This is a genomic window from Stenotrophomonas sp. YJH_SMC_33 (assembly GCF_059372295.1).
This window is the reverse complement of the sequence record NZ_JCAFVJ010000018.1, coordinates 1-50,820: the sequence shown is the minus strand read 5'-3', so window position 1 is coordinate 50,820 and position 50,820 is coordinate 1. Positions and strand designations below refer to the sequence as shown.

Annotated in this window: 49 protein-coding genes; 1 reads left to right on the top strand and 48 read right to left on the bottom strand. The window is 67.4% G+C overall.

The features are described from left to right. On the top strand, positions 1-111 hold a 111-nt coding region (locus tag AC5P9W_RS18930), incomplete at its 5' end, for an IS3 family transposase (protein ID WP_288042072.1). A gap of 577 nt (positions 112-688) precedes the next feature. Here the strand turns inward: AC5P9W_RS18930 and AC5P9W_RS18925 are convergent. From AC5P9W_RS18925 to AC5P9W_RS18690, 48 genes are all read right to left on the bottom strand, one after another. Continuing rightward, positions 689-3,067 carry a methyl-accepting chemotaxis protein gene (locus AC5P9W_RS18925; RefSeq protein ID WP_495219398.1) on the bottom strand — a complete coding sequence of 793 codons (2,379 nt, stop codon included), beginning with the start codon at positions 3,065-3,067 and terminating at the stop codon, positions 689-691. A 101-nt stretch (positions 3,068-3,168) separates the two neighbouring features. Next, positions 3,169-3,552: a hypothetical protein gene (locus AC5P9W_RS18920; RefSeq protein WP_021202161.1), complete on the bottom strand. Its 384-nt coding sequence runs from the start codon at positions 3,550-3,552 to the stop codon at positions 3,169-3,171. A 136-nt stretch (positions 3,553-3,688) separates the two neighbouring features. Further along, positions 3,689-4,180 (bottom strand): chemotaxis protein CheW, encoded by a 492-nt coding sequence (locus tag AC5P9W_RS18915; RefSeq protein ID WP_019659583.1) that lies wholly within the window; start codon positions 4,178-4,180, stop codon positions 3,689-3,691. Positions 4,181-4,374: 194 nt separating this feature from the next. After that, positions 4,375-5,148, bottom strand: coding sequence for a flagellar brake protein (locus AC5P9W_RS18910; RefSeq protein ID WP_021202160.1), 774 nt, complete (start codon positions 5,146-5,148; stop codon positions 4,375-4,377). 158 nt (positions 5,149-5,306) lie between these two features. Then, positions 5,307-7,556, bottom strand: coding sequence for a methyl-accepting chemotaxis protein (locus AC5P9W_RS18905; protein ID WP_111099181.1), 2,250 nt, complete (start codon positions 7,554-7,556; stop codon positions 5,307-5,309). A gap of 387 nt (positions 7,557-7,943) precedes the next feature. Continuing rightward, positions 7,944-9,932, bottom strand: a complete 1,989-nt coding sequence (locus AC5P9W_RS18900; protein ID WP_206621987.1) for a chemotaxis protein CheA — start codon at positions 9,930-9,932, stop codon at positions 7,944-7,946. A 45-nt stretch (positions 9,933-9,977) separates the two neighbouring features. Beyond that, on the bottom strand, positions 9,978-10,343 hold the full coding sequence (locus AC5P9W_RS18895) for a response regulator (protein WP_005409521.1): 366 nt from the start codon (positions 10,341-10,343) through the stop codon (positions 9,978-9,980). Next, on the bottom strand, positions 10,340-10,648 hold the full coding sequence (locus AC5P9W_RS18890; protein WP_019659587.1) for an STAS domain-containing protein: 309 nt from the start codon (positions 10,646-10,648) through the stop codon (positions 10,340-10,342). The genes AC5P9W_RS18895 and AC5P9W_RS18890 overlap by 4 nt, the downstream gene beginning before the upstream one ends. A gap of 169 nt (positions 10,649-10,817) precedes the next feature. Next, the gene (locus tag AC5P9W_RS18885) at positions 10,818-11,909 is read right to left on the bottom strand and encodes a chemotaxis protein CheW (protein ID WP_456115638.1); all 1,092 of its coding nucleotides are present in this window, start codon (positions 11,907-11,909) and stop codon (positions 10,818-10,820) included. Next, a complete protein-coding gene (locus AC5P9W_RS18880; protein WP_019659589.1) occupies positions 11,906-12,688 on the bottom strand; it encodes a ParA family protein in 783 nt (260 codons plus the stop codon). Before AC5P9W_RS18880 ends, AC5P9W_RS18885 begins: the two co-directional genes overlap by 4 nt. Positions 12,689-12,692: 4 nt before the next feature. Further along, positions 12,693-13,709, bottom strand: a complete 1,017-nt coding sequence (gene motD, locus AC5P9W_RS18875; protein ID WP_111104217.1) for a flagellar motor protein MotD — start codon at positions 13,707-13,709, stop codon at positions 12,693-12,695. A gap of 1 nt (position 13,710) precedes the next feature. After that, the gene (locus AC5P9W_RS18870) at positions 13,711-14,451 is read right to left on the bottom strand and encodes a flagellar motor protein (RefSeq protein ID WP_010482457.1); all 741 of its coding nucleotides are present in this window, start codon (positions 14,449-14,451) and stop codon (positions 13,711-13,713) included. Between the two features lie 103 nt (positions 14,452-14,554). Continuing rightward, positions 14,555-16,387 carry a chemotaxis protein CheA gene (locus tag AC5P9W_RS18865; RefSeq protein ID WP_026346971.1) on the bottom strand — a complete coding sequence of 611 codons (1,833 nt, stop codon included), beginning with the start codon at positions 16,385-16,387 and terminating at the stop codon, positions 14,555-14,557. A 2-nt stretch (positions 16,388-16,389) separates the two neighbouring features. Next, positions 16,390-16,995 carry a protein phosphatase CheZ gene (locus tag AC5P9W_RS18860; RefSeq protein WP_019659591.1) on the bottom strand — a complete coding sequence of 202 codons (606 nt, stop codon included), beginning with the start codon at positions 16,993-16,995 and terminating at the stop codon, positions 16,390-16,392. Next, on the bottom strand, positions 16,995-17,387 hold the full coding sequence (gene cheY, locus AC5P9W_RS18855) for a chemotaxis response regulator CheY (protein ID WP_019659592.1): 393 nt from the start codon (positions 17,385-17,387) through the stop codon (positions 16,995-16,997). Before cheY ends, AC5P9W_RS18860 begins: the two co-directional genes overlap by 1 nt. Before the next feature lie 57 nt (positions 17,388-17,444). Beyond that, complete coding sequence (locus AC5P9W_RS18850; protein ID WP_019659593.1) at positions 17,445-18,188, bottom strand: RNA polymerase sigma factor FliA; 744 nt, start codon at positions 18,186-18,188, stop codon at positions 17,445-17,447. Beyond that, a complete protein-coding gene (locus AC5P9W_RS18845) occupies positions 18,185-19,072 on the bottom strand; it encodes a MinD/ParA family ATP-binding protein (protein WP_005409532.1) in 888 nt (295 codons plus the stop codon). Before AC5P9W_RS18845 ends, AC5P9W_RS18850 begins: the two co-directional genes overlap by 4 nt. Next, positions 19,059-20,675, bottom strand: coding sequence for a flagellar biosynthesis GTPase FlhF (gene flhF, locus AC5P9W_RS18840; RefSeq protein WP_206621680.1), 1,617 nt, complete (start codon positions 20,673-20,675; stop codon positions 19,059-19,061). The genes AC5P9W_RS18845 and flhF overlap by 14 nt, the downstream gene beginning before the upstream one ends. 145 nt (positions 20,676-20,820) lie before the next feature. Next, complete coding sequence (flhA, locus tag AC5P9W_RS18835) at positions 20,821-22,881, bottom strand: flagellar biosynthesis protein FlhA (protein WP_171953159.1); 2,061 nt, start codon at positions 22,879-22,881, stop codon at positions 20,821-20,823. Between the two features lie 44 nt (positions 22,882-22,925). After that, positions 22,926-24,056 carry a flagellar biosynthesis protein FlhB gene (gene flhB / locus AC5P9W_RS18830; RefSeq protein WP_111104213.1) on the bottom strand — a complete coding sequence of 377 codons (1,131 nt, stop codon included), beginning with the start codon at positions 24,054-24,056 and terminating at the stop codon, positions 22,926-22,928. A gap of 158 nt (positions 24,057-24,214) precedes the next feature. Further along, complete coding sequence (locus AC5P9W_RS18825) at positions 24,215-26,350, bottom strand: putative bifunctional diguanylate cyclase/phosphodiesterase (protein WP_021203857.1); 2,136 nt, start codon at positions 26,348-26,350, stop codon at positions 24,215-24,217. 274 nt (positions 26,351-26,624) lie between these two features. Then, a complete protein-coding gene (fliR, locus tag AC5P9W_RS18820; protein WP_049397365.1) occupies positions 26,625-27,416 on the bottom strand; it encodes a flagellar biosynthetic protein FliR in 792 nt (263 codons plus the stop codon). A gap of 13 nt (positions 27,417-27,429) precedes the next feature. Further along, entirely contained in the window at positions 27,430-27,699 is a 270-nt protein-coding gene (locus AC5P9W_RS18815; protein ID WP_005413254.1) for a flagellar biosynthetic protein FliQ, read from the bottom strand. 60 nt (positions 27,700-27,759) lie between these two features. Next, on the bottom strand, positions 27,760-28,539 hold the full coding sequence (fliP, locus tag AC5P9W_RS18810; RefSeq protein WP_019659599.1) for a flagellar type III secretion system pore protein FliP: 780 nt from the start codon (positions 28,537-28,539) through the stop codon (positions 27,760-27,762). A 1-nt stretch (position 28,540) separates the two neighbouring features. Then, complete coding sequence (gene fliO, locus AC5P9W_RS18805) at positions 28,541-28,960, bottom strand: flagellar biosynthetic protein FliO (RefSeq protein WP_014037105.1); 420 nt, start codon at positions 28,958-28,960, stop codon at positions 28,541-28,543. Further along, positions 28,957-29,292, bottom strand: a complete 336-nt coding sequence (fliN, locus tag AC5P9W_RS18800; protein WP_005409543.1) for a flagellar motor switch protein FliN — start codon at positions 29,290-29,292, stop codon at positions 28,957-28,959. The genes fliO and fliN overlap by 4 nt, the downstream gene beginning before the upstream one ends. Further along, on the bottom strand, positions 29,289-30,293 hold the full coding sequence (fliM, locus tag AC5P9W_RS18795) for a flagellar motor switch protein FliM (protein ID WP_188249953.1): 1,005 nt from the start codon (positions 30,291-30,293) through the stop codon (positions 29,289-29,291). Before fliM ends, fliN begins: the two co-directional genes overlap by 4 nt. Positions 30,294-30,303: 10 nt before the next feature. Further along, a complete protein-coding gene (locus AC5P9W_RS18790) occupies positions 30,304-30,819 on the bottom strand; it encodes a flagellar basal body-associated FliL family protein (protein WP_019659602.1) in 516 nt (171 codons plus the stop codon). Positions 30,820-31,011: 192 nt separating this feature from the next. After that, a complete protein-coding gene (locus AC5P9W_RS18785; RefSeq protein ID WP_495219397.1) occupies positions 31,012-32,157 on the bottom strand; it encodes a flagellar hook-length control protein FliK in 1,146 nt (381 codons plus the stop codon). Continuing rightward, positions 32,157-32,624, bottom strand: coding sequence for a flagellar export protein FliJ (fliJ, locus tag AC5P9W_RS18780; RefSeq protein ID WP_021203862.1), 468 nt, complete (start codon positions 32,622-32,624; stop codon positions 32,157-32,159). The genes AC5P9W_RS18785 and fliJ overlap by 1 nt, the downstream gene beginning before the upstream one ends. 3 nt (positions 32,625-32,627) lie before the next feature. After that, positions 32,628-34,013, bottom strand: a complete 1,386-nt coding sequence (locus tag AC5P9W_RS18775) for a FliI/YscN family ATPase (RefSeq protein ID WP_049412701.1) — start codon at positions 34,011-34,013, stop codon at positions 32,628-32,630. Further along, positions 34,010-34,651 (bottom strand): FliH/SctL family protein, encoded by a 642-nt coding sequence (locus AC5P9W_RS18770; RefSeq protein WP_134731960.1) that lies wholly within the window; start codon positions 34,649-34,651, stop codon positions 34,010-34,012. The genes AC5P9W_RS18775 and AC5P9W_RS18770 overlap by 4 nt, the downstream gene beginning before the upstream one ends. After that, the gene (gene fliG / locus AC5P9W_RS18765) at positions 34,648-35,634 is read right to left on the bottom strand and encodes a flagellar motor switch protein FliG (RefSeq protein WP_024958226.1); all 987 of its coding nucleotides are present in this window, start codon (positions 35,632-35,634) and stop codon (positions 34,648-34,650) included. Before fliG ends, AC5P9W_RS18770 begins: the two co-directional genes overlap by 4 nt. Before the next feature lie 7 nt (positions 35,635-35,641). Continuing rightward, positions 35,642-37,288, bottom strand: a complete 1,647-nt coding sequence (gene fliF, locus AC5P9W_RS18760) for a flagellar basal-body MS-ring/collar protein FliF (protein WP_021203865.1) — start codon at positions 37,286-37,288, stop codon at positions 35,642-35,644. A gap of 13 nt (positions 37,289-37,301) precedes the next feature. Next, positions 37,302-37,667, bottom strand: a complete 366-nt coding sequence (gene fliE / locus AC5P9W_RS18755) for a flagellar hook-basal body complex protein FliE (RefSeq protein WP_206621682.1) — start codon at positions 37,665-37,667, stop codon at positions 37,302-37,304. 593 nt (positions 37,668-38,260) lie between these two features. Continuing rightward, entirely contained in the window at positions 38,261-38,809 is a 549-nt protein-coding gene (locus AC5P9W_RS18750) for an SUKH-4 family immunity protein (RefSeq protein WP_111098337.1), read from the bottom strand. A 180-nt stretch (positions 38,810-38,989) separates the two neighbouring features. Next, positions 38,990-40,495, bottom strand: a complete 1,506-nt coding sequence (locus tag AC5P9W_RS18745; RefSeq protein WP_088610805.1) for a sigma-54 dependent transcriptional regulator — start codon at positions 40,493-40,495, stop codon at positions 38,990-38,992. Beyond that, positions 40,492-40,869 (bottom strand): response regulator, encoded by a 378-nt coding sequence (locus AC5P9W_RS18740; protein ID WP_005409556.1) that lies wholly within the window; start codon positions 40,867-40,869, stop codon positions 40,492-40,494. Before AC5P9W_RS18740 ends, AC5P9W_RS18745 begins: the two co-directional genes overlap by 4 nt. Positions 40,870-40,883: 14 nt before the next feature. Further along, on the bottom strand, positions 40,884-42,293 hold the full coding sequence (gene rpoN / locus AC5P9W_RS18735; RefSeq protein ID WP_111104210.1) for an RNA polymerase factor sigma-54: 1,410 nt from the start codon (positions 42,291-42,293) through the stop codon (positions 40,884-40,886). Positions 42,294-42,731: 438 nt separating this feature from the next. After that, positions 42,732-43,364, bottom strand: coding sequence for a response regulator (locus tag AC5P9W_RS18730; RefSeq protein WP_005413261.1), 633 nt, complete (start codon positions 43,362-43,364; stop codon positions 42,732-42,734). A gap of 92 nt (positions 43,365-43,456) precedes the next feature. After that, on the bottom strand, positions 43,457-44,035 hold the full coding sequence (locus tag AC5P9W_RS18725) for a PilZ domain-containing protein (protein ID WP_495219396.1): 579 nt from the start codon (positions 44,033-44,035) through the stop codon (positions 43,457-43,459). Continuing rightward, entirely contained in the window at positions 44,032-44,325 is a 294-nt protein-coding gene (locus AC5P9W_RS18720; RefSeq protein WP_019336598.1) for a hypothetical protein, read from the bottom strand. Before AC5P9W_RS18720 ends, AC5P9W_RS18725 begins: the two co-directional genes overlap by 4 nt. Continuing rightward, positions 44,322-44,738, bottom strand: coding sequence for a flagellar export chaperone FliS (fliS, locus tag AC5P9W_RS18715; RefSeq protein ID WP_019336597.1), 417 nt, complete (start codon positions 44,736-44,738; stop codon positions 44,322-44,324). The genes AC5P9W_RS18720 and fliS overlap by 4 nt, the downstream gene beginning before the upstream one ends. A gap of 128 nt (positions 44,739-44,866) precedes the next feature. After that, positions 44,867-46,285 carry a flagellar filament capping protein FliD gene (gene fliD, locus AC5P9W_RS18710; protein ID WP_111104208.1) on the bottom strand — a complete coding sequence of 473 codons (1,419 nt, stop codon included), beginning with the start codon at positions 46,283-46,285 and terminating at the stop codon, positions 44,867-44,869. A 441-nt stretch (positions 46,286-46,726) separates the two neighbouring features. After that, the gene (locus AC5P9W_RS18705) at positions 46,727-47,905 is read right to left on the bottom strand and encodes a flagellin (RefSeq protein ID WP_495219395.1); all 1,179 of its coding nucleotides are present in this window, start codon (positions 47,903-47,905) and stop codon (positions 46,727-46,729) included. A gap of 86 nt (positions 47,906-47,991) precedes the next feature. Then, entirely contained in the window at positions 47,992-49,182 is a 1,191-nt protein-coding gene (locus AC5P9W_RS18700) for a flagellin (RefSeq protein ID WP_111104205.1), read from the bottom strand. 72 nt (positions 49,183-49,254) lie between these two features. Then, complete coding sequence (locus AC5P9W_RS18695) at positions 49,255-50,472, bottom strand: flagellin (RefSeq protein ID WP_005416451.1); 1,218 nt, start codon at positions 50,470-50,472, stop codon at positions 49,255-49,257. Positions 50,473-50,590: 118 nt separating this feature from the next. Next, positions 50,591-50,820, bottom strand: a 230-nt coding sequence (locus AC5P9W_RS18690) for a hypothetical protein (RefSeq protein WP_495219394.1), incomplete at its 5' end; no start/stop codon positions are given.

Below are 50,820 nucleotides of genomic sequence, written 5' to 3'. Positions count from 1 at the left end.
CTGGTGGAATACATCCAGTACTACAACCAGGAGCGCATCAAATTGAAATTGAAGGGCCTGAGCCCGGTACAGTACCGGGAGCAGGCCCAACAGGCCCAATCGGCCGCCTGACCCCTGTCCAAGTCTCGGGGGTCACTTCATCCCTGGGGGCTTGGCCGCGGCATCCATGCCGCGGACACCCCCGCCAACCCACCCTGGCCCGGCCCATTCGATATCCCTGCGTCGGACGGCAAGAGCGTTGGGTTTCCAAGTGGAAAGAGGGGTCAGATCCGTTTTCCGCAGGAAAACGGATCTGACCCCGGAAGTGACCTGGCTTTTGTTTTTTGCTTTTCTTTCTTCAATCCGGGGTGGACGCGCACGGAAATTTTCCGTGGCCGGGAGGGTGGGCTGCGCAGGGGCGTGAGCCGCATGGGCCCGAGGCATGCCTCGGGCGGGTTGGGCAGGACGCCCAACCCCGGTCTTGCCGTGTGCGCAGGACAGCGCACACGAGCAAGCGGCGACCGAGCCTACAAGGACGTATTCACGGCGTCCCCTGCGCAGCCCACCCTCTCGGCCAACCCTCAGTAACCCAGCGCTTCGACCGACCACCCCGAGGGGCTTCGCCGTTGGCTGGATATCCGGATACCCCGTAAACGAAAACGCCCCAGCACAGGGCCAGGGCGTTCTCGTACCTCAGGTCAGGCAGGCATCAGAATTCCTGCCAGTCCCCGTCGGCCAGTTCCGTGGCCATCGGGCGACCACCCGCGCTGCGGCGGGCGGGCGGGGCGGCCGGAGCCGGTGCCGCCGGTGCGGCAGCACGCGGGGCCGGGGCGGCGGCGCGCGCGGGGACAGCCACGGTATCGGTTTCGTCGACCACGAAGATCGACACGGCCTCGCTGAGGTGGCCGGCCTGTTCTTCCATGGCACGGGCGGCGGCGGTGGCTTCCTCCACCAGAGCAGCATTCTGCTGCGTGGTTTCGTCCATCTGCACCACGGTCTGGTTGACCTGCTCGATGCCGGCGCTCTGTTCCTGCGATGCGGCGGAGATCTCGGCCATGATGTCGGTCACGCGCTGCACCGAGGCGACGATCTCGCCCATGGTGGCTCCAGCCTTGTGCACCAGCGCCGAACCGTCGTTGACCTTGCCGACCGAGTCGTCGATCAGGCCCTTGATTTCCTTGGCGGCGGCGGCCGAGCGCTGGGCGAGGGTACGCACTTCGCTGGCAACCACGGCGAAGCCACGGCCCTGTTCGCCGGCACGGGCGGCTTCCACCGCAGCGTTCAGTGCCAGGATGTTGGTCTGGAACGCGATGCCGTCGATGACGCTGATGATCTCGGCGATTTTCTTCGACGAGGCTTCGATGGCCGACATGGTGGTCACCACCTGGCCCACCACCTCACCGCCCTGCGAGGCGACGCCATGGGCGCCGATGGCGAGCTGGTTGGCCTGGCGGGCGTGTTCGGCGTTCTGGCGCACGGTGGAGGTCAGTTCCTCCATCGAGGCTGCGGTTTCCTCCAGGTTGGCGGCCTGCTGTTCGGTACGGCGCGACAGATCGCTGTTGCCCGAGGCGATCTCGCCGGCGGCCGAGCTGATCGCGCGGCTGGACTGCTTGATGCGGGTGACGATCTCGCTCAGCTGCGCGGCCGTGGCGTTGGCATCGTCGCGCATACGGGCGAACACACCCTGGTAGTCGCCATGCATGCGCACGGTCAGGTCACCCTGCGACAGTGCGGCGAGCAGGCCGGAGATCTGTTCGATGCTGCCGGCGTTGGCGTCCAGCAGGCCGTTGATCTGCTGGGCCAGCTGCAGGAAGAAGCCTTCCTTGTCGGTGGCGTCAATGCGGCCGGACAGGTCGCCGGCGGCGGCCTGGGCGATCACGCGGGCCACTTCCGCTTCAACCTGTGCTTCCTGGGTACGGTCGCGCCATTCCACCACGTAGCCGACAGTGTCACCGTCCTCATTGCGGATGGTCGAGACGACCTGGGCAAACTGGGCGTCGCCATACTGCATCGGGCGGCGGGCGACACCGTGCGCCTTCAGGTTGCCCAGCAGGGTCTGGTCCATTTCGCCACGGTGCTCAAGCACGGTGACCGGCTTGCCGATCAGCGAGGCCTGGGCATCGAAGTCCGGCAGGTCGCGGCGGACGTCGTCCTGGTACTGGCTCAGGGTCTGCTGCAGGGCGCGATTGGTGTAAACGATGGTGTTGCTGGTATCAGTCAGGTACACGCCGGTGGAGCTGTAATCCAGCGCGGTGCGGATGCGCAGGTTCTCGCGGGCGACCGCCTGGTCGGTCTCGATGCGTTCGCGCAGGTCGCGCTGCATGCGCTGCATGGCCTGCATCAGTTCGCCTACCTCGTCCTGGCGGCTGACGTCGATGTGGCCATCGAGCTTGCCGCCGGCCACGTCGTTGGCGACCGAGACGGCGCCGCGCACGCTGCCGACCAGTGCGCGGGCGAACAGCCAGACCAGCACCAGGACGAGCGCGGCGCCACCCAGCAGGGCGATCACGGTCAGCACGGCCGAGGCGGAATAGGTGGACGCGGCCTGTTCGCGCGAGGCGCGGGCCAGGCGGTTGTCTTCGGCGATCAGCGCTTCCAGTGCCGAGGCGGCGTTGCGGTGCTTGGTGCGGGTTTCGCCGACGAAGGTATCGATGGCATCGTCCGGCAGGTCCAGCTCCAGCATCTCGGTGACACTGTCATAGGAGGCCAGGGCGTCCTTCCACTCCTTGGCGAAGGTGTCGAACAGCTTCTTCTGCTGCGCGTTGTCGACCAGCTTCGGGTACTCCTTGATCGACTTGTCCATGCTCGCGCGCAGCTCGACGCCCTGCTTGCGTGCATCGGACTTGACGTCGTCGCTGGCCCGGATCAGTTGCTGGTAGGCGGCATTGCGGTATTCGCCCAGCATGCCGCGCATCTCGCCGGCGAGGCGGATGCTCTCCATGCGTGAACCGGCCAGCTCGGTGGTGACGTTGTTCAGCGAATGCAGGCCGCGATAGGCGACGATGCCCTGCAACAGCATCACCAGCAGGAGGACGCCGAAAGTCAGCAGCAGCTTCGGCATCAGTTTCAGGTTGTTGATCCACGGCATGGGCGTTGCGAGCTCCTAAGGCAGACGCGCCCGGGCATCGGGCCCGGTTGCAGCAGAAACCACGCCGGCACCAGCACCGGCGTGGTCCGACGGACAGCGGATTACTTGATGTTGGCCAGCTTCAGGCCAGCGGGCGAGCTGACTTCGATTTCCGCGCGCGAGGCGTCACGCTGGATCTTGCCGATCACGCAGACGGTCTTGCCTTCCAGGGTTTCCAGCGGGAAGGAGAACTTGCTGCGGTTCTCGCCGGCGATGCGGGCCGAGAAGGTGTGGCGCGGGAAGGCGCCGCCCATGTAAAGGAAGGTCGGCTGGCCTTCGGAACCTTCTGCGTAGCGGGCCTTTTCGACCTTGCCGCAGACCATGCCGTCCTTGCCGACCGAGCGCGGTGCCAGTTCCGGCGGGATCATGTCGGCCGACTGGGCGAACGCGGAGGAAGCGGTGGTGGCCAGGACAGCGGCCGAAACGAACGCAAGCAGGGACTTCATCGAGGTATATCTCCGGGGATGGTGATGGTCGTTCCGGTTCTGCGCGCTCCTGCGCGACCGGCTTCTGTCCCCCTATCGGCACTGCCGGGGAGAACTGAAGGGTTTTGTAACCGGAACGTGAAGCAGGTCCGCTCGGTCAGGCAGCAGCGTCTTCGGCAAGGGCGTTCTGCCCCATGTCGGCGCTGTCGAGCAGGGTCTCGATGTCCAGCAGGATCAGCATGCGGTCGTCGTGGGTGCCGATGCCGGAGATGAAGCGGGTGTCGACGGCAGCGCCGAATTCCGGGGTCGGACGGATCTGCTCGGCCGACAGCGGGATGACGTCCGAGACGCTGTCGACCACGATGCCGACCACGCGGTCTTCGACGTTCAGCACGATCATCACGGTGAAGGCGTCGTAGCGGGCATTGTCCAGGCGCAGCTTCAGGCGCAGGTCGATGACCGGCACGATGGTGCCGCGCAGGTTGATCACGCCCTTGATGTAGTCCGGTGCATCCGGCACCCGGGTGACGGCGTCGTAGCCGCGGATTTCCTGCACCTTGAGGATGTCCACGCCGTAGTGCTCGTCACCAAGGGTGAAGCTGAGGAATTCGCCACCGGCGCTGGCGGCGGAGTTGGTCTTGTCGTTCATCGAGGGGTCCTGGTTCTGCCGGAAGTCCCGGTGTCAGGCTCGATATCGGCCCCTCCGGGGGGGACTTTAGGCGCCGGCTCGGAGGCATCCGCGCACGGCGTGGGTCTGCCGAGGATCGGTAGTGCCGGCCGCTGGCCGGCAACGGCAATATGCGGGTTGCCGGCCAGCGCCCGGCACTACCCGTTGAACGCGCCCTACAGCTCGCCGTTGCGGCGTGCCTTGCGCTGGCGGTCGATGCGGAAGATGTAGCGCTGGATGGCGCTGTCGGCGCCGCGCGGAAGGGTGTCAAAGCGCATGCCCACCCGCTTGATCTCGATCCCGTTGGGTTGGCGCTGCGGCAACAGGTTGCAGACAACCAGCCCGATCTCCAGGTCCGGGCCGTCGGGCAACGACAGCACCGCCGGGTAGCGCTTCTGCAGGCTGAACACTGCGCAATCGGTTGGCACGGCGACCGCCAGGCCGCCGCCACTGATGTCCACCACCCGCATCGACAGGGCGTCGGCGCGGCTCTCGCCGGCGGGGATCCGCAGTTGGGGCGAATCAGTGACGGGGGTTTCCAGCCGGTACATCTCACGGCGTTGCAGATGCACCAGTTCGTCCGGAAGGGGGGCGCGGAAGGCAACGTGCCCATCGTTGTCCACGCGCTCCAGCGCGTGCAGGCGGAACCGCACGAGGACACGCTCGAGCTGGGCGAAGCACAGCAGATGGTCGGCCTGTTCGGCGGCGCGGTTGGAAGCCTCCTGCAGGCTGCCATCGAGCAGCAGGTAGTCTTCATCCTCTTCGAGTTCGAGCAGTGCGGTCGGGAACGACCGGTCGCGGCCGTCGATATGGGCATTGATCAGTGATCGCTGGTCGATCAGCGAGCGCAGCAGCTGGCGCAACTGGCGCGGGTTGCGGACCAGGAAACGTTCGTCGGCGGCATCAGCCGCGTGGACATCATGCACTGCAGTGTCGTTGCCGTCGGACATGGAATCTACGGTCAGGGGCGGGCGCCAGCACGCGTTGGCGCGAGGCTCGATGGGGATATCGGCCTCTGCACCGGATTATGAAGTGGGATTTGCATCACTTTCCATGCGTAAGGGGCCAGACCCCTCTCCCGAGGGAGAAGGGTCCGACCCTGGCGACATCAGAACTCCTGCCAGTCGCCGTCTGCAGCCAGCGCCGACTGGGCTGTCCCGGTGCGCAGCGTACGTGCCGGGGCCGCCTTCACGGCCGGTGCGGCAGCTGCGACCTGGCGCGGTACCGGCGCCGCCAGCGGACGCGCCGGAATGGCCGTCGTGCCCTGCGATGCCAGCCGGAAGCGGGCCACGGCTTCGCCCAGCTGCACGGCCTGGTCTTCCATTGCACGCGCGGCGGCGGTGGCTTCCTCCACCAGCGCAGCGTTCTGCTGGGTGGTTTCGTCCATCTGCACCACGGTCTGGTTGACCTGCTCGATGCCGGCGCTCTGTTCCTGCGATGCGGCGGAGATCTCGGCCATGATGTCGGTCACGCGCTGCACCGAGGCGACGATCTCGCCCATCGTGCTGCCGGCCTGGTGCACCAGGCTGGAGCCTTCGGCGACCTTGCCCACCGAGTCGTCGATCAGGCCCTTGATTTCCTTGGCGGCGGCGGCCGAGCGCTGGGCGAGGGTACGCACTTCGCTGGCAACCACGGCGAAGCCACGGCCCTGTTCGCCGGCACGGGCGGCTTCCACCGCGGCGTTCAGTGCCAGGATGTTGGTCTGGAACGCGATGCCGTCGATGACGCTGATGATCTCGGCGATTTTCTTCGACGAGGCTTCGATGGCCGACATGGTGGTAACCACCTGGCCGACCACCTCACCGCCCTGCGAGGCGACGCCATGGGCGCCGATGGCGAGCTGGTTGGCCTGGCGGGCGTGTTCGGCGTTCTGGCGCACGGTGGAGGTCAGTTCCTCCATCGAGGCGGCGGTTTCCTCCAGGTTGGCGGCCTGCTGCTCGGTACGGCGCGACAGGTCGCTGTTGCCGGACGCGATCTCGCCAGCGGCGAGGGTGATGCTGGAGGCACTGGCCTGGATCTGGCTGACGATCTGGGTCAGCTGTGCGACGGTGGTGTTGGCGTCGTCACGCATGCGCGCGAACACGCCGTTGAACTGGCCGTCCATGCGTGCGGTCAGGTCGCCGGCGGCGATCGACTGCAGCAGCTGCGAGAGCTGGCCGAGGTTGCCGTCGGCGACCTGCATCATGCTGTTGAGCTGCTCGATCATCACGCGGAAATCGTGATCGAAGCGCTGCGCGTCACCGCGCTGGCTGAAGTCGCCCGCAGCGGCGGCCGAGGCCAGATGCTGGATCTGCGTATTGATGGCCAGCAGGCTGGCCTTGGCGGCGTCCATCGATTCGTGCAGGATCGCGCGGCTGCCTGGCAGGCGGCGGGCGTCCGGAGCAAGGTTGCCGATGGCGTACTGGTTGAGCACTTCAATGGCATCGACGATCGCATCGAGGTGTTCGAAGATCACCGTGTTGATGCCGCTGGCCAGCTGGCCGTAGACACCCGGGAAGTCTTCCGGAATACGGTGGCTGATGTCCGGGCCGGCATGCATCTGTGCCATCAGCTGCGTCTGCTCGCTGAAACGGCGCAGCATTGCGGTCATTTCGGCCGTGGCCGTAAGCATCCTGCCGGCTTCGTCCCTGCTGGTGGCCTGGGTGCTGACGCTGAGATCGCCGCGGGCGACCGCTTGGATGGCATGCACGGCCTTGCCCAGCGGGCCGGTGACCGCGCGCGAGATGACGATGGCCAGCGCGGCGGCCACCAGCGACAGCAGGATGATGCAGCCGATGATGGCGATCATGCTGTTGCGATGGGTGGCGTTGGCGTCGGCGATCTTGCCGTCCATCTGCCCGGCGATATGGGCGCCCAGTGCCTTCATCGCAGCGAACAGGTCGCGGCGCGCCGGGCGTGACTGCTCGTCGGAGATCTGCCGCGCCAGGACGCCGTCACCGGCGGTCACGGCGTCGCGCATCGCCTTGTTGGCGGCGAAGTAGCGATCCAGTTGCGCGCTGGCTGCGCGATACAGTTCACGCTCCTTGTCCAGCGCCGGCAGCGCCGCGTACGCCGCCAGTTCGTCATGTACGGCCTTGGCGGTGTCGTCCATGCGCTTGTTGTAGTCGGCCACCTTTTCCGGCTGGTCGAGCATGCTCAGCTGGGCCAGTTCGTAGGTGCGGAACTCCCCGAGCTGCGAGCGCGCCTCGCCCAGGTGCTGGACCGAGGGGATATCGTTGCCAGCCATGTCGCGTAGCTGCGCGTTGGCTTCGCTCAGTCGCAGCAGGGCGAACGCGCCGAGGATCAGGGTCATCAACGTGGTGAGGGTGAACCCCACAGCCAGCTTGCGGGCGATGGGCAGATCTTGGAACCACTTCATGCAGGGTGCTCCAGGTGGGCAGAGTGCCGGCGTCTGTGCGCCGGTTTGGGGGTGGTTGCAGAGCGAACGGTGGTTCCCGGTGGGGTTCGGTGACGGCCGTCAATGCGAAATAGCGGCGCAGTCTCGATGGACTTTATGGACGCAGATCACATTCGGATGCGTAGGGAGGGCAGCATGGAAGCGTTGCAGCGACGCGGTTTTCGATTGGATGAAGTGGTTGCGACAGCAACTAGCGTGCCGACGGAGTTCACGATTTGGTTTCGGGGTGCCGTCCCGCAGTCAGATTCCGTTCCTGCGGAAGGGAATCTGACCCCCCCTGGCAGACCGAACACAAACGAAAACCGCCGCCCCGAGGGGCGGCGGTCCATGGTTCGCATGCAGCGTGGATCAGGCCGCCTGCGGCATCCGCAGCGAGCGCACCAACCCACCGATGTCGACGATCAGCGCGACCCGGCCGTCGCCGAGGATGGTGGCGCCGGATACTCCGCCGATGCGGCGGTAGTTGTTCTCGATGTTCTTCACCACGACCTGCTGCTGGCCGACCAGTTCGTCCACCTCCAGCGCGATCTTCTGGCCATCACCTTCGACCACCACCACCAGCGATTCGCTGCCGGGTGCGCGGTTGCCGTAGCCGTAGTACTCGCTCAGCGAGAGGATCGGCAGGTACTCGCCACGCACGCGCAGCACGCGGCCCTCGCCGGCCATGCTGCGGATGTCCTCGGCCTGCGGCTGCAGCGCCTCCAGCACGTACGCCAGGGGCAGGATCAGGGTTTCGCCGGCCACCGCTACGGTCATGCCGTCGAGGATGGCCAGGGTCAGCGGCAGGCGGATCAGCGTGCGGGTGCCGGTACCGAGGCTGCTTTCGATCTGCACCTCGCCGCCCAGTGCCTGGATGTTGCGGCGGACCACGTCCATGCCGACACCACGCCCGGACAGGTCGGTGACCGCATCGGCCGTGGAGAAGCCTGGCTGGAAGATCAGGTCCCAGACCTGCGAATCGGTCGGGTTGTCCGGCACGGCCAGGCCGCGTTCGTGAGCCTTGGCCAGGATCTTGGCGCGGTCCAGGCCACGGCCATCGTCGCTGACTTCGATGACGATATGGCCGCCCTGATGCGAGGCCGCCAGGGTGATCGTGCCGGTCTCGTCCTTGCCTGCACCGCGGCGCACGTCGGGCATTTCCAGGCCGTGGTCGATCGAGTTGCGCACCAGGTGCACCAGCGGATCGGCGATCTTCTCGATCAGGCCCTTGTCCAGCTCGGTACCTTCGCCGACGGTGCGCAGGCGCACCTGCTTGCCGAGGCGGCTGGACAGGTCGCGGACCAGGCGCGGGAAGCGACGGAACACCGCATCGACCGGCAGCATTCGCACGCCGATCACCGCTTCCTGCAGGTCGCGTGTGTTGCGTTCAAGCTGGTCCAGGCCGGCGAACAGGCTCTCGGCGTGGACCGGGTCCAGCGCGTGCGAGACCTGCTTGAGCATGGCCTGGGTGATGACCAGTTCGCCGACCAGGTTGATCAGCGCATCGACCTTGTCGACGCTGACGCGGATCGAGGTTTCCGCTTCCTGGTTGGCGCCGCCACTGGCGGCTGGCGCGGCAGGTGCCGACGGCGCCGCTGCCACCGGAGCGGGGGGCGCTGCGGCCGGGGCCTGGGTGGCCAGGCTTGGCGGCGCGGCCGGACGGATGTCCAGTTCGCAGTCGTCCAGCACCCAGGCGAAGGTGTCTTCGATCTTGCTGCGCGGCACCTTGCCGACCAGGCCCAGATCCCACGCCAGGTGGGCCTCCAGCGGGTCGAGCTGGGCGAAGCCGGGCAGGCGTTCCATGCGCGCGGCGACCTGCAGCGAGCCGAGGTGTTCCAGTTCGCGGATGATGCGCAGCGGATCGTTGCCACTCATGAACAGCGACGGCGCTGGAGTGAAACCGATCTGCCAGGCTTCAGGGGTATCGTCCACCTTGGCCGCTGCCGCGACCGGAGCGCTCGATGCGGCCTGGCCGGAGAGAACGGCTTCCAGGCGCGCCTTCACTGCGGCGACAGCGGCGGGGTCGGCAGCCTGGCCGTGTTCGGCTTCGCGCAGCAGGGCGCGAAGCACGTCCACCGAAGACAGCATGGCGTCGACGGCATGGCCTTCCAGCGCCCGCTTGCCGGCACGCAGCTCATCGAGCAGCGTTTCCAGCACGTGGGTCAGGCCGGCGATGGCATCGAAGCCGAAGGTGCCGGCGCCGCCCTTGATCGAATGGGCGGCGCGGAACACCGAATTGATGATCTCCGCGTCCTGCTGCCCCGATTCCAGGGCCAGCAGGCCAGCCTCCATCGCGTCGAGGCCTTCGCGGCTCTCCTCGAAGAAGGTGGCGTGGAAGCGTTGCAGGTCCATGCTCATGGCAGTGGCGGTCCGGAAGCGAAGAAGGGGAGCGGTGCGGGGCGATCAGCCCAGCACTTTCTGCACGGTGGCGACCAGCTGTTCCGGATTGAACGGCTTGACCAGCCAGCCGGTGGCACCGGCGGCCTTGCCTTCGGACTTCTTGTCGGCAGCCGATTCGGTGGTCAGCATCAGCAGCGGGGTGAACTTGTAGTCCGGCAGCTGGCGCAGTTCGCGGATCAGCGCGATGCCGTCCATGTTCGGCATGTTGACGTCGGTGACCACCGCGTTGAAGCGCTGGCCCTTGGCGCGACCGAGCGCGACCGCGCCGTCTTCGGCTTCTTCGACGGCAAAACCGGCCGAGGTGAGGGCGAAGGAAACCATCTGGCGCATCGACGCCGAATCGTCCACCACCAAGATACGTGCGCTCATGCAGCGTTCTCCACAGATTTCAGGTTGTCATGGGTTGCGTCCAGGCCCAGGGCCTGGGTGACGCCCAGCAGGCGCGCGGCGTCACGGAAGGTTGCGGTGCAACCGTGGAAGCCGGTGCCCAGGCCTGCCTCGCGGCGGGCCTGCACGAATGCACACAGCACCTGCACGGCGGCCGTGTGGATGCGGGCGACCTGGCTTGCATCCAGGGTCAGCTCGCCTGCCTGCGCCACCAGCGGGGCGAGGCGGTTCTTGAGCTCGGTGCTGCTCTCGATGCCGAGATCCCCACCCAGTTCGACAGTGCTCATCGTTGCTCCGGACAAACGGTTCCGTGATCCATAACGGCACCCCGGCAGGGTTCTTTAGGGGAATCGACGCGGTGCGCCGATGCGGTGTTGTTCGGGGACGGGAGATGCCAATGCTGCGCATCGGCACCTGCAGTCCCCGACAGGCACCGCGTCGGCGCAAAGCGCCGACTCAACTCAACAGCCGTGTGGCGTCGAGCAGGATCATCGGACGCTGGCTGACCCGGGCGACGCCACGGAACAGGTCGTTGGAAATCTGGCAGATGCGCGCGGTATCAGGCGGCTCGATCTGCGAGTCGGTAAGGTTGGCGACATCTTCCACCGCCGACACGCGCAGGCCGATGGTTTCGCCGTCTTCCTCCAGCACCACGATGCGGGTCTGCGAATCGTCTTCGGCAGCGGCCGCACCCAGGTGCAGGCCGAGATCCATCACCGGTACCACCTGGCCCCGAAGGTTCATGATGCCGAGCATCGCTGGTGCGGTGCCGCGCAATGGCAGCAGGGGAACTGGCAGCACCACTTCCTGCACCTTCAGCAGTTCCAGCGCATAAGCCTGGGTGCCGCAACGCAGGCGCAGCCAGCGCGAGGTGCGCTCGCCTGCGCGGCGGTTCTGCGGATGCGGGCTGCTGGCGGGCTGGAGAGCCTGTGCCTGCAGTTCCTGCCAGGTGCCGGGACGGTTGGTGGCCGGGGCATCCACGGCAACGCGGGGCGGCGGCGCGACGGCAGCGGGCGCAGCCGGGGCAGGCGCGGGTGCAGGGCGCGGCGCTGGGGGCGCTACCACGGCCGGGGGCGGCGTGGGGACATCCGCGCCGCCGGCAGCGGCCTCGAACGCAGCCTGCAGGCCGGGGCTGTCAGTGTGGGCGAGGTGATGGCTGTCGGCCGCGTCGGTCTCGTAGATCACTTCGTCGGGCAGGTCGTCCCAGGTGGGCTCCGGGCCGGCCTTGGCCGGGGCCGTCTCGTGGATCACCTCGTCAGGCAGATCATCCCAGGTCGGTTCCCGCTCGGGAGCGGCGACCGGCATTGCGGCGGCCTCGAAGGCGGCTTCGAGCGCGGCGTTGTCCGCGGCAGGCGCCGCGGCGACGGTGTCGGTCTCGTAGATCACCTCGGCCGGCAGGTCATCCCAGGTCGGCTCATGTTCCGGTTGCGATATGCTGGCCGGGGCCGGGGCGACGCTGTCCGGCGTTGGAAGCACGACGGCCGCCGGAGCGATCGCTTCGCCCAGCAGTTCGTCCAGATAGTCGTCCAGTACGCCGGTGCTGTTCATGCGGCCTGCTCCAGGGCGCGGGCATCCTCACCGAGGATCCAGTTCAGTGCGCGGCGATAGGCGGCCAGGCCGCGGCCCGGGTACTCCTCACCAACGCTGGGCAGGGTCAGGCCTGCGGCATTGCTGATGCGGGTGTCGATCGGAATGGCGTCTTCCCACACGCGGGTGCCATGACGATCCTGCATGGTGCGCAGCGACTCGTTGCCGGCGCGGGTGCGGCGGTCGAACAGGGTCGGCAGGATCGAGATCGGCAGCGGGCGGCGGCGCGAGCGCTCGACCATCTCGCCGGTGCGGACCATGCCGTCCAGGCCATGCAGGGCCAGCGGCTCGGCCTGGGTGGGGATGATCAGGCGGTCGGCAGCGGCCAGCGCGTTGATCATCAACAGGCCAAGGGTGGGGGCACAGTCCAGCAGGATGTAGTCGTGCTGGCCCTGGTGGCGCGCCAGTGCGTTCTGCAGGGCCAGGCCGAGGCCGGGCTGGTTGGCGCTGCGGCGCTCCAGCGTGGCCAGCGCCGACTGCGCGCAGACATAGTCCAGGCCTTGGATGCTGCTGGCATGGCACAGGCTGGAAAGATCGGCCGGCGGAGCGCCGAACAGTTCCAGCACACCGGCCGGCGGCGGATCCACCGGTACGCCGAAGGCGCGGCTGAGCGAGGCGTGCGGATCGAGATCGATCAGCAGCACGCGATGGCCGAGCGCGGCCAGGCCGCGGCCGAGGGCGAGGGTGGTGGTGGTCTTGCCGACTCCGCCCTTCTGGTTGGCGATTGCCCAGATGCGCATCGGTTTACTCCTTCATTGCCGGGGGAACGGCGGCGCCGACGCGGCTGCCAGCCGGCACCGGCGGCAACTTCACCGGTGCGATGGGGGAGGTGGGGGCGCTGGCCGGAGTTGCGGCGGCTTGTTCGGTGGTGCTGTTGTCGACGGCGCCGGTGGCCGCATTGAGGCGCTGGCCGAGCGGATCCACCGAATGCGAGGTGTCGGCCAGGATGATGACCATCACCCGGCGGTTGCGGTTGCGCCCCTGCGCGCTGTCGTTCTCTTCGCGCGGACGGAACTGGCCATAGCCGACCATCGCCAGCCGCGACGGCTGCAGGCCCTGGTCGGCGAACAGATGCACCACGCTGGCGGCGCGTCCGGCCGACAGTTCCCAGTTCGAAGGGAAGGTGGCGGTGGCGATCGGCACGTTGTCGGTGTGGCCTTCCACGCGCACGCTGTTGGGCACGTCACGCAGCACCTCGGCGAGGCTGGCCAGCGTCTGCCGTGCATGCACGTCCAGCGCGGCCGAGCCGGTGGGGAACAGGATGTCGCTGTTGATCTCCACTTCAATCCACAACTCGGTGCGGCGCACGCTGATCATGCCGCGGTCGATCAGCGGCGCCAATGCAGCGGTGAGGCGGTCGGCGATGCTGTTGAGCTGGCGCTCGGCACGGGCGATCTGTTCCTGGTTGTGCACGGAGACCGGCATGCGCATCTGCGAGGCCATCGACGGCAGCAGGGTCGGGTCGTGCGACGGCGCCGGCGCGGAGGGGCCGATCTTGGTGCCGGACTTGATCACCGAAGGGCTGTCCCAGCCGCCACCCTGCACCTGCTTGTTCCCCACCTGCACCGGGTTGATCGTGCGCGGTGCGCCACCGAAGGCATCGGTGAGCGCGTCGGCCATGATCCGGTACTTGCCCTCGTTGACCGAGGAGATCGCGTACATGACCACGAAAAAGGCGAGCAGCAGCGTCATCAGGTCGGCATAGGGGATCGCCCATGCTTCATGGTTGGCGTGCTCTTCGTGGTGCTTGCGGCGGGCCATGTCAGTGCAGGAAGCCGGAAAGGTTGGTTTCGATGTTGCGCGGGTTCTCGCCCTGGGCGATCGAAATCAGGCCTTCAATGACCATTTCGCGGTCGCGGGTGTTGTGCGAGATCACACTCTTGAGCTTGGCAGCCACCGGCAGGAACAGCAGGTTGGCCGAGGCGATGCCGTAGATGGTGGCGGTGAATGCTGCGGCGATGCCGTGGCCGAGCTTGCTCGGGTCGGCCAGGTTCTTCATCACCGCGATCAGGCCGAGCACGGCTCCGATGATGCCGAGGGTCGGGGCGTAGATGCCCATCGCTTCGAAGACCTTGGCGCCGGCCTGGTCCTGGTGTTCCTGGCTGCCCAGTTCGATTTCCAGCATGTGCCGCATCGATTCGGGCTCGACGCCGTCCACCAGCAGCTGCAGGCCCTTGCGCAGGAACGGGTCCTGCTGCGCTTCCACCTGCGATTCCAGGCCCAGCAGGCCCTGGCGGCGGGCGATGTTGCTCCACTCGACGATCTGCTGGATCAGTTCGCGGCGATCACTGTGTGGCGGGCGCACGACCCAGCGCACGATCTTGAACGCATGCTTGAACACCGCCGGCGAGGTATGCAGCAGGATCGCGGCGACGGTGCCGACGATGACGATCACGAACGCCGCAGGCGACCACAACGACGCCAGGCCGGCGCCCTTGAGGATGCTGCCGCCGACCAGCGAGGCCAGGGCGAGAAAGAGTCCAATGAGGCTGAGTCTATCCATGGTTCCGGTATCGGCGTGTATGAATGGGACTTGAGACACCGGTAGATCGCGTACAGACGGTAGTCACAGTTTTTCGGGTTGCCGGGCATGGCCCTGGCGGGGTTCAACGCAGCCCGTCCACGTCCAGGATCAGGGCCATGCGACCATCGCCGATCAAGGTTGCACCGGCATAACCGCGCAGGCCTCGCAGGGCCTTCGGCAGTGGCTTGATGACCACTTCCTCACGCCCGCGCACCTGGTCCACGACCAGCCCGAAGCGGGCTTCGCCGGCCTGCAGCACCACGATGGTCAGCAGGGTTGACGCGGCCGGTGTCACATCCAGCCACTGGCGCAGGTCGACCAGCGGCAGGGTGTGCGAGCGGCGATCAAGCACGGCGCGGCCATCGAACCAGCCCAGCGAGGTGCGCGGCGCGTGCAGCACTTCCATCACGCGTGCCAGGGGTAGTGCGTAGACGTCCTCGCCGGCCTGCACCAGCAGGGTCGGCAGGATCGCCAGGGTGAGCGGCACGCGGATCAGGAAGCGGCTGCCACGACCCAGTTCCGACTGGATCTGGATCTGGCCGCTCAGTTCGCGGATGCGCGACTGCACCACGTCCATGCCGACGCCACGGCCGGAGATATCGGTGACCTGCTGCTTGGTCGAGAAGCCCGGCAGGAACACCAGGTGCAGGCACTCCTCGCTGCTCAGGCGGGCAGCGGCCTCCGGATCGATCAGGCCTTTCTCACGCGCCTTCGCGCGCAGCTTCTCCGGATCGATGCCGGCGCCATCGTCCTGCACCTCGATGCTGACGTAGTCGCCTTCCTGCTGCGCCGACAGGCGTACATGGCCCATCCGCGGCTTGCCTTGTGCTTCGCGCAGGTCGGGCATTTCCACGCCATGGTCGATGGCGTTGCGGACCAGGTGCACCAGCGGGTCGGCCAGGGCCTCGACCAGGTTGCGGTCGAGCTCGGTCTCGGCACCGATCAGCTCCAGGTCCACTTCCTTCTTCAGCGAGCGGGCAACGTCGCGGGCGACCTTGGGGAACCGCGAGAACACCTTGCCCACCGGCTGCATGCGGGTGCGCATCACCGCCGATTGCAGGCGCGCGGTGGCGATATCCAGCGTCGACACGGCGCGGTCCAGCTCTTCATCGCGCAGGCGTGCACGCAGGGTCTTGAGCCGATTGCGCGACAGCACCAGTTCGCCGATCAGGTTGACGATCGCGTCCAGGCGTTTGGTATCAACGCGCACCGTGTGTTCGGCCTCGGCCAGCGGCTTGGCCGCCGGCTTGGCCACGGGTGCCGGTGCAGCGACCGGGCGCGGCGCGGGCGCCGGCGCCGGTGCCAGGACTGCAGCAGGCTTGGCACCCGGTGCGGCGCCACCGTGCAACTGGTCGAGCAGGGCTTCGAACTCGTCCTCGCTGATCAGGCCGTCGTCGGCTTTTTTTGCCGGCGCGATCGCAGTCGGAGCATTGCCACCGTGCAGCTGGTCGAGCAGCGCCTCGAATTCGTCGTCGGTGATCAGGTCGCTGCCCCCCGCGGCGGGTGCTGCGGCGGCGGCGGGCGCAGCCACGGCACCCCCGTGCACGTCGAACTGGGCGATCAGGTCCGGCGGCGCATAGCCCGGCTCGGTGCCGGACGACACGGCGTCCAGCATCGACTGCAGGTAATCCAGTGATTGCTGGGCCGCGTCGAAGTGGTGGGCCTGCAGCACGGCCTGGCCGGCGCGCGCCGCGCCCAGCGCCTCCTCAGCGGCGTGGCACAGCTCGACCATGGCAGTGACGCCGAGGAAGCCGGCGCCGCCCTTGAGCGTGTGGTAGCCGCGGAACACCGCATTGAGCTGGTCGCTGTCCTGCGGTGCCTGCTCCAGCGACACCAGCTGTTCGCCGAGGCGGTCCAGGATCTCCTGCGCCTCGATGATGAAATCGGCAGTGATGTCGTCGGATACCGCGCTCATGCTTACAGCCCCAGATCCGACAACAGGTCGTCGGCGTCGTTCTGCGAGACCGCGTGGCGGTCCAGTCCCTTCAGTGCCGGCCCGGCCAGTGCCGGGTCGGTGCGATGCTGTTCCGGCGGCAGGCCGAGTGCGCCGAAGCCTTCGTGGACGCGGCGGACAATGCCGACCACGCGGCGGATGATCTGCCCGGTCAGGTCCTGGTAGCTCTGGGTCAGGGCGATCTCGGTCAGGTTGTGGCGGATGCGCTCGAGCTGCGCGTCCTGGCCTGGCTGCAGGCCTTCGGCACGCAGCTGTTCGGTCAGGCTGCGGCATTCCTCGGCCAGGTCCAGGGTGCGGTGGGTGGCCTGTTCGGTCATCGCCACCACGTGGTCCAGGCGCGCGCAGGCGTCATCCAGCTCACCGGCCTCGCTGGGCACGGTCGGCAGTTCACCCAGCGCCTGTCCCAGCTCGCGGGCCAGCCGCGACAGGCCGCTCATCATCGGCTGCGTGCGCAGCGCGACCAGTCCGTCGATGCGTTGCCGCCAGGCAGCTTCGTCACCGGACTCCAGTGCGTCCAGGGCTTCCTGCAGGCGCAGGGCCAGGGCGTTCTTGTCGACCGTGGTATCCATCAGGCGCTGGCCGCCAGGCGTTCGAAGATCTTGCCGAGCTTCTCTTCCAGCGTCTGCGCGGTGAAGGGCTTGATGATGTAGCCGTTCACGCCGTTCTGGGCGGCCTCGATGATCTGTTCGCGCTTGGCTTCGGCAGTGACCATCAGCACTGGCAGGGTCTTCAGCTTGGCATCGGCGCGGATCGCCTTGAGCAGCTCGATGCCGGTCATCACCGGCATGTTCCAGTCGGTGACGACGAAATCGAAGGACTGGCTCTGCAGCAGCGACAGCGCGGCATGCCCGTCCTCGGCTTCGGCGGTATTGGTGAAGCCAAGATCGCCCAGCAGGTTCTTGACGATGCGACGCATGGTCGAGAAGTCGTCGACGATCAGGATGCGCATGTTCTTGTTCAAAGCAGAGTTCCTTTGTTGTTCATTCCGGGTGGCCGGGGGCAGCCGCCTCGGGCATGTTCACTCTTCCAGGCCGGCGTCGGCCGCCTCGAAAATCTTCAATCGTCCACGCAGGCGCAGCACGGCCTGGCCGTGGATCTGGCAGACCCGCGACTCGCTCACGCCGAGCACCGCGCCGATCTCCTTCAGGTTCAGTTCCTGCTCGTAATAGAGCGAGAGCACCAGCTGTTCGCGCTCGGGCAGGTGGCCGATGGCCTTGCCCAGCTCGCGGCCGAACTCGCCGCGCTCCAGCACCTGCTGCGGGGTCGGGCCGCCCTGGGCGACGGTGTCCAGCTCGCCCTGGTCCTCGATGCGTGACTCCAGGCTCAGCACCTGGCCACGCGCGGCGTCTTCCATCAGCCGCAGGTATTCGGGCAGCGGCATCTCCATCGCGGCGGCCACTTCGGTGGCGCTGGCGGCACGGCCGGTGCTCTGTTCCAGGCGGCGGATGGTGGCAGCGGCGTCGCGTGCGCGGCGATGCACCGAGCGCGGCACCCAGTCGCCACGGCGGATCTCGTCGATCATCGAACCGCGGATGCGGATCGAGGCGTAGGTCTCGAACGAGGCGCCCTGGTCGGCGTCGTAGCTGCGCGACGCTTCGATCAGCCCCATCATGCCGGCCTGGATCAGGTCGTCCACCTCCACGCTCGCCGGCAGGCGTGCGGCCAGGTGGTGGGCGATGCGCCGCACCAGGTCCGAGTGCTGGGAGATGACCTCGTTGGCCGCCGAGCGCTGGACCTCCCGGTACTGGGCTGCGCCTTTCATGCGGCCACCCCGCGCTGCTTGAGAATGCGCTCGAGGAAGAACTCGACGCCGCCACGCGGTTCGGTCGGCGCCTGCCAGCGTGCGGTGCGGCGCGCGATCTCGGTGATCGCCAGCGCGGCCGGGCTGGACGGGTAGGCCTTCACCACCGGTTGCTGGCGCTGCACCGACAGGCGCAGCCAGTCGTCCTGCGGCACGCAGCCCAGGTAGTTCAGCGAGACATCGGCGAGGAACTTCTCGCACACGCGGGTCAGCTTTTCGTACAGCACGCGGCCCTCGTTGGGATCGCGCACCATGTTGGCCACCACCTGGATGCGGTCCACGCCGCGCTCGCGCGACAGCACCTTGATCAGTGCGTAGGCGTCGGTGATCGAGGCCGGTTCGTCACAGACCACCACCACGGTGTCCTGCGCGGCCTGGCAGAAGGTCAGCACGCCGTCGGTGATGCCGGCGGCGGTATCGACCACCATGATGTCCAGCTCGCGTTCCAGTTCGGAGAACACGTTGACCAGGCCGACATGCTCGGCCGGGGCCAGCTCGGCCATGTGCCGGCGGCCGGAAGCGGCCGGGACCACCAGCACGCCGTTCGGGCCTTCGACGATGACGTCGTCCAGCGAGCAGCGGCCGGCCACCAGGTCGGCCAGCGTAAAGGTGGGGTTCAAGCCCAGGATCACGTCGATGTTGGCCAGGCCCAGGTCGGCGTCCAGCAGCAGCGTGCGCTTGCCCATGCCCGCCAGCGCCACAGCCAGGTTGGCCGAGACGTTGGTCTTGCCCACGCCGCCCTTGCCGCCGGTCACCGCGATGGTGCGCACAGGGCCGAGCGGCTCGCTGCGGGTGGCCGACAGCGGGAAGGTCTTGGTCAGCTTGGCGTACTCACGCGACGGCATGGTTCAACTCCGGGTTGCAGGGCATATCGGCCGCTCGGCGCAAATCTTCAAGGCGAAGTACGAGATTGGCTGCACTGGCCCGGTGCAGGTCCTCCGGGACGTCCTGGCCATCGGTCACCCAGGTGATCGGCAGGGCATGGTCCACGGCCACAGACAGGGCGTTGCCGAAGCGGCCGGTCTCGTCCAGCTTGCTCAGCACCAGACCCTGCAGGTTGGCGGCGCCGAAGCGGCGGACCACCTCGTCCATGTCGCCGAAGCTGGTATTGGCCGGCAGCACCAGCAGGGTGCGCACCTGGCGGGCGGCACGCAGCCACTGCAGCTGGGCGGCCAGCGCGCGGTCGCGCGGGCCCAGCCCGGCGGTGTCGATCAGCACCAGCTTGTAGTCCTTCAGGCGTTCCAGCAGCTGGTCCAGGTCGGTGCCGCTGTTGGCCTCGTGCACCGCGATGCCGAGCTGGCGGCCGTAGCCGTACAGCTGCTCGCGGGCGCCGATGCGGGCGGTATCGGTGGTGACCAGGGCGACGTCACGCGGCGCGTGCTTCTCGGCGAATCGCGAGGCCAGCTTGGCGATGGTGGTGGTCTTGCCGGCGCCGGTCGGGCCGACCAGGGCGATCACGCCGCCTTCTTCCAGCGGGTCGACCGGGGCGATCGGCAGCTTGCGCGAGATCAGCCCCAGCATCAGGCCGCGGCCACGATGGGCTTCGGTCTCCAGCGGGATCTGCATGGCCACGTCGCGGGCCAGGCCGGCATCGAAGCCATATTCGTCCATCAGGTCCAACGCGGTGGCGCGCACCGGGCAGCCGCGCAGGCGCTCGTCGGTGAAGCGGTTCATCTCGCGCTCGATCACCTGGCGCATGCCGGCCACTTCCTGGCGCAACTGGCGGATCTCGGCGTCGTCCTGGGCGACCACCGTCAGCACCGGAGCCGGAGCCAGGGTGGGGGCCGGCGCGGTTTCGACAATGGCATCGGCCAACGCCGGTTCGCTGGCGGCGCTGGCCGGCTGCGCGTCGGCGACGGTAGCGGTCGGCAGCGGCGGCGGCTGCACGGCCGGCGCCACGCTTTCGTGATGCGCCTCGTGCGGCGGATCGATCTGGAAGCGGGCGCGGTTGGCCGGCACGGCGGCGGCCGGTGCAACGATGGCCTCGGCGAACGGCGCGAAGATCTGTTCCGGCAGCGCCGGTTGGTTGACGGCGGCACGCGCGAGGGTGGCCGCAAAGCCTGTGCTGCCGCGGGTCGGCACGATCTCGTCGGCGCTGTCCAAGGTGCGGCCGGTGGCGCCGACCGCGGCGCGGGCGAGGGCGGCCACCGCCGAGGTGGTGGCGGCGACCGGCTCCGGTGCCGGGGTGGCGCTGCGACGGCGGGTGACGGCGGCGATCACCGCATCGGCGGCGGTGCGCGGCTTGGGCGCCGGCGGCGGCGCCACGTCGCGGCGCGAGGCTTCCAGCGCACGCTGCACGGCGCTTTCATCGTAGTTGGCGGCGGCGACGATCTCGATGCCTTCCTCGATCCGGCGGTTGGACAGGATCACGGCATCAGGACCATGTTCCTTGCGCACCAGGTTCATGGCCGAACGCATGTCGGCGGCGACGAATCGTTTGATTTTCATGCTGTGGTCACGAGGCGAAGACGGCGGAGTGGCGGCCGGGGAACTCGGGTGGTCGGTGGTCTGCACGGTGCGGGTTCCCCTTGGTATCTGTCTGTTGCGTTGGTTCGAAGGTGGTGTCTGTTTTCTGGCGCGTCGGCGGGCGGCGTCAGCTGATCGTTCCGACCAGCTTCAGGCGCTTGTCCTCCGGCACCTCGCTGTAGGCCAGGACCGACAGCGACGGAACGCTGTGGCGGACCAGGCGTGCCAGCGCGGCGCGCACCGGGCCAGGTACCAGCACGACCGCGGGCTCGTTGCGGGCTTCCTGCTTGCTGACACATTCGGCCAGGCTCTGGTGCAGTCGCTCAGCGAGTCCGGGTTCCAGCGCGGCGCCGTTGCCCTGCGTGGACTCCTGCAAGACACGTTCCAATTGCGGGTTGAGGGTGAACACCGGCAGCTCCGCCGACATTCCGGCGATCTCCTGCACGATGAAGCGGCCCAGGGCGGTGCGCACGGCGGCGGTCAGCACGGCCGGGTCCTGGCTGCTGGGCGCATGTTCGACCAGTGCCTCGGCGATCTTGCGCAGCTGGCGGATCGGAATGCGCTCGACCAGCAGGTTCTGCAGCACGCGCACCACCGCCGACAGCGGCAGCGCCTTCGGCGTCAGATCTTCGACGAGCTTGGGCGCGCTCTTGGCCAGGTTGGCCAGCAGGTGTTGCACTTCCTCATGGCCGAGCAACTCAGGTGCGTGCTCGCGGATCAGGTGCGAAAGGTGGGTGGCGACCACGGTGGCCGGGTCGACCACCGTGTAGCCCAGCGTTTCGGCCTGGGCACGCTGGTGCGGTTGGATCCAGGTGGCATCGAGGCCGAACGCGGGGTCCTTGCCGGCGATGCCTTCCAGCGTGCCAAGCGCGCTGCCCGGGTCCAGCGCGAGCTCGCGGTCGGGGTGGATCTCGGCGGTGGCCACCGGCACGCCGTGCACCAGCACGCGGTAGCCGTTGGCGGGCAGTTCCAGGTTGTCGCGGATGTGTACCGATGGAATCAGGAAGCCGACATCCTGGGTCAGCTTGCGGCGCACGCCCTTGATGCGCGCCATCAGTTCGCCGCCCTGGTTGCTGTCCACCAGCGGAATCAGCCGGTAGCCGACCTCCAGGCCCAGCGGATCGACCGGGCGCAGTTCGTCCCAGCTCAGTTCGGCGGTGGGCGCCGGCGCGGCCGGGCGGCCGAGGGCGTTGAGCGCCGCCGGGTCCTTGCCCGTTGCGGCGGCATCGGCGGCCGGGGCCTGGGTCTTGCGGTACAGCTTCCAGGCAATGAAGCCGAGGATCGACGCCAGCGTCAGGAAAGCGACGTTGGGCATGCCCGGCACCAGGCCCACCAGGCCGATGATGCCGGCGGTGATCGCCAGCGCCCGGTACTGGCCGAACACCTGGCCGGTCATGGCCTGGGCCATGTCCTGCGAGCGCGAGGCGCGGGTGACCAGCATCGCCACCGCACTGGAGACCAGCAGCGCCGGCAGCTGGGCCACCAGGCCGTCACCGATCGACAGCAGGGTGTAGGTGGCAGCGGCTTCACCGAAGGGCATGCCATGCTGCAGCACACCCACGGCCAGGCCGCCGAGCATGTTGATGAACAGGATCAGGATGCCGGCGATGGCGTCGCCGCGGATGAACTTGCTGGCACCGTCCATCGCACCGTAGAAGTCGGCTTCCTCGCGGACTTCTTCGCGGCGCAGCTTGGCTTCTTCACGCGTCAGCAAACCGGCGTTGAGGTCGGCGTCGATCGCCATCTGCTTGCCGGGCATCGCGTCGAGGATGAAGCGCGCGGTCACTTCCGAGACCCGGCCGGCGCCCTTGGTGATCACCACGAAGTTGATGATGGTGAGGATCGCGAACACCACGATGCCCACCGCGTAGTTGCCGCCGATCACGAATTCGCCGAAGGCGGCGATGACCTTGCCCGCGGCATCGTGGCCGTTCTGGCCGTTGAGCAGGATCACGCGGGTGGAGGCCACGTTCAGCGCCAGCCGCAGCATGGTGGTGATCAGCAGCACGATCGGGAAGATGGTGAAGTCCAGCGGGCGCTTCACGTAGACCACCGCCAGCAGCACCATCAGCGAGATGGCAATGTTGAAGGTGAACAGCGCATCGAGCACCGGCGCGGCCAGCGGCACCACGACCATGGCCAGCAGGGCCAGCACGATCAGCGGCGCGCCAAGACCCTGGCGGATCATTTCCAGGGCGCGGCGGGTGTTGAAGCCGGTGGAGGGCTGGGCGCTCACGGGCGGCCTCCCTTGCCGAATTCATCCACCTGGATGTGCGGGGCGTCCGGCATCGGGCCAGTGCGCCACGCGCGCAGCTGGTAGACGTAGGACAGGACCTGGGCGACGGCCGAATACAGTCTCACGGGGATTTCCTTTCCGAGTTGGCCCTCCCGATACAAGGCGCGTGCCAAAGGTGGGGCAGAGACGATCGCGACCTTGTTGCCGTCGGCCACTTCACGGATGCGCAGGGCGGTCTCGTCCACGCCCAGGGCGACCACGGTGGGGGCGTTCATGGCGCCGCCCTCGTACTTCAGGGCCACCGCGTAGTGGGTGGGGTTGACCACCACCACGTCGGCGGTGGGTACCGCTTCCATCATCCGGCGGTTGGCCATCTGCTGCTGCAGCTGGCGGATGCGGCCCTTGACCTCGGGGCTGCCCTCGCTTTCCTTCATTTCCCGGCGCAGCTCTTCCCGGGTCATCTTCAGCTTGCGCGTCCAGTTCCAGCGCTGGTACGGCGCGTCGATGGCGGCCAGCACCAGCATCGCGCCGGCGGTGGCCAGCAGCAGGCGCAGGGTGAAGCCGAGGCCGTCGGTGATGGCCGTCTCCAGCGGGTGGTGGATCAGGCCGCGCAGGGTGTCGAAGCCGGTCCAGACCACCAGCCCGGCGGCGACGCCGACGAAGGCCACGCGCAGCAGCGATTTGGTGAACTCGGCAATGGCCTCCGGGCCGTACAGGCGCTTGAACCCGCTCATCGGGTTCATGCGGTTGATGTCGGGCATCAACGCCTTCTGCGACCAGCGCAGGCCGCCCATCACCAGCGGGGCGACGAAGCTGGCCAGCAGGCAGACCAGCACCAGCGGCGCGATCACCAGCATGAACTGCATCAGCAGGTCGCCGAAGTGGCCGAACAGTTCCTTCGGGTTCTGCCGCAGGCTCTGTTCCGGGCTCAGCGCCTGCTTCATCCAGGCCGTGGCGCCGCGGCCGATCGAGCCGCTCATGGCCATCACCGCCAGCACGCCGGCGCCGAACACGGCGGCCGTGCCGAGCTCGCGCGAGCGCGGCAGGTTGCCCTGTTCGCGGGCGTCGCGCAGGCGTTTTTCGGTCGGTTGTTCGGTCTTTTCGCCGGCGGATTCGTTCTCGGACATCACGGGCACTGCGGCAGGGGTTGCCGGAGGGCGTGCAAGAACTGTTCCGTGATGGGGTGTTGCCTATCCACGCGCGGCGCGGATCTATTTGTAGAGCCGAGCCCATGCTCGGCTATGTTTGGATCGGGCGCGAAGAGCAGCCGAGCGCAGGCTCGGCTCTACAGGGGAGAGTTGTCGCTGGACGGTGGGCTCTGCGCCAGCTCCACCCGCGGCCGCGGCAGGTCGTGCAGCTGCATGAAGCGCGCCGCGTCGACCGGGCGGCCGAGCAGGTAGCCCTGCAGGTAGTCGCAGCCCAGGCGCTCCAGGTAGGCGCGCTGGGCGGTGGTTTCCACGCCTTCGGCGACGATGTCCATGTCCAGCGCATGGCCCAGCGCCACGATCGCCGAGACGATCACCACGTCCTCTGCACTGTGTTCCAGGTCGCGCACGAACGCATGGTCGATCTTGATCTCGGTGGCCGGCAGCCGCTTCAGGTACAGCAGGCTGGAATAGCCAGTGCCGAAGTCATCGATGGATATGCCTACGCCCAGCGCCGACAGCGCCTGCAGCAGGCGCAAGCTGGTGTCGGTATCGCGCATCACCGTGCTTTCGGTGATTTCCAGCACCAGGTGGCGCGGAGCGATGTTGTGGCGTTCGATCATCGCGCGCACATCCTGCAGCAGGTGCGGCGAACTGAACTGCACCGGCGACAGGTTCACCGACATCGACCAGCCTTCGTGACCGGCATCGTGCCAGCGCCGCAGTTGCAGGCAGGCCTGGTCCAGCGCCCAGCGCCCGATCTCGTTGATCGCGCCGCTGCGCTCGGCCAGGCGGATGAACCGATCGGGCGGAATCAGGCCATGCTCCGGATGGTGCCAGCGGATCAACGCTTCGGCACCGGCCACCTTCTGCGTGGCCACGCGGATCTTGGGCTGGTAGTGCAGGAACAGCTGCTCGCTGCCAATGGCCCGGCGCAGGTCGGCCAGCAGCCGGAACTGTTGTTCGGCGCTGTCATTCATCCAGTCGGCGAACAGCACGAAGGCGTTGCGTCCGGATTCCTTGGCCTGGTACATCGCCGCATCGGCAAACGCCATCAGCTGCCGTTCGCTGGCAGCGTGGTCGGGGCAGATTGCCACGCCGATGCTGGCGGTTACCTGCAGTTCGTTGTCCGGCAGCAACGGGCCGCTGCCCACCGCCTGCAGGATGCGCCGGGCGAGGGTGGGCAGGTCCTCGTCGTGTTCGATGCGTACCACCAGCACGAACTCGTCACCGCCCAGTCGTGCCAGCATATCGTTGGGCCGCAGCAGCTGGCGGGTGCGCTCGGCCACCGCCACCAGCAGTGCATCGCCGGCCTGGTGGCCGTAGGCATCGTTGACCTGCTTGAAGCCGTCCAGGTCCATGAACATCACGGCGAAACGGCTGCCGCCCTGCTCGGCCTCGGCCAGTGCCTGCACGATGCGACGCTGCAGCAGCAGGCGGTTGGGCAGGCGGGTGAGCGGATCATGCAGTGCGGCCTGGGTCAGTTCCTGCTGCGCATCGGTCAACGAGGTGCTCAGCATGGAGTTGCGCAGTCGCAGCAGCTGCGCCTCCACCCGCTGGTCCAGCCAGGACACCACCAGCACCACCGCGAGGATCGCCACGGACAGCACCACCACCAGCATGGCCAGCCATTCGCTCTGCAAGCCGTCGCCGACGGCTGCGCCGCAGATGCTGCCCTCCGGAAAGCGAGCAGCGGCCATGCCGGTGTAGTGCATGCCGACGATCGCCAGGCCGAGCAGCCCCGCCGCGGCCAAGCGGTCGCCGATACGGGTGCGCTGCCCACGCAGGCGGAACGCAACATACAGGGCTGTCCACGAGGCGGCGACCGCCACCATCAGTGATAGCAGCAGCCAGCCCGGGTCGTAGTCGATGCCTGGCTGCATGCGCATTGCGGCCATGCCGACGTAGTGCATGCCGGCGATGCCGGTGCCCATCAGCAGGGCACCGCCGGCCAGCCGTGGATGCGGCAGAGTACGCAGCGAGACCAGCCACAGTGCGAATACCGACGAAGCGATCGCCAAGGCCAGCGAGAGCAGGGTGATCGGCAGGTCGTAGCCGAGCGGAATGGGCAGATCGAAGGCGAGCATGCCGATGAAGTGCATCGACCAGATGCCCAGGCCCATGGCGAAGCCACCACCGAGGCGCCACCACCAGGCCGCGGCCTTGCCGGGCGCGGTAATCGTGCGCCCGGCCATTGCCAGTGCAGTGTAGGAAGCCATCACGGCTACCAGCAGCGAGATTGCGACCAGCCACGGGTTGTACGTGCCTACCAGCATTCGTCAGTCTCCCGGACCTGCCTGTCGACGGAAACCACGGTGGGGCATGCATGAGGCAGGCCGACGCAGGGCGGCGGCCACGTGCGGCATCCCCCCGGTTGCCGCGCATTCACTCTAACGCGCAGACCCGGGGGAAGGGCAAGCAGTAAAACGTGAAATTGCGCCCCGTAGAGCCGAGCCCATGCTCGGCTGCCGCTCCTGCCGAAGACAGCCGAGCATGGGCTCGGCTCTACAGAAACAAAGGCATGGCAAGCAGTAAAACGTGATGATCAGGTCAGTGTGTGACCGCGTCCGCAGCCTGGAAGGCGGCATCGAACAGGCGCTGTACCGGCGGGCCCATTTCCCCGGCCAGCAGCGCCAGCAGGAACAGACCCAGCAGCAACGAGACCGGCAGGCCCAGCTGGATCGGATTCAGCGCCGGAGCGGCCCGGGCCAGCACGCCGAACGCCAGATTCACTGCCAGCATCGCCACCGTCAGCGGAATCGCCAGGGTCAGCGCGCCGCGTAGCACGGTCAGCAGGAAAGTCGGGGCGATGCTGAAGAACGCGTGCGGGTCCGGCAGCGGAGCGCCGATCGGCAGTGCGCGATAGCTGTCCACCAGCAGCGAGATCAGCGCCAGGTGCCCGTTGGCGGTGAAGAACAGCAGGCCGAACAGCAGATAGAACCACTGGCCGATCACGCCCGAGGTGCCGCCACGCAGTGGGTCACTCATCTGCGCGAAGGCCAGGCCGGTGCCCTGGGCAATCAGTTCGCCGGCCATCGCCCCGGCCTCGAACACCAGCCGTAGCAGGAAGCCGATGGACACGCCGATGGCCAGTTCGCGGGCGATGGTCAGGACCGTGGCGGCATCGAAGCCAGTCCAGTCCGGTACTGGCGGCAGCAGCGGCGCCAGTGCGATGGCCAGGGTGCCAGCCAGCACCACGCGCACCCGTGACGGGACGGCGCGGGTCCCGACCATCGGCATGGCCATGGCCACAGCGCCGATGCGCAGCATGGTCCACAGTACGGTGCCGATCATGCCGAAGGCCTGAAGGCCGTCGGCAGCCATCTGGGTGGCGGCGTCCATCGAAGCGCGTGTCCTAGCCGATCAGGTGCGGAATTCGCTGGAACAGCAGCGTGGTGAATTCAACCAGGTGGCCGATCAGCAGGCTGCCCAGCGCGAACAGCACCGCGGTCAGTGCCGCCGCCTTGGCGACGAAGGCGATGGTCGGTTCGTTGAGCTGGGTCGCGGCCTGCACCACGCCCACCACCACGCCCACCACCAGCACGGTGAGCAGCAGCGGGCCAGCCACCCACAACACGGTGATCAGGCCGCCACGCAGTTCAGTCAGGGCAAGTTCGGGAGACATTCGGGGGTCCATCTGCTCTTGTAGAGTCGAGCCATGCTCGACTGCGCTTTGCGCGGGATATCAAGCCGGATTGAAGCTGGCTGCCAACGTACCCACGGTCAGCACCCAGCCATCCACCAGCACGAACAGCAGGATCTTGAACGGTGCCGACACCAGCATCGGCGACAGCATCATCATGCCCATCGACATCAGCACGCTGGCCACGACCAGGTCGATGATCACGAACGGGATGAAGATCAGGAAGCCGATCTCGAAAGCGGTCTTCAGTTCGCTGGTGACGAACGATGCGACCAGTACCGGGAACGGGATCGCATCGGGGCTGGCGTAGGTGCCGTGCCCGGCGATGCCGGCGAAGGTCATCAGGTCGGTCTCGCGGATCTGCGCCAGCATGAAGGCGCGCAACGGCGTGGTGGTCAGCGTCCAGGCGGTCTGGAAGTCGATCTCGCCATTGAGGTACGGCGCCATGCCGGCGCTCCAGGCCTTGTCCCAGGTCGGCATCATTACCATCGCGGTGAGGAAGAGGGCCAGGCCCAGCAGCACCTGGTTGGACGGGGTCTGCCCGGTACCCAGCGCCTGGCGCAGCAGGCCCAGCACGATGATGATGCGGGTGAACGAGGTCAGCACCAGCAGCATCGACGGGATCAGGGTGATCGCCGTCATCAGCAGCAGGGTCTGCAGCGGCAGGCTGACCGGTGCACCGCCGATCTTGCCGACGTTGATGTCCGGCAGCGGCGTGTTCGGGGCGCCGGGCGCGGCGAACGCCAGTGCCGGCAACAGGCACAGGGCAAGCAACAGCAGCCACGGCATCAGGGTGGCAAGACGGGTACGGGTGACACGCATGTCAGGGATCCTTGCGCAGCCGCTGCTGCAGCAGCTGGGCGAAATTCGGAAGATTCTTGAAGTCCGGCACGCGCACCGGCGCCGGGGGCGGCAACGGTTCGGGCAGGGTATGCAGGGTGTTGATGCCACCGGCGGTGACGCCCAGCAGCAGTTGCTGGCCGTTGACCTCGACCACCACCACGCGCTCCTTGGCGCCCACGCTCAGGCTGGCCACCAGCTTCATGCCTTCGGCCGGGCGGAAGCCGCTGCCGGGCATGCGCTTGAGCAGCCAGCCGAGGCCGATGACCAGCGCGAGCACCGCCAGCAGCGCCAGCACCGCGCCGAACAGGCTGGGTGCGGCGGCCGCATGCTGGCCGACCTGGGGCCCGATGGGCGCGGCGGTCTTGCCGACCGCCAGCAGGGTGGAGGCCAGCAGGCTCAACGCAGTCTCCGGATCCGCTCGCTCGGGCTGACCACGTCGGTCAGGCGCACGCCGAAGCGGTCGTTGATCACCACAACCTCGCCGTGGGCGATCAGGGTACCGTTGACGAACACATCCAGCGATTCGCCGGCGCCGCGTTCCAGTTCCACCACCGAACCCTGGTTGAGCTGCAGCAGGTTGCGGATCGGCAGGCGGGCGCGACCGACTTCCAGCGACAGGGTCACCGGCACGTCCAGGATCACGTCCAGGTTCAGGTCAGGACCGTTCGCCTCATCGGCCTGCAGGCTGCTGAACTGGGCCGGGGTCGGTTCGAGGGCGTCGATATCGTTCATTGCGGGTCTTCCTGGATGACGGGTGCGCGCGGGCGGGTGCCCGGCGGATGGGTAGCGGTGATCTTCACGGCGTTCATGCCGTTGGCGATGCCGAACTCGCCGGTGAACACGGGAATGTTCTCCACGCACAGCGGCACCTGCGGGCTGAGTTCGATCGGCAGGATGTCGCCGACCTTCAGCTGGGTCAGGTCGCGCAGGGTCATGCGCTTGCTGGCCAGTACGCTGGACAGGGTGACTTCGGCGATGTTGAGCTGCTCACGCAGGGTCTGGCCCCAGCTTTCGTCGCGATCGTTGCGGTCGCTCTGGATGCCGGCGTCGAGCAGCTCGCGGATCGGCTCCAGCATCGAATACGGCAGGGTGACGTGGATGTCGCCACCGCCGCCATCGAGTTCGACGTGCAGGCGGCACACCACCACGTATTCGCGTGGCGTCACGATGTTGGCGAAGTGCGGGTTGATCTCCGAGTTGATGTACTCGAAGTCCACGTCCATCACCGGCGCCCAGGCTTCGCGAAGGTCGGCGAAGGTCTGCTTCAGCAGCAGGTGGATCACCCGCATTTCAGTGGCGGTGAACTCGCGGCCTTCGATGCGGGTCGGGTAGCGCCCGTCGCCACCGAAGAAGTTGTCGACGATGGCGAACACCAGGGTCGGCTCGAACACGATCAGGCCGGTGCCGCGCAGCGGCTTGAAGCGGATCAGGTTCAGGTTGGTCGGTACATACAGCGAGTGCATGTAGTCGTTGAACTTGATCAGTTCGATGCCGCGCACCGACAGCTCGGCCGAGCGGCGGATCAGGTTGAACAGGCCGATCCGCCACAGGCGCGCGAAACGCTCGTGGACCATTTCCAGGGTCGGCATGCGACCGCGGATGATGCGGTCCTGGCTGGCGAAGTCGTACGAGCGCGCTTCGCCTGACGGCGGTTCCGGATCGGTTTCGACCGCGCCAGTGTCCACGCCGTGGAGCAGGGCATCGATCTCGTCCTGGGACAACAGATCATTCATCGGTGGGCCCTTACTGGGTCACGAAGCTGGTGAACAGCAGGTCGTCGGCACCATTGCTGCCGGTCTCGGCCTTGAGCACTTTCTGCACTTCGGCCAGCGACGCAGCCTGCAGCTTCTGCTTGCCGGCGACATCGGCGATCTGGTCCGGGCTGACCTGCGAGAACAGCATCAGCAGGCGTGCGCGGATGGCGGGTGCATGGGTCTTGATCGCTTCCAGCGCAGCCGGGTCACGGGTCATCAGCTGCACTTCCAGCTGCAGGTAGCGCGGACCATCGACCGGGCCATTGAGATTGACCACGAACGCCGGGTCCAGCGCGAAGTACTGCGCGGGGGCCGGGGTGGCGCTCTTCTTCGGCGCCTGCGCAGTCTTGTCTTCGTGCTTGGACTGGGTGAAGAACCATACGCCGCCACCGGCGGCAGCGGCGGCCAGCACGGCCACCAGTGCGGTGATCAGGATCGGACTGCGCGGCTTGGCGGCCTTGTCCTTCTCGGCGGTCTTCTTGGTTTTGTCAGCGGCTGCGGCCACGGGGTGAAGCTCCTGAGGGTTGCTTCACCGGGATATGCAAGGGGTGTGCCGGAGCCGGGGCAGCGGGGGGCGACGGAATTCCGTCGGGGTGCCTGTGGGGCCGTGCGGAGCAAGCTCCGCACCCACCAACGCGATACTGGCAGGTGCCAACCGCACTGCTCTGGTGGGTGCCAACCTTGGTTGGCACGCCTGTCAGGCGTAAGCGTCCAGCAATCCGCGCTGGCGGATCAGCTGCGCCGACGACACGCTGCCATCGCCCGGCGTCGGTTCTCCGTCGCCGGGCAGACCGCCGCCACCGGCCTGGCCCGACGCATTGCCGTCACCACCGGGCGCCTGGTGGCCGACATCGGCATGAGCCAGCTGGAAGCCCTGTTCGCCCAGCAGTTCGCGCAGGCGCGGCAGGCTGCTTTCCAGTGCCTGGCGCACGTCCACATGCGGGCTGCTGAAACTGGCATGCACCTTGTCGCCGTTCAACTGCAGGCGCACATCCACCGGGCCCATGTCGTCCGGGCTCAGGCGGATGTGGGCGTGACCGATCTTCTGGTCGGCCAGCCAGCCCAGGCGCGCGCCGACGGCCTGGTCGAAACCATCGTCGCCGAACACGGGCCTGGGCGTCGGTTCGCCGTTGAAGACCGCAGTGCCGGTGGCGAGCGCAGCCTTGAGGTCCTGCAGGGCCGCCGGGGCCGGGGCGTGCAGGAATGGGGCAGCGCTACGGTCGCCGATCGCGGTCACGTCGTTGCTGTCGCGGTCGCCATGCTTGCTGCCCGGCAGGACCGTCTCCGGTAGTGGCAGGGTCGTGGCATCGCCGGCGCTGGCGGCCGGCGGCGTGCTGTCAGTTATGGATGCGACGGCTGCGCCCGGCGCCTGGGTCGGCGTCGGGGCAGGCAGTCCCGGTCCGGCAGTGGCCGGCAGCGCCGCGCCCGCACCCGTTGCAGCAGGAGCAGTGGCGGCAGGATCGGAGGAGGCCGGCATCGCCAGGACCAGGCCGGCCAGGCCCAGCGGCGGCCACGGCGCGTCCTCGGTGGCCACCGGCGTGTCCTTGTCCGTCGCCCGATCACCCGCAGGCGGAGTTTGCGGCCGCAAGGGCGACGTCTCGTTTCCCGTCGCCGCCGCATCCATGCTGCGTTCCTCCGGCGCCTGGCCATTTCCATCGGCGCTCGTCTGCGGCTTCGGTGCCGAGGTGGGCGGTGACGTGGCGGCGCCGGCGGACGCGTCCGGCGCGCCGCCCTGCAACAGCTGGCTGAAATCCTTGCTGGCCTCGCTGCGTGGCGCGCGCGCTGCAGCGCCGCCGGCAGTCTGTGCCTGCGCGTTGGCGCTGCTGGCGAGCGGGGCGGGCATCACGGGCGGCCTCCCTGCTCGGTGCCATCCTGGTCTTCGGCCTGCACCAGACGCGCACGGCGCGCACCGATGTCGTCCATCTCGCGCTGGTCGCGGCGGTCGGTGACCACTTTCTCCTGCGCCCGGTAGCTGGCCGCCAGCTGTTCCAGCACGGCCTTGTCACGGCTGGCCAGGATCAGGCGGGCGCGCTCGGCCTCCACCTTCTCGCGGTTGCCATTGACCGTGGCCTGCTGCTGCTCGACCGCACTGTCGAGGCGGTCGAGAAATGCACGCCGGTTGAGCAGCTGCGCCGGGCTGGTCGCCGCCATCTGCGCGTTGGCGTACTCCTCGGCATAACGGCGCAGTTCGTCCAGTCGCGATAGATGGGTGTCGAGCACGCGCTGGCGTTCGGCCAGGTCGCGGGCGACCGCGTCCTCGTGTTCCTGGGCCCGCTTGAGCAGGGGATCGATGCGCTTGGACTGGTTCATGGCTTAACTCTCTTGTTCCACCAGGCGCTGCAGCGCCGCCTGGCTGTGCGGGAGATCTGCGGCCTTGGCAACGTCCTGGCCGAGGAACTCCATGATTTCCGGCCAGCGTTCCAGGGCTTCGTCGGTGGCCGCGTCGTTGCCGCGCTGGTAAGCGCCGATGGCGATCAGGTCACGGTTGGCCGAATACGCCGAGACCAGTCGTTTCAGTTTGCGGATGCGCAGGCGCCACGGTTCGTCGGCGATTTCCGTGACCACGCGGCTGACCGACGATTCGACGTCGATGGCCGGGTAGAGGCCACTGTCGGCCACGCGCCGCGACAGCAGGATGTGGCCGTCGAGGATCGCGCGCGCTGCATCGGCAATCGGATCCTGCGGATCATCGCCTTCGGTCAGCACCGTGTAGAACGCGGTGATCGAGCCACGTCCCTTGGCGCCGTTGCCGGCGCGTTCGACCAGTGCCGGCAGCTTGGCGAACACCGACGGCGGGTAGCCGCGGGTGGTCGGCGGCTCGCCGACCGACAGGCCGATTTCTCGCTGCGCCTGAGCGAAGCGGGTCAGCGAGTCCATCAGCAGCAGCACGTTCAGTCCCTGGTCGCGGAACCATTCGGCGATGGCGGTAGCGCGGTAGGCACCGTGCAGGCGCGCCAGCGGCGGCCGGTCGGCGGGACTGGCCACCACCACGGCGCGGCGCAGGCCTTCCTCGCCCAGCGTGGTCTCGACGAAATCGCGGACTTCGCGGCCACGTTCACCGATCAGGCCGACCACGATCACGTCGGCGGCGGTGTAGCGGGTCATCATGCCCAGCAGCGTCGACTTGCCGACGCCAGAACCAGCGAACAGGCCGACACGCTGGCCGCGGCCGATCGGCAGCAGCGCGTTGATCGCACGCACGCCCACGTCCAGCGGCTGGGTGATCGGTTCACGTGCCAGCGGATTGATCGACACGCCGGCCATGCCGACATGGCCCTCGGCGCGGATCGGGCCCTTGCCGTCCAGCGGCACGCCGTCGCTGTCGATGACGCGGCCGAGCAGGCCTTCGCCCACTTCAACGCCGCCGCGGCGTGCGGACGGCACCACCCGCGCATTGGGCAGCAGGCCGTGCAGTTCCGCGCTCGGCATCAGGTACGTGCGCTCGCCGGCGAAGCCGACCACTTCGGCATCGACCCAGCCACCATCGACCACTTCCACCTTGCAGCTGGCACCCAGCGGCGCTTCGCAGCCGACCGCTTCCAGGGTCAGTCCGACCGCGCGGCGCAGCACGCCTTCGCGGATCAGGCCACGGCCATGGGCGGTATCCACGCGCAGGCCATCGAGCCGACGCGCCAGGCGCAGGTTGCGGGCGATGGCCCAGTCGGCCGGTGGCAGCGTCGGCTGCGGATCGGGGGTCATGCATTGGCTCCGGTCTGGCGGATCACCGCGTCCAGCGCGCCGCGCAGGCGCGCTTCCAGGGTGCCGTCGATGCGCACCGCTTCGGCGTGCACGCGAAGATCGCCGCGGCTGAGACTGGTATCCGGCACCAGGCGTTGCTGTGGCGGCAGGCTCAACAGCGGGGCGAGCGCGGCGATGTCGTCCGGGTGCAGCCGCACTTCGACCTCGCGGGTGCTGCCACCCACCGCGTCGATCGCCTCACCGACCAGCTGTGCCAGCAGTGCCGGCTCAGCTTCGTAGGCACGGCCGACCAGCGCACCGGCGATGCGTACGGCCAGCTCGCCGAGCGCGCCGACCACTTCGTTTTCCAGCCGCACCAGCGGTCGGCTGAAGTTGTCGAGGATGCCTTCGATCTGCGCGGCGAGGCGACGCACTTCGGCCTGGCCCTGGCCGTAGCCTTCGGCATGGCCGTGCTGGAAGCCTTCCTTCTCGGCGCTGTCCTGTATTGCCTGGATTTCCTCCAGCGTCGGCAGCTGCAGCGGTGGCTCGGGTTCATGCTCCGGGTCCGGCTCGGTGAGTTCGAATGCATCCTCCTGCTCCAGCGCCGGTTCGGGCTGGGCCAGCAGGTCCGGGGCAAGCCAGCGCACGACGTTGCTCACAGCATGGCCTCCGCGCTGCCGCCGATGGTGACGGTGCCTTCATCGGCCATGCGCTTGACGATGGCCAGGATCTCGCGCTGGGCGCCTTCCACGTCGGACAGGCGCACCGGTCCACGGGCCTCCATGTCTTCCAGCAGAATCTCGGCCGCGCGCTGCGACATGTTGCGGGTGATCTTGTCGCGCACCTTGATGTCGGCGCCGCGCAGGGCCAGGCCCAGGCGCTCGCCGCTCACTTCGCGCAGCACAAGCTGCATCTCGCGGTCATCCAGGTCGACCAGATCGTCGAACACGAACATCAGGTCCTGGATGCGGTTGCTCAGCGGCGCATCGATGCGGGCGATTTCGCCCAGGATCGCCTGGTCCTGGCCGCTGTCCATGAAGTTCAGGATGTTGGCCGCGCACTGCACGCCACCGATGTTCGACGACTTCAGGTTCTGGTTGCCGGCGAACTGGCGCTCCATGATCTCGTTGAGTTCATTGAGTGCGTTCGGCGGAATGCCGTCGAGGGTGGCGATGCGCAGCAGCACGTCCACGCGGGTACGGTCCGGCAGCAGCTTCAGCGCGTCGGCGGCCTGGTCGGTTTCCAGGTGCGCCATCACGATGGCGATGATCTGCGGGTGCTCGTTGCGCACCAGGTCGGCCACCGCACGCGGGTCCATCCATTTCAGCGCGTCCAGGCCGGTGGTGTTGCGGCCCAGCAGGATGCGGTCGATCAGGTTGCCGGCCTTCTCGCTGCCCAGCGCCTGCACCAGCATGTTGCGGATGTAGTCGTCCGAACCCACGCCCAGCGAGGTCTTCGAGCCCAGCTCCTGGCCGAACTGGTCCATTACCCGTTCCACCTGCTCGCGGGTGATGTCGGTCATGGTGGCCATGGCGATGCCGATCTTCTGCACTTCCTTGGGTTCCATGTGGCGCAGCACTTCGGCCGCGTCCAGCTCACCCAGGGACAGCAGCAGCACGGCCGCGCGCTGTACGCCGGTCAGTTGTGCCTCAGTCATTGGCCACCCATCCCTTGACCACCTGGGCCACGCGCTTGGAGTCGGTCTTTACGGCTTCACGCGCCATCCGCAGTCGTTCCTCATATGAATCCACCGGCAGGGCCAGGGCCTCCGGCCCGGCCAGGCTCGCCCGGTCGGCGCCCAGCGCCGGCAGCGGCATGCCATCGTCATCCACCAGCTGCACGTCCGCGGTGTGCGGCTCCAGTGCCTGCGGGTCGTCCTTCCTGTTCTGGCCGGTGATCGCGCGCAGCGCCGGGCGCAGTACGCCGAACAACAACGCCAGCACCACCACCGCGCCGAGCAGCATGCGGCCGGCATCGTGCACCCATGGCAGTTCCCACCAGGCCGGCCCTTCGACCGGCGTGGTGTCACGCACGAACGGGGCATTCATCACCGACACGGTGTCGCCACGCTCGGCGTTGAAGCCGACGGCCTGCTTCACCAGCGCCTCGACGCGGGTCAGTTCCGCGGCCGACAGCGGCTGCGGGCTGACCTTGCCGTTGGCACCGGCGCGCGGCACGTTGTCCACCAGTACCGCCACCGACACGCGCTTGATGCGGCCGGCCGGCTGGCGGGTGTGCTGCAGGGTGCGGTCCAGCTCGTAGTTGCGGGTGGCGTTCTTGCTGCTTTCGGTCGGGGCCTGCGCGGTGGCCGGCGTGGCCTGCTGGCCCGGCGGGCTGTTGCTGGTGGCACCCGGCACGCCCTGCGGGCCCGGGGTGCTGGTGGTGTTCTCGCTCATCTGCTCGCTGCGCAGCTTCTGCGGCTCACCGTTGTAGAGCTCGCGGGCCTCCTCGGTCACCGAGAAATCCATGTCCACGCTCACTTCCGGGTTGACCCGGCCAGGGCCGGTCATCGGTTCCAGCAGTTCGCGGATGCGCTGGTTGAACGAGGTTTCCTGGCGGCGCACCTGTTCGAACTGGGCAGCGTTGACCGCCGCCTCACTGTTCGGGTCGCTGACGCTGAGCATGCGCCCGCTCTGGTCAACCACGGTCACCCGTTCCGGGGCGAGATCCGGGATGCTGGCCGCGACCATGTGCACGATGGCGTCCACCTGGCTGCGTTCCAGCTGCTGGCCGCCACGCAGTTCCAGGGTCACCGAGGCGCTGGCCACGTCACGCTGGCGGGTGAAGGCGCTGGGCTTGGGAATGGCCAGGTGCACGCGCGAATCGCGCACCGGGCGCAGCGTGTTGATGGTGCGCGACAGCTCGGTTTCCAGCGCATGCTGGTAGCGCGCGCTTTCCACGAACTGGCTGACGCCGAAGCCCGGGTCGCGCTCCATCAGCTCGAAGCCGAGCTTGCCGCTGTCGGTCAGGCCGGAGCCGGCCAGCTTCAGGCGCGCGTCGTGCAGGTTCTTTTCCGGCACGGTGATGCCACCCGTGGCCGGGTCGAGTGCGAACGGAATCTGTGCGGCGCGCAGCAGGTCGGTCGCTTCAGCGGTCGCCTTCTGGTCCAGGCCGGTGTACAGCGGGACCATGCCCGGCTTCTGCGACCAGAAGAACACGGACAGGCCTGCCGCTACCGCCACCGCGATCATCGCCATCAGGCCCAGCCGACGGGTGATCTGCAGACTCTGCAGGCGGTCGAACCATTGCCCGGCCTTTTCGGCGTTCAGGCTGTCCTTGGAGAGCGTCAGTGCCATGCGTCTCTATTCCTTACAGCGGCATGTTCATCACGTCCTGGTAAGCCTGGACGAGACGGTTGCGGACTTCCACGGTGGCGCGGAAGGCGATCTGGGACTGCTGCGAGGCGACCATCACCTTGGCCAGGTCGGCGCTTGGGTCGCCCATTTCGAAGGCCTTGGCGAGGGCGCCGGACTTCTGTTGCGCATCGTTGACGGCGGCAATCGCACCACGCAGGGTTTCGGTGAAGCTGGCCGGCTGGGCCTGCGGTGCATCGAGCACCGTGCCCGGCAGGGCGTTGCTGCGCGGCGTTTCGCCCAGCGGGTTGAGCGCCGGCTGTCCCATCTGGGTCTGATAGGAGCGGATCTGCGAAAGGATCGAAGTGACGGAGTGGGACATCTGCAACGGTTCCAGAAACAGGGATGGGGTTGTCTGCTGGAGCAGGTGCAAGTGCCGTGCCGAAACCGGTTTTCGATTCAGTGACGTGAGGAGGTTGGGTGTGCGTGCGGGGTTGCACCCCGCTCCCCGCGGTAGTGCCGGCCGCTGGCCGGCAACCTCAGTGGCAATGACCGAAGCCGGAGCCGGAGCAACAGCAGAAGCGGGTCTACTGAGGGATGGCGGGGCGGGTCCGGTTGCGGGGGACGCTGCAAGTACGTCCATGTAAGCTCGGTCGCCGCATCCATGCGGCTCACGCCCCCACAACCGGACCCACCCCGCCTCCGACAGTTTCCTGCGATCTGATGGACGGGTATGGACTGCCCTTGGTGGGTGTCGACCTTGGTCGACACATTCTGGTCGGCACGGGGTCGGATCCCGTTGCCGTGCATCGGGCGCTGATCCCATTGGCGGCGCCATTTATCCGGCGTCGGTTTTCTGGCCTGGGGCTGCAGAGTCCAGCGGCCGGAGTTCTGGCGCTGCAAATGCGCAGCGGTCGGATCCCTTTCCGGCGGAAAGGGCTCCGACCCCTCTTGGGATCTGACCCCTGGCGCTAGCTACCAGGGATAGTGGAGATCGATCCCGAGCGAACGGTGCAGTTCCACCTTTTCGGATGAGAGAGGGAAGAACCCCTCAGAAAGCTCGTAAAGGCACGTGGGCCAGAAGTTGCTCTCGTCCAGCATTGAGCTGGGATCGGACTTGCGGAAGTCAGTCTCAAGCTCCAGGAGCGTGAACATTGACACGTCCCTGTGGGAGTTGATCGCAGCTTGAATCGCTTCCATCAACGCGGTGTGGAAGATTGCGAAACTGCGCAGGTCTGAATTGCAGTATTGGAGCGGTGTTCCATCGTCGATTGGAAGTAGCCCTACCGAGCCATTCATGAGATCGACGAAAAAGAGTCCGCCCAGTACACGTCCAAAGATCGCCAGGTTGCGATCGTCAGTCTGGTACTTCTGCAGACGTGGATGGAACATCGTGCTGTTGTTGGGATATGGCGCAAGACGGTCAGACAGCTGCCGCGCCTCACGCAGCAGGGCAGAGTTATCAATCTCTTCCTGGCGGATTGGCGTGAGATCAAGCGTTGGCGGTCTGATTGAATTCTCCATCCGGACAAGGCTACCCCTATGCTTCGCAGCTGCCTTTAGGAGAAGTTGCAAACGAGGTCCTGCGGCTCATCCCCTTGTCCAGGCACGGCGTGGATCTACTGATGTCATGCAGCGGCGCCAGAAGCACCAACGCCCGGGCGAGCCCAGGCGTTCGTGCCCCCTTCATGCTGGTGGCGCGGTTCAGCCGGCCAGTTCGGCCTGCTCGCGTTCGATGCCGTACTTGCGCAGCTTTTCCACCAGGGTGGTGCGGCGCAGGCCGAGCAGCTGGGCGGCGTGGGCAACCACGCCCTGGGTGCGTTCCAGTGCTTCGTTGATGAGGCCCAGTTCGATGTTGGCCATGTGGTTGCGCAGGTCCATGCCTTCGTCGGGCAGGGCGGCCGGTGCCGCCGGGCGATTGACGGCGATGCCGTGCTCCAGCGCCGGCTGGTTGCCGCTGCCGGGGGTGTGGAACGAGAAGCTGCGCAGGTCCAGGCGTTCTTCGTTGGCAACCGTAGCTGCCGGTGCCGGTGCAGCCACCGCTGCCAGTGCGGCATCGCCACGGTAGCGGGCCGGCAGGTCCTGCACGCGTACTGAACCGCCCGGATGCAGCACCGCCAGGCGCTCGACCAGGTTGGTCAGCTCGCGCACGTTGCCCGGCCATTCGTAGCTGGACAGCGCCTGCAGCGCTTCGGGAGTGAAGCGCACTTCGCCACGGCCGGTGCGGGCCAGCTGCGCGGCGATGGTTTCCACCAGCGCCGGCAGGTCCTCACGGCGCTCGCGCAACGCGGGCACTTCGATCGGGAACACGTTGAGGCGGTAGAACAGATCCTCGCGGAACTTGCCCTCGGCGATGCGGGTCTCCAGGTCGCGGTGGGTCGCGGCCACCACGCGCACGTTGCAGCGGATGGTCTGGTTGCCACCGACGCGCTCGAAGCTGCGTTCCTGCAGCACGCGCAGCAGCTTCACCTGCATCGGCAGGCTCATGTCGCCGATCTCGTCGAGCAGCAGGGTGCCGCCTTCGGCCATTTCGAAACGGCCCTTGCGCGCGGTCAGTGCGCCAGTGAAGGCACCCTTTTCGTGGCCGAACAGCTCGCTTTCCAGCAGGTCAGGCGGAATGGCGCCGCAATTGATCGCCACGAACGGGCCATCACGGCGCGGCGAACGCTGGTGGATCGCGCGCGACACCACTTCCTTGCCGGTGCCGGATTCGCCCAGCACCAGCACGGTGGTGTCGAACGCGGCCACCTGTTCGATCATGGTGCGCAGCGCGGTGACCGCCGGGCCGTTGCCGGTCGGTCCCTGCTCCTGCGCGGCACCGGCCTGGTGCTCGGCATCCAGGCGCTTGAGGCTGGCGCGGCGCAGCAGCGCTTCCATCTGCGCATGGCGCAGCGGGGTTTCCAGCGGCCAGATGTTGGCTTCGTGCAGGCCATGCTGCTGCGCGAACGCAGCGGCATCACCGTCGGCCAGCAGTACCGGCGGCGGCAGGCTGCTGCCGCCCAGCCAGTGATACAGCGCGGTGCTGGCGGGGCTGTCGTCCAGGCTGCCGACGATCACCGCCATCCAGTCGTTCTGGCGCTGTCGGCCCAGGTCGAAGTCGGCTGCGTCGGACACCCAGCGCGGGTTGAAGTCCATGAATTCCAGCAGGGCAACGGTGCGCTCCGCGCGCACGGCGTCGTTGTCCAGCACCAGGATGCGCGATTCGCTCACGACTGTTCCTCCCTGAGGCCTTCCAGGATCGGCATGACTTCTTGGATGTAGGACAGCTTGCTGACAAAGTTGTCGGCGCCGGCGCGCAGCGCGTGTTCGCGGTGCTCGGCGTCGTCGAAGTGGCTGGCGATCACGATGTACGGCGCATCGTCCTGCGACTTGATCAGGCGGGTGGCCTGCAGCCCCCCCATTTCCGGCATGGCCAGATCCATCAGCACCACCTGCGGGCGCAGCGTTTCCGAGCGCTCGATCGCTTCCAGGCCGTTGCCGGCGCTGCCGACGATCTGCAGCCAGTCGATCTTGCGGAAATGGCGCATCGCCGCGTTGATGAAGCCCTCGTGGTCATCGACCAGCAGGACCGTGAGCTTGTTCATGTCCAACATCCTTTTCAGCCCACCCGGGCCAGCTGGGGTTGCCTGGCGCTGAGCCGGCGCCGTTCGCGGGCCGGGGCGATATCCAGTTGTTCTCGGTATTTTGCGACGGTTCGGCGGGCAATGTTCACCCCTTGGCGCGACAGCAGGCCGGCAATGGCCTCGTCGGCCAGCGGGCGGCCGGCCGGTTCGGCGTCGATCAGGCGGCGGACCATGGCCTTCACCGCCTGGCCGGAGACGCTGGCGCCCTCCAGGCGCACGGCGAAGAAGTGCTTCAGCTCGAAGGTGCCGCGCGGGGTCTGCAGGAACTTGCCGGTGGTGATGCGCGAGACGGTGGACTCATGCATGCCGATTTCCTCGGCAACTTCCTTCAGGGTCAACGGCGCCATGGCCTCTTCGCCCCGCACCAGGAAGGCGGCCTGGCGCTCGACGATCACCCGCGCCGTACGCAGCAGGGTGTCGTAGCGCATCGACAGGCCACGGCTGAACCAGCGCGCCTCCTGCAGCATCTCGCGCAGCGCCGGGGCGGCGTCGCTGGTTTCGGCCAGCACCTGTTCGTACTGGCTGTTGATCGACACGCGGCGGCTGGTGGCCGGGTTCAGGGCGACCTTCCACTGCCCGTCGGCGTGCCAAGCGACGACGTCCGGCACCACCACCGCGTTGCGCTCGGGCAGCAGGCTGTCGCCGGGGCGCGGCTGCAGCGACAGGATCAGGCGCACCGCCTCGCGCACGTCGTCGATCTCGGCGTCGTGCTGGCGGGCGAGGGCGGGGTAGTCGTGGGCAGCCAGTGCATCGAGCGCGCCGTCCAGGATGCGCGCAGCCAGATGGCGGGCCGGCACCACGCCGTGCAGGCTGCGCAGCTGCGCCTGCAGGCCTTCGCGCAGGTCCTGTGCGGCCATGCCGGCCGGCTCGCCGTGCAGCAGCTGCTGGCGGATGGTTTCCACGCCAGCGGCGGCGATGTCGAACTGGGCGCTGGCCAGCAGCTGCAGCTGTGCCAGCGGCGCCTGCAGGTAGCCGGCCTCATCGCAGTGGTCGAGCCAGAACGCGGCCACTGCCAGTTCGCGGTCATCCATGTCCAGCGACAGGCGCTGCAGCACGCGCAATTGCGGGTCGGTCGATTCGCCGGCGGCGATGCGCGCCATGCGATCGTCGTCGCCGTCCTGCCAGCTGGCGCCAACCACGTCCCACATCGAAGACTCGGGCAACTCGTCGAACGCGGCGGTTTCCAGCGTGGTCGCGCTGGCCTCGGTGGCGTCGGCGGCAGGCGCTTCGGCCTCTTCGATTTCGAGCAGCGGGTTGGAGTCCAGCAGGCGCTGGATTTCCTGTTCCAGGTGCAGGCCGTCGAGTTGCAGCAGCCGGATCGACTGCAGCAACTGCGGGGTGAGGTGAAGTTGTTGGCCCAGCTGGGTCGAGAGTGCAGCCTTCATCGTGGTTCCCCGGCGCCGCTCCCCGGCGCCTTGTGGAACGCATCTTGCTTTTGATCCGGCGGGGGCGGAATCAGGGGGTTCCTGAGGGGCTTGGTGAATGCCCTGACAGAGTGTAGGGGTATTCCCTACATCGACGCGGATTGTTGACGATGATCGCTGCTAAGTTGCTGATTTCCGGTGCAAGGCCCGGATTCATCGGGCTGCGCCGTGTACGGATTCCTGTCAGGGAGTGTCAGGGCGACGGGAATTCGTCGCTGGGTGCGGGTTGGCTGCGTCGGCTGTCGATAGAGACGATCACCGGTAGAGTCGACTGTCAGTCGACTGCTCTCCGATCAGACCAAGGAAAAGTCCCGCGCTCCGCGCGCAAGTCGACTGGCAGTCGACTCTACCAACAGCCCACTCTACCCAGCCATCGTTTCGCGCCGCCGAGGCTCGCGCTTACTCCAGCTCGTGCTGGTGGCGCGCGGCCAGCAGCAGCAGATCGTTGGCGCGGCGGCAGCCGAGCGATTCCATCATGCGTGCGCGGTGGGTCTCCACCGTCTTGACGCTGATGCCGAGGTCGGCGGCGATTTCCTTGTTGCTCTCACCCTTGCCGATGCGGCGCAGGATCTCGCGCTGGCGCGGCGACAGCGCGGCGATGCCGGTGGGCTTCTCGCGGCCCAGCATCGGTGCCAGCATCTTGGCGGAGATCTGCGGGCTCAGGAACACCTGGCCGGCGTGCGCGGCGCGCAGCGCCAGTTCCAACTCCTGCGGTGCTGCATCCTTGACCACGAACCCGACCGCGCCCCGATCCAGCGCATCGCGCACGTGAGCGGCATCGTCGTGCATGGTCATCATCACCACCCGGGTACCGGGCGCGCGCAGGCGGATGTCGCTGAGTGCTTCCAGGCCGGTGCGGCCCGGCAGCGAGAGGTCCATCAGCACCACATCCGGTGCGTGCTGCAGGGCCAGCTGCAGTGCCTGCTCGGCGTTGCTGGCCTCGGCAACAAGCTGCACGTCGGCAAACCCCTGCAGCAGCCGCGCCAGGCCGGCGCGGACGAGGGTGTGATCGTCGACGATGAGAACTCGCACAGGCACGCAACAGATCCGTGTAGGGGAGTCCACCTTAACTTAGCTGAACGGGCGCGCCAAGGCTTGCCCGCAAAGCGTGATGGTGGCAGGTTTCAGCGGGCGCGGCGCGCCTCGGCCACCTGGCGGCGGTGCAGGCGGAACAAGTGCCGCTCCATTGCCATCTCAAGGCCATCGCCAAGACGCTGGAAACGCAGCCACAGGTAGTGACCGCCGCCACCGTCCGCCGCTTCGGCGATCACTTCCACCGGCAGGTCGATATGGTCGGGCAGCCAATCGCTGGGCTGCAGGCGCACCACGCCGGCCTGGCCGGGGCTGGCGCCACTGCGTGGGCCCAGCTGCAGGCGGATGCCGCGGCGCGACCAGCGCACGGGGCGCAGGGTCAGTTCCTGGCCCTGCTGGCGTACCAGCCGGCCCAGCAGCACCATCGCCAGATCCAGCTTGGCCTCCAGCCGCTGCAACTGCAGGCTGGCCTCATTGCGGTCGTCATGTTCGTCAACGCGGCTGTCTTCAACCAGCGCCAGGCTGCGCAGCAGGCCTTCGGCGCTGCTGGTGCGACCGGCCGCGCTGCCTGCCTGGAACTCGGCCGGCAGGGCCAGCTCGCAGCTGAGCGTCTCGTCGAACAGCTCGCTTTCAGCCGGGTGGTGCAGCGACGTGGGCGGCAATTGGGTCATGCCAGCGATTCTGCCTGCAGGTAGGCATGCGCTGCGCGAAGGGAACGCTGGCCGTCATTCATCAGTGCTGCCACCGCATCGCGGCGCTGGCGCAGCAGGCCGAGCAGATTCTGCTGGCGTTCGAACAATGCGCTGAGCGGCGCGTGGTCGGCCGTAGTCAGCGGCTGGCTGAGCAGGGCGTGCAGGGTGCTGTCGTGGCCATCGAGCAGGCTGTCAGCCTGGTCCAGGGCGTCTTCGCCCAGGGCCTTCTCGAAGGCATCCAGCTGGGCGTGCAGTTCGTGCAGGCTCATGGTGCCACCGCGGCCGGGCGGCGTTGTTCGTGCGGGATCGCATTCCAGGCGCTGTCGATCTCGCCCAGCAACTGCAGCGATTCATCCAGCGCGGCGCGGTCGTTGTGCAGGTTGGCCTCGGTCAGGCGCTGCAGCACGTAGTCGTAGAGTGCCGACAGATTGCCGGCGATCTCGCCGCCGGCCTCGTGATCCAGCGAGCCGTTGAGGTGGCCGACAATCGCGCAGACTTCGCCGATCGCCTTGCCCTTTCCGGCCTGGTCGCCACGCTCAAGACTGGCCTGGGCACGGCGTACGCGCTCCAGCGCGCCCGCCAGCAGCATCGCCACCAGCTTGTGCGGATCGGCGTCGGCAACCGCACTGGTCACTCCTACCTGGCGGTACTGCTCGGCATATTGACGGCTGGAACCGTACATTTGTGATTCTCCTTGCGCTGGGTGCCGTCGGGTGGTCGTGGGGACCGTGGCCGGCGGTGCGGCGTTGATTGCTGTTGCGTCCGTTATCGGTGCGAACCACGCCAAACTTGAGCGTTGCACGCCGTCCTTTAGCGGTTCAGCTGTGCCAGCTGCTGCTGCAGTGCGGTGTTGCTCTGCTGCAGCTTGCCCATCAGGCTGTCGAGCGCCAGGAACTGCTTCTTGTAGCGTTCCTCGACGTTCTTCATGCGCGTGTCGAGGTCCTTGCGGCGCTTGTCGATGTTGTCCAGCGTGGTGTTCAGGCCCTTGGTGCGGGCGACGAACGCCCCTTCCTTGCCGACCGTGGTGCTGACATAGCCGTCGACCATGGTGTACAGGGTGCCAGCACCGCCGGTGTCGCCGGTGATGGCCGAGCGGATCTTCTCAGGCTGGCTGGCCAGTGCGGCGGCAAACTTGGTGGTATCGAGAACGAGGCTGCCGTCGGCGTTGGGATAACCGCGGGTCTGCAGGCCCAGCACCTTCGGATCCAGGCCGTCGGCCGAGAGCTCCTTCAGCACGCTCGACATCATCGAACGCAGCTGGCTGGAGGCGCCGCGCATCTGCGCGTCACCCGTCAGGGTGGCGGCTTCCTTGGTCTTGGCGTCGTATTTGGTCTCCGTGTTGATCGCCGCGATCGCCGCGTTGTAGGCGGTCACGAATTCCTGCATGACCTTGGTCGCGGCGGCCGTGTCGGTGCTGATCACCACGGTACTCTTGCCGGGAACCTTCAGGTTCAGGGTCAGGCCCGGTACCGCATCGGTCACCGTATTGCTGGCACTGACCACTTTGACGCCGTCGATGGTCAGTTCGGCGTCCGCAGCGGCCGTGTTTTCTTTCAGGCTGCCTACCAGTGCACCCAGCTTCGGGTCGCTGCCGGCATACTCCAGCTTGATCGCGTTGGCGGCACCGGTCTTTTCCTGGGCGATCGACAGATACTGGTTGTCGCCCGAGCTGATAAGCGTGGCCTGCACGCCTTCCTTGCGCCCGGCGGCATCGATCTTGTTGCGGATGGTGGTCAGCGTGTCGCCGTCCTCCACCGTCACGTTCATGGTCTTGGCCTTGTCGCCCACGCCAACGGTCAGCGTCAAGGTTCCGGCACCGAAGGTGTCGGTCTTGGGCACCGAGGTATCGGCGATCAGCTTGTGTGCCGTGGCGAGGGATTTCACCTCCACCTGGTGCGTGCCGTTGGAGGCCGCTGCCTTGGTGGTGCCCACGTCGTACAACGCGACCGACGCCGTCAGCACATCATCTGCATTGTTCGGACCGGCCTTGCCGGTGGCGGTGACGGTGCGGGTATCGAAGGCCGTCGTGGCCTTGAGGGCCGTCAGCGCGGTCTTCAGCTTGTCGAAGGCCGCCGTAACGGTGCCGATCGACGACAGCTGCATCTTGGCCTTGGACTGCTGCAGGTTCAGCGCATTGTCGGCGGGCTTGCGGTCAGCTGCGACCAGCTGGTTGACGATGCTGGAAATGTCCAGCCCCGAGCCAATGCCACCGTATCCAAAGTCTGCCACGTCGTTTCTCCTGGTATCCGGGCCTGGCCGTCGTGCGGCGGCCCGTCGTCAACGAAAATAGCGGCCTGCGCCGCTGGGTCTTGAGGACTTCGTTGATGCATGCGCCGTGCCAATGGTCTGGCGCAGGTTCTGGCACGCAGATTGCAGGAGGGTTGGGGCAGGGTGCGGGGACATTCACCGCAGGCTGCCGGGGGTCTGCAAAAAGCCCTCCCCCAATGCAGGGGAGGGATCAGGCTACTGACAATCGGGGGGAGACGAAGCCGCCCGGTACGTACAGTCAAAGGTACAGCGCTGAAAGAGAGGTCCGCAGGAGCGGGCGATGCCGAGCCGGTTCGGGAGGTTTCCCGGGCCGGGCATGGCCCGCGCCTTCGAGCACCATGGCTTCCAGGTTGCCGCTACCGTCGATTCACTTCGACGGTAGCGGCGCCTTCTTGCCGTGGATCAGCGCAGCAGGCTGAGCACGCCCTGCGGCACCTGGTTGGCCTGGGCCAGCATGGCCGTGCCGGCCTGCTGCAGGATCTGGGTGCGGGTCAGCTCGGCGGTTTCCTTGGCGAAGTCGGTGTCCTTGATGCGGCTGCGCGAGGAGGACAGGTTTTCCGACGAGGTCTGCAGGTTGGCCACGACCGAGGTGAAGCGGTTCTGGATCGCGCCGAGGTCGGCGCGGGTGCTGTTGATCGCACCCAGGGCCTTGTCGACCACTTCCAGGGCCTGCTGCGCGCCGAGCACGGTGCTCACGTCCAGCTTCTGCACGTTGGCCGAAGTGTCAGCACCGGCGGTGTAGGCACCGGCGGCGGCCGCAGTGCCCCAGGTCTTGGCAGTGGCGTCGTAGTCGCTGCGCATCAGGGCGATGTCGGCAGTGGCAACGGCCTTGCCTTCCTTCACCGAGCTCAGCTTCAGCGTGCCGTCGGCGTTGGCTTCGGCGTAGATGCCGGCCTCGCCGATCTTGGCGTTGATGGCGGTTGCTACGGCCTTGGACGCGTCGGCGGTGGTGGCACCGGCCTTGACTTCGACGGTACCGATGTCCACGCCCATCACCGTGCCCGAGAAGCGCGCACCGTCGGTGCTGGCGGTGAGGGCAGCGGTCGCGCCGGTGGCGAAGGTCGAGGTGCCCAGCGAGCCGGCCTTGGCATCGATGGTCTTGTCGATGGCGATGGACTGACCGGCGTTTGCACCAACCTGGAACAGCTGGCTGGAGAACGAGCCGTCCAGCAGCTTGGTGCCGTTGAAGTCCGACTGCTTGGCGACGCGGTCGATTTCGGAAACCAGCTGGGTCACTTCGGCCTGCAGTGCCTTGCGGTCGCTGGCCGAGTTGGTGGCGGTGGAGGCCTGCTCCGACTGCTCCCGGACGCGCTGCAGGTTGTTGCCGATTTCAGTCAGCGAACCTTCGGCGACCTGGGCCAGCGAGATGCCGTCGTTGGCGTTGCGGATGGCGACGTCGGTACCGCGGATCTGGGTGCCGAAGCGCTCGGAGATCGCCAGGCCGGCGGCGTCGTCCTTGGCGCTGTTGATGCGCGAACCGGAGGACAGGCGCTGGATGGTGGTGGCCAGCGAGCTGCCGCTGGTGCTCAGGTTGCGCTGAGCATTTAGCGACATCGTGTTGGTGTTGATGACTTGTGCCATGGTGCTTTTCCTTTGGCGAAGGTGGGACGTGTTTCAGGAGCCGGGCGCCGCTTCATGCGGCGCCCGGAGGTCGAGCAGAGCGCGGATCAGCGCAGCAGGCTGAGCACGCCCTGCGGCACCTGGTTGGCCTGGGCCAGCATGGCCGTACCGGCCTGCTGCAGGATCTGGGTGCGGGTCAGCTCGGCGGTTTCCTTGGCGAAGTCGGTGTCCTTGATGCGGCTGCGCGACGAGGACAGGTTTTCCGACGAGGTCTGCAGGTTGGCCACGACCGAGGTGAAGCGGTTCTGGATCGCGCCGAGGTCGGCGCGGGTGCTGTTGATCGCACCCAGGGCCTTGTCGACGATTTCCATTGCCTGCTGGGCGCCCTTCACGGTGCTCACGTCCAGGTTGCTGGCGTACTTGGCGGCCGGCGCCGCAGCATCGGCAGTGGCCGTGAAGGTCGCCTGCGTGTTGCCTGCCCAGGTGCCGGGGGTCGCGGTGATCGCCTTGAACGAGCCATCAGCGTTGGCGCTGTCCTTGACCGAGGTCAGGGTGACGCCGGCGGTGCCGTTCACTTCGGCGTAGACACCGGTCTCGCCGATCTTGGCGTTGATCGCGGTCACCAGCGCTTCACGCGAGGCCTTGCCGGTGGCAGCGGCGTCGGCGCCCTGCTTGACCGAGACGTCAGCGATGGCCACGCCATTGATGGACAGGCCGGTGATGCTGAAGTCAGCGTTGGTGCCCGGATCGGCCAGGGTCAGCGCGTTGGTGTCGAAGCGGGCACCACCCAGGGCGTTGGCCTTGGCGTCGATGGTCTTGTCGATGGCGATGGCCTGGCCGGCGTTGGCGCCCACCTGGAACAGCTGGCTCGAGAACGAACCGTCCAGCAGCTTGGTGCCGTTGAAGTCCGACTGCTTGGCGACGCGGTCGATTTCCGAGACCAGCTGGGTCACTTCGGCCTGCAGCGCCTTGCGGTCGCTGGCCGAGTTGGTGGCGTTGGAGGCCTGCACCGACAGCTCGCGGACGCGCTGCAGGTTGTTGCCGATTTCGGTCAGCGAGCCTTCGGCGACCTGGGCCAGCGAGATACCGTCGTTGGCGTTGCGGATGGCGACGTCGGTACCGCGGATCTGCGTGCCGAAGCGCTCGGAGATCGCCAGGCCGGCGGCGTCGTCCTTGGCGCTGTTGATGCGCGAACCGGAGGACAGGCGCTGGATGGTGGTGGCCAGCGAGCTGCCGCTGGTGCTCAGGTTACGCTGAGCATTCAACGACATCGTATTGGTGTTGATGACTTGTGCCATGAGGAGAGGTCCTTGAGCGGTTGCACGTGAGTTGGGTTAGACGCCCCCGACGTGCCCCGGGGGCGGCTCATGTCAGCGCTGCAACAGGCTGAGCACGTTCTGCGGTACCTGGTTGGCCTGGGCCAGCATGGCCGTACCGGCCTGCTGCAGGATCTGGGTGCGGGTCAGCTCGGCGGTTTCCTTGGCGAAGTCGGTATCGCGGATGCGGCTGCGCGAGGCCGACAGGTTCTCCGAGGAGGTCTGCAGGTTGGCCACCACCGAGGTGAAGCGGTTCTGGATGGCGCCGAGGTCGGCGCGGACGCTGTTGACCGATTCCAGGGCCTTGTCGACGATCGACATCGCCTTCTGTGCGCCTTCGGCGGTGGTGACGTTCAGGTCCTTGACGAAGCTGGCCGCTGCACCGGTCAGGGTGCCGCCGTTGGTGCTGGTCTCGGTCAGGCCCAGGCCGGCGATGGTCGCGGCGGTGACGCCGGCCGGCGGGGTTGCTGCGCTGACGCCCAGGGCGAAGGTCTGGCCATCCTTGACCGACGCCAGGCTGATGACACCGGCATTGACCGAGGCCACCACGCCGGTTTCACCCAGCTTGTTGTTGATCGCCGCAGCGGTGGCCGAGGTGATCGACTCGCCGGCCTTCACGGTGAAGTCGCTGATGGTGACCGTGGTGGCGGTGCCACCCGGCGGGGTGACCGAGACCTGCAGGCCGGAGTAGGTGGTGTCGGCCGTGGCCTTGTCCACCGCCAGCGCGGTGCCGGTGTAGCCGTTGGCGAAGGTGGCAGCCCCCAGCGAATCGGCCTTGGCGTTGACCACGCTGTTGATGGCAATGGCCTGGCCGGCGTTGGCGCCCACCTGGAACAGCTGGCTGGTGAAGCTGCCGTCCAGCAGCTTGGTACCGTTGAAGTCGGCCTGCTTGGCCACACGATCGATTTCCGAGACCAGCTGGGTCACTTCGGCCTGCAGGGCCTTGCGGTCGCTGGCCGAGTTGGTGGCGTTGGAGGCCTGCACACCCAGTTCGCGGATGCGCTGCAGGTTGTTGCCGACTTCGTTCAGCGAACCCTCGGCGACCTGGGCCAGCGAGATGCCGTCGTTGGCGTTGCGGATGGCCACGTCCAGACCGCGGATCTGGGTGGTGAAGCGCTCGCTGATGGCCAGGCCGGCCGCGTCGTCCTTCGCGCTGTTGATGCGCAGGCCGGACGAGAGGCGCTGGATGGTGGTGGCCAGCGAGCTGCCGCTGGTGCTCAGGTTGCGCTGAGCGTTGAGCGACATCGTATTGGTGTTGATTACCTGTGCCATGGGGTCGTCTCCTCTTATATGGAACCCGTTGGTGAATGAAGCGAAGCGCCGCCTGTTTTTTTGTGTGGCTGTGTGCTTCGCCGTTGCCAAATGAATAACGGCGCTTTGTCAACAACCTTTAGCCGTGAATTCCGTTGAAATCGTAATTCGTTGCCGGAGGCTGTTTTTCCGGGGTTTTCCAACCCCGAAGGGGCGTGTAGGCGCACCCGGAAGGGGCGGTTGGGCAGGCCCAACCAGCGCTGATGAAGGTATCGGCGGGGTGGGGCCGGGCTTGATGGGCAATCACGGAAAATCCGCCGAGCGCTGTCTGGAATGCTCCGCGGCGACGGGCCACGGAAACGAAAAAGG

What these genes read in the sequence shown, in the direction of transcription:
- AC5P9W_RS18925 (WP_495219398.1), bottom strand. Translation starts at nt 3,067, where the DNA reads ATGCCGTGGATCAACAACCTGAAACTGATGCCGAAGCTGCTGCTGACT.
- AC5P9W_RS18920 (WP_021202161.1), bottom strand. Translation starts at nt 3,552, where the DNA reads ATGAAGTCCCTGCTTGCGTTCGTTTCGGCCGCTGTCCTGGCCACCACC.
- AC5P9W_RS18915 (WP_019659583.1), bottom strand. Translation starts at nt 4,180, where the DNA reads ATGAACGACAAGACCAACTCCGCCGCCAGCGCCGGTGGCGAATTCCTC.
- AC5P9W_RS18910 (WP_021202160.1), bottom strand. Translation starts at nt 5,148, where the DNA reads ATGTCCGACGGCAACGACACTGCAGTGCATGATGTCCACGCGGCTGAT.
- AC5P9W_RS18905 (WP_111099181.1), bottom strand. Translation starts at nt 7,556, where the DNA reads ATGAAGTGGTTCCAAGATCTGCCCATCGCCCGCAAGCTGGCTGTGGGG.
- AC5P9W_RS18900 (WP_206621987.1), bottom strand. Translation starts at nt 9,932, where the DNA reads ATGAGCATGGACCTGCAACGCTTCCACGCCACCTTCTTCGAGGAGAGC.
- AC5P9W_RS18895 (WP_005409521.1), bottom strand. Translation starts at nt 10,343, where the DNA reads ATGAGCGCACGTATCTTGGTGGTGGACGATTCGGCGTCGATGCGCCAG.
- AC5P9W_RS18890 (WP_019659587.1), bottom strand. Translation starts at nt 10,648, where the DNA reads ATGAGCACTGTCGAACTGGGTGGGGATCTCGGCATCGAGAGCAGCACC.
- AC5P9W_RS18885 (WP_456115638.1), bottom strand. Translation starts at nt 11,909, where the DNA reads ATGAACAGCACCGGCGTACTGGACGACTATCTGGACGAACTGCTGGGC.
- AC5P9W_RS18880 (WP_019659589.1), bottom strand. Translation starts at nt 12,688, where the DNA reads ATGCGCATCTGGGCAATCGCCAACCAGAAGGGCGGAGTCGGCAAGACC.
- motD (WP_111104217.1), bottom strand. Translation starts at nt 13,709, where the DNA reads ATGGCCCGCCGCAAGCACCACGAAGAGCACGCCAACCATGAAGCATGG.
- AC5P9W_RS18870 (WP_010482457.1), bottom strand. Translation starts at nt 14,451, where the DNA reads ATGGATAGACTCAGCCTCATTGGACTCTTTCTCGCCCTGGCCTCGCTG.
- AC5P9W_RS18865 (WP_026346971.1), bottom strand. Translation starts at nt 16,387, where the DNA reads ATGAGCGCGGTATCCGACGACATCACTGCCGATTTCATCATCGAGGCG.
- AC5P9W_RS18860 (WP_019659591.1), bottom strand. Translation starts at nt 16,995, where the DNA reads ATGGATACCACGGTCGACAAGAACGCCCTGGCCCTGCGCCTGCAGGAA.
- AC5P9W_RS18850 (WP_019659593.1), bottom strand. Translation starts at nt 18,188, where the DNA reads ATGAAAGGCGCAGCCCAGTACCGGGAGGTCCAGCGCTCGGCGGCCAAC.
- AC5P9W_RS18845 (WP_005409532.1), bottom strand. Translation starts at nt 19,072, where the DNA reads ATGCCGTCGCGTGAGTACGCCAAGCTGACCAAGACCTTCCCGCTGTCG.
- flhF (WP_206621680.1), bottom strand. Translation starts at nt 20,675, where the DNA reads ATGAAAATCAAACGATTCGTCGCCGCCGACATGCGTTCGGCCATGAAC.
- flhA (WP_171953159.1), bottom strand. Translation starts at nt 22,881, where the DNA reads ATGATCCGCCAGGGTCTTGGCGCGCCGCTGATCGTGCTGGCCCTGCTG.
- flhB (WP_111104213.1), bottom strand. Translation starts at nt 24,056, where the DNA reads ATGTCCGAGAACGAATCCGCCGGCGAAAAGACCGAACAACCGACCGAA.
- AC5P9W_RS18825 (WP_021203857.1), bottom strand. Translation starts at nt 26,350, where the DNA reads ATGCTGGTAGGCACGTACAACCCGTGGCTGGTCGCAATCTCGCTGCTG.
- fliR (WP_049397365.1), bottom strand. Translation starts at nt 27,416, where the DNA reads ATGGACGCCGCCACCCAGATGGCTGCCGACGGCCTTCAGGCCTTCGGC.
- AC5P9W_RS18815 (WP_005413254.1), bottom strand. Translation starts at nt 27,699, where the DNA reads ATGTCTCCCGAACTTGCCCTGACTGAACTGCGTGGCGGCCTGATCACC.
- fliP (WP_019659599.1), bottom strand. Translation starts at nt 28,539, where the DNA reads ATGCGTGTCACCCGTACCCGTCTTGCCACCCTGATGCCGTGGCTGCTG.
- fliN (WP_005409543.1), bottom strand. Translation starts at nt 29,292, where the DNA reads ATGAACGATATCGACGCCCTCGAACCGACCCCGGCCCAGTTCAGCAGC.
- fliM (WP_188249953.1), bottom strand. Translation starts at nt 30,293, where the DNA reads ATGAATGATCTGTTGTCCCAGGACGAGATCGATGCCCTGCTCCACGGC.
- AC5P9W_RS18785 (WP_495219397.1), bottom strand. Translation starts at nt 32,157, where the DNA reads ATGCCCGCCCCGCTCGCCAGCAGCGCCAACGCGCAGGCACAGACTGCC.
- fliJ (WP_021203862.1), bottom strand. Translation starts at nt 32,624, where the DNA reads ATGAACCAGTCCAAGCGCATCGATCCCCTGCTCAAGCGGGCCCAGGAA.
- AC5P9W_RS18775 (WP_049412701.1), bottom strand. Translation starts at nt 34,013, where the DNA reads ATGACCCCCGATCCGCAGCCGACGCTGCCACCGGCCGACTGGGCCATC.
- fliF (WP_021203865.1), bottom strand. Translation starts at nt 37,288, where the DNA reads ATGGCACTGACGCTCTCCAAGGACAGCCTGAACGCCGAAAAGGCCGGG.
- fliE (WP_206621682.1), bottom strand. Translation starts at nt 37,667, where the DNA reads ATGTCCCACTCCGTCACTTCGATCCTTTCGCAGATCCGCTCCTATCAG.
- AC5P9W_RS18750 (WP_111098337.1), bottom strand. Translation starts at nt 38,809, where the DNA reads ATGGAGAATTCAATCAGACCGCCAACGCTTGATCTCACGCCAATCCGC.
- AC5P9W_RS18740 (WP_005409556.1), bottom strand. Translation starts at nt 40,869, where the DNA reads ATGAACAAGCTCACGGTCCTGCTGGTCGATGACCACGAGGGCTTCATC.
- rpoN (WP_111104210.1), bottom strand. Translation starts at nt 42,293, where the DNA reads ATGAAGGCTGCACTCTCGACCCAGCTGGGCCAACAACTTCACCTCACC.
- AC5P9W_RS18725 (WP_495219396.1), bottom strand. Translation starts at nt 44,035, where the DNA reads ATGACCCAATTGCCGCCCACGTCGCTGCACCACCCGGCTGAAAGCGAG.
- AC5P9W_RS18720 (WP_019336598.1), bottom strand. Translation starts at nt 44,325, where the DNA reads ATGAGCCTGCACGAACTGCACGCCCAGCTGGATGCCTTCGAGAAGGCC.
- fliS (WP_019336597.1), bottom strand. Translation starts at nt 44,738, where the DNA reads ATGTACGGTTCCAGCCGTCAATATGCCGAGCAGTACCGCCAGGTAGGA.
- AC5P9W_RS18705 (WP_495219395.1), bottom strand. Translation starts at nt 47,905, where the DNA reads ATGGCACAAGTCATCAACACCAACACGATGTCGCTAAATGCTCAGCGC.
- AC5P9W_RS18700 (WP_111104205.1), bottom strand. Translation starts at nt 49,182, where the DNA reads ATGGCACAAGTCATCAACACCAATACGATGTCGTTGAATGCTCAGCGT.
- AC5P9W_RS18695 (WP_005416451.1), bottom strand. Translation starts at nt 50,472, where the DNA reads ATGGCACAGGTAATCAACACCAATACGATGTCGCTCAACGCTCAGCGC.